This window comes from Duganella paludis (genome assembly GCF_054461335.1).
In genome coordinates this window covers 6,645,097-6,702,767 of the sequence record NZ_CM136922.1, presented here as the reverse complement: position 1 = coordinate 6,702,767, position 57,671 = coordinate 6,645,097, and the positions used below count along the sequence as shown (strand labels likewise).

At 64.3% G+C, this 57,671-nt stretch carries 45 protein-coding genes (2 of these 45 only partly in view); 30 read left to right on the top strand and 15 right to left on the bottom strand.

All coding sequences use genetic code 11. The annotated features are described in order from the left end of the window. Positions 1–234, top strand: the final stretch of a protein-coding gene (locus ACXZ1M_RS29440) for an MFS transporter (protein WP_459051139.1). 1,641 nt of this gene lie to the left of the window's left edge; only the last 234 of its 1,875 coding nucleotides appear in the window; the start codon falls outside the window, past its left edge; the stop codon is at positions 232–234. Between the two features lie 131 nt (positions 235–365). Further along, complete coding sequence (locus tag ACXZ1M_RS29435; protein WP_459051138.1) at positions 366–2,585, top strand: putative bifunctional diguanylate cyclase/phosphodiesterase; 2,220 nt, start codon at positions 366–368, stop codon at positions 2,583–2,585. Here the strand turns inward: ACXZ1M_RS29435 and ACXZ1M_RS29430 are convergent. Next, a complete protein-coding gene (locus tag ACXZ1M_RS29430) occupies positions 2,544–2,828 on the bottom strand; it encodes a hypothetical protein (RefSeq protein ID WP_459051137.1) in 285 nt (94 codons plus the stop codon). The genes ACXZ1M_RS29435 and ACXZ1M_RS29430 overlap by 42 nt on opposite strands. 145 nt (positions 2,829–2,973) lie before the next feature. On the opposite strand from ACXZ1M_RS29430, the gene ACXZ1M_RS29425 reads away from it, so the two are divergent. From ACXZ1M_RS29425 to ACXZ1M_RS29370, 12 genes are all read left to right on the top strand, one after another. Then, positions 2,974–4,068: an LLM class flavin-dependent oxidoreductase gene (locus ACXZ1M_RS29425; protein WP_459051136.1), complete on the top strand. Its 1,095-nt coding sequence runs from the start codon at positions 2,974–2,976 to the stop codon at positions 4,066–4,068. 30 nt (positions 4,069–4,098) lie between these two features. Beyond that, complete coding sequence (locus ACXZ1M_RS29420) at positions 4,099–6,495, top strand: beta-glucosidase (RefSeq protein WP_459051135.1); 2,397 nt, start codon at positions 4,099–4,101, stop codon at positions 6,493–6,495. Next, positions 6,492–7,097, top strand: a complete 606-nt coding sequence (locus ACXZ1M_RS29415; RefSeq protein WP_459051134.1) for an NADPH-dependent FMN reductase — start codon at positions 6,492–6,494, stop codon at positions 7,095–7,097. Before ACXZ1M_RS29420 ends, ACXZ1M_RS29415 begins: the two co-directional genes overlap by 4 nt. 113 nt (positions 7,098–7,210) lie before the next feature. Beyond that, a complete protein-coding gene (locus ACXZ1M_RS29410) occupies positions 7,211–9,376 on the top strand; it encodes a TonB-dependent receptor (RefSeq protein WP_459051133.1) in 2,166 nt (721 codons plus the stop codon). A gap of 110 nt (positions 9,377–9,486) precedes the next feature. After that, positions 9,487–10,164 (top strand): gluconate 2-dehydrogenase subunit 3 family protein, encoded by a 678-nt coding sequence (locus ACXZ1M_RS29405; RefSeq protein ID WP_459051132.1) that lies wholly within the window; start codon positions 9,487–9,489, stop codon positions 10,162–10,164. Between the two features lie 9 nt (positions 10,165–10,173). Continuing rightward, the gene (locus tag ACXZ1M_RS29400; protein WP_459051131.1) at positions 10,174–11,868 is read left to right on the top strand and encodes a GMC oxidoreductase; all 1,695 of its coding nucleotides are present in this window, start codon (positions 10,174–10,176) and stop codon (positions 11,866–11,868) included. A 42-nt stretch (positions 11,869–11,910) separates the two neighbouring features. Continuing rightward, positions 11,911–12,561, top strand: coding sequence for a TetR/AcrR family transcriptional regulator (locus tag ACXZ1M_RS29395; RefSeq protein WP_459051130.1), 651 nt, complete (start codon positions 11,911–11,913; stop codon positions 12,559–12,561). A gap of 82 nt (positions 12,562–12,643) precedes the next feature. Then, complete coding sequence (locus ACXZ1M_RS29390) at positions 12,644–13,594, top strand: sugar phosphate isomerase/epimerase family protein (protein ID WP_459051129.1); 951 nt, start codon at positions 12,644–12,646, stop codon at positions 13,592–13,594. Between the two features lie 9 nt (positions 13,595–13,603). After that, positions 13,604–14,563 carry a sugar phosphate isomerase/epimerase family protein gene (locus tag ACXZ1M_RS29385; RefSeq protein ID WP_459051128.1) on the top strand — a complete coding sequence of 320 codons (960 nt, stop codon included), beginning with the start codon at positions 13,604–13,606 and terminating at the stop codon, positions 14,561–14,563. 14 nt (positions 14,564–14,577) lie between these two features. Beyond that, positions 14,578–15,804, top strand: a complete 1,227-nt coding sequence (locus tag ACXZ1M_RS29380) for an MFS transporter (protein ID WP_459051127.1) — start codon at positions 14,578–14,580, stop codon at positions 15,802–15,804. 2 nt (positions 15,805–15,806) lie between these two features. Beyond that, positions 15,807–16,574, top strand: a complete 768-nt coding sequence (locus ACXZ1M_RS29375) for a TIM barrel protein (protein ID WP_459051126.1) — start codon at positions 15,807–15,809, stop codon at positions 16,572–16,574. Next, positions 16,558–17,460, top strand: coding sequence for a TIM barrel protein (locus ACXZ1M_RS29370; protein ID WP_459051125.1), 903 nt, complete (start codon positions 16,558–16,560; stop codon positions 17,458–17,460). Before ACXZ1M_RS29375 ends, ACXZ1M_RS29370 begins: the two co-directional genes overlap by 17 nt. Here ACXZ1M_RS29370 and ACXZ1M_RS29365 read toward each other — a convergent pair. From ACXZ1M_RS29365 to ACXZ1M_RS29355, 3 genes are read right to left on the bottom strand one after another with little or no spacing between them, the layout of a single operon-like run. After that, positions 17,447–18,919: an MFS transporter gene (locus tag ACXZ1M_RS29365; protein ID WP_459051124.1), complete on the bottom strand. Its 1,473-nt coding sequence runs from the start codon at positions 18,917–18,919 to the stop codon at positions 17,447–17,449. The genes ACXZ1M_RS29370 and ACXZ1M_RS29365 overlap by 14 nt on opposite strands. A 21-nt stretch (positions 18,920–18,940) precedes the next feature. Beyond that, positions 18,941–19,855 carry a LysR family transcriptional regulator gene (locus ACXZ1M_RS29360; RefSeq protein ID WP_459051123.1) on the bottom strand — a complete coding sequence of 305 codons (915 nt, stop codon included), beginning with the start codon at positions 19,853–19,855 and terminating at the stop codon, positions 18,941–18,943. A 26-nt stretch (positions 19,856–19,881) separates the two neighbouring features. Further along, a complete protein-coding gene (locus ACXZ1M_RS29355) occupies positions 19,882–20,877 on the bottom strand; it encodes a LacI family DNA-binding transcriptional regulator (RefSeq protein ID WP_459051122.1) in 996 nt (331 codons plus the stop codon). Positions 20,878–21,100: 223 nt separating this feature from the next. On the opposite strand from ACXZ1M_RS29355, the gene ACXZ1M_RS29350 reads away from it, so the two are divergent. The 7 genes from ACXZ1M_RS29350 to ACXZ1M_RS29320 all read left to right on the top strand — a co-directional run bounded on the left by ACXZ1M_RS29350 (position 21,101) and on the right by ACXZ1M_RS29320 (position 29,345). After that, positions 21,101–22,306 (top strand): MFS transporter, encoded by a 1,206-nt coding sequence (locus ACXZ1M_RS29350; protein WP_459051121.1) that lies wholly within the window; start codon positions 21,101–21,103, stop codon positions 22,304–22,306. A gap of 36 nt (positions 22,307–22,342) precedes the next feature. Further along, entirely contained in the window at positions 22,343–23,332 is a 990-nt protein-coding gene (locus ACXZ1M_RS29345; protein ID WP_459051120.1) for a sugar phosphate isomerase/epimerase family protein, read from the top strand. A gap of 12 nt (positions 23,333–23,344) precedes the next feature. Beyond that, on the top strand, positions 23,345–23,722 hold the full coding sequence (locus ACXZ1M_RS29340) for a C-glycoside deglycosidase beta subunit domain-containing protein (RefSeq protein ID WP_459051119.1): 378 nt from the start codon (positions 23,345–23,347) through the stop codon (positions 23,720–23,722). Between the two features lie 7 nt (positions 23,723–23,729). Then, positions 23,730–24,788: a sugar phosphate isomerase/epimerase family protein gene (locus ACXZ1M_RS29335; protein ID WP_459051118.1), complete on the top strand. Its 1,059-nt coding sequence runs from the start codon at positions 23,730–23,732 to the stop codon at positions 24,786–24,788. A 9-nt stretch (positions 24,789–24,797) separates the two neighbouring features. After that, positions 24,798–25,952 (top strand): Gfo/Idh/MocA family protein, encoded by a 1,155-nt coding sequence (locus tag ACXZ1M_RS29330; RefSeq protein WP_459051117.1) that lies wholly within the window; start codon positions 24,798–24,800, stop codon positions 25,950–25,952. Between the two features lie 238 nt (positions 25,953–26,190). Further along, the gene (locus ACXZ1M_RS29325) at positions 26,191–28,404 is read left to right on the top strand and encodes a TonB-dependent receptor (RefSeq protein WP_459051116.1); all 2,214 of its coding nucleotides are present in this window, start codon (positions 26,191–26,193) and stop codon (positions 28,402–28,404) included. Positions 28,405–28,421: 17 nt separating this feature from the next. Continuing rightward, entirely contained in the window at positions 28,422–29,345 is a 924-nt protein-coding gene (locus ACXZ1M_RS29320; RefSeq protein ID WP_459051115.1) for a VOC family protein, read from the top strand. A gap of 18 nt (positions 29,346–29,363) precedes the next feature. Here the strand turns inward: ACXZ1M_RS29320 and ACXZ1M_RS29315 are convergent, their stop codons facing one another. The 3 genes from ACXZ1M_RS29315 to ACXZ1M_RS29305 are packed head-to-tail and all read right to left on the bottom strand — an operon-like array spanning position 29,364 to position 30,798. Further along, on the bottom strand, positions 29,364–30,077 hold the full coding sequence (locus ACXZ1M_RS29315) for a hypothetical protein (RefSeq protein WP_459051114.1): 714 nt from the start codon (positions 30,075–30,077) through the stop codon (positions 29,364–29,366). An 8-nt stretch (positions 30,078–30,085) separates the two neighbouring features. Further along, positions 30,086–30,514: a hypothetical protein gene (locus ACXZ1M_RS29310; protein ID WP_459051113.1), complete on the bottom strand. Its 429-nt coding sequence runs from the start codon at positions 30,512–30,514 to the stop codon at positions 30,086–30,088. Beyond that, entirely contained in the window at positions 30,511–30,798 is a 288-nt protein-coding gene (locus ACXZ1M_RS29305; protein WP_459051112.1) for a hypothetical protein, read from the bottom strand. Before ACXZ1M_RS29305 ends, ACXZ1M_RS29310 begins: the two co-directional genes overlap by 4 nt. 267 nt (positions 30,799–31,065) lie before the next feature. Between ACXZ1M_RS29305 and ACXZ1M_RS29300 the strand changes: the two genes are divergently transcribed. From ACXZ1M_RS29300 to ACXZ1M_RS29280, 5 genes are all read left to right on the top strand, one after another. After that, complete coding sequence (locus ACXZ1M_RS29300; RefSeq protein WP_459051111.1) at positions 31,066–32,211, top strand: efflux RND transporter periplasmic adaptor subunit; 1,146 nt, start codon at positions 31,066–31,068, stop codon at positions 32,209–32,211. Between the two features lie 10 nt (positions 32,212–32,221). Next, positions 32,222–35,518: an efflux RND transporter permease subunit gene (locus tag ACXZ1M_RS29295; protein ID WP_459051110.1), complete on the top strand. Its 3,297-nt coding sequence runs from the start codon at positions 32,222–32,224 to the stop codon at positions 35,516–35,518. Further along, on the top strand, positions 35,515–36,999 hold the full coding sequence (locus ACXZ1M_RS29290) for an efflux transporter outer membrane subunit (protein ID WP_459051109.1): 1,485 nt from the start codon (positions 35,515–35,517) through the stop codon (positions 36,997–36,999). The genes ACXZ1M_RS29295 and ACXZ1M_RS29290 overlap by 4 nt, the downstream gene beginning before the upstream one ends. 163 nt (positions 37,000–37,162) lie before the next feature. Continuing rightward, positions 37,163–37,981 carry a MipA/OmpV family protein gene (locus tag ACXZ1M_RS29285; RefSeq protein ID WP_459051108.1) on the top strand — a complete coding sequence of 273 codons (819 nt, stop codon included), beginning with the start codon at positions 37,163–37,165 and terminating at the stop codon, positions 37,979–37,981. A 50-nt stretch (positions 37,982–38,031) separates the two neighbouring features. Next, positions 38,032–38,466, top strand: a complete 435-nt coding sequence (locus tag ACXZ1M_RS29280; protein ID WP_459051107.1) for a DUF2177 family protein — start codon at positions 38,032–38,034, stop codon at positions 38,464–38,466. A 3-nt stretch (positions 38,467–38,469) separates the two neighbouring features. Here ACXZ1M_RS29280 and ACXZ1M_RS29275 read toward each other — a convergent pair whose 3' ends face one another. From ACXZ1M_RS29275 to ACXZ1M_RS29255, 5 genes are all read right to left on the bottom strand, one after another. Beyond that, positions 38,470–39,339 (bottom strand): endonuclease/exonuclease/phosphatase family protein, encoded by an 870-nt coding sequence (locus ACXZ1M_RS29275; RefSeq protein WP_459051106.1) that lies wholly within the window; start codon positions 39,337–39,339, stop codon positions 38,470–38,472. A gap of 5 nt (positions 39,340–39,344) precedes the next feature. Beyond that, the gene (locus ACXZ1M_RS29270) at positions 39,345–41,006 is read right to left on the bottom strand and encodes a methyl-accepting chemotaxis protein (RefSeq protein ID WP_459051105.1); all 1,662 of its coding nucleotides are present in this window, start codon (positions 41,004–41,006) and stop codon (positions 39,345–39,347) included. 105 nt (positions 41,007–41,111) lie between these two features. Next, complete coding sequence (locus ACXZ1M_RS29265; protein WP_459051104.1) at positions 41,112–43,049, bottom strand: TonB-dependent receptor; 1,938 nt, start codon at positions 43,047–43,049, stop codon at positions 41,112–41,114. Positions 43,050–43,167: 118 nt separating this feature from the next. Continuing rightward, positions 43,168–44,823: a phytase gene (locus tag ACXZ1M_RS29260; protein WP_459051103.1), complete on the bottom strand. Its 1,656-nt coding sequence runs from the start codon at positions 44,821–44,823 to the stop codon at positions 43,168–43,170. Then, positions 44,823–47,387 carry a TonB-dependent receptor gene (locus ACXZ1M_RS29255; protein WP_459051102.1) on the bottom strand — a complete coding sequence of 855 codons (2,565 nt, stop codon included), beginning with the start codon at positions 47,385–47,387 and terminating at the stop codon, positions 44,823–44,825. The genes ACXZ1M_RS29260 and ACXZ1M_RS29255 overlap by 1 nt, the downstream gene beginning before the upstream one ends. A 308-nt stretch (positions 47,388–47,695) precedes the next feature. Between ACXZ1M_RS29255 and ACXZ1M_RS29250 the strand changes: the two genes are divergently transcribed. Together ACXZ1M_RS29250 and ACXZ1M_RS29245 are read left to right on the top strand one after the other, a co-directional pair. Continuing rightward, a complete protein-coding gene (locus tag ACXZ1M_RS29250; protein WP_459051101.1) occupies positions 47,696–48,589 on the top strand; it encodes a GGDEF domain-containing protein in 894 nt (297 codons plus the stop codon). Beyond that, complete coding sequence (locus ACXZ1M_RS29245) at positions 48,586–49,608, top strand: AraC family transcriptional regulator (RefSeq protein WP_459051100.1); 1,023 nt, start codon at positions 48,586–48,588, stop codon at positions 49,606–49,608. The genes ACXZ1M_RS29250 and ACXZ1M_RS29245 overlap by 4 nt, the downstream gene beginning before the upstream one ends. A 22-nt stretch (positions 49,609–49,630) precedes the next feature. On the opposite strand, the gene ACXZ1M_RS29240 is transcribed toward ACXZ1M_RS29245, so the two are convergent. The 3 genes from ACXZ1M_RS29240 to ACXZ1M_RS29230 all read right to left on the bottom strand — a co-directional run bounded on the left by ACXZ1M_RS29240 (position 49,631) and on the right by ACXZ1M_RS29230 (position 55,634). Continuing rightward, the gene (locus ACXZ1M_RS29240) at positions 49,631–54,019 is read right to left on the bottom strand and encodes a type VI secretion system tube protein Hcp (protein ID WP_459051099.1); all 4,389 of its coding nucleotides are present in this window, start codon (positions 54,017–54,019) and stop codon (positions 49,631–49,633) included. Between the two features lie 10 nt (positions 54,020–54,029). After that, complete coding sequence (locus ACXZ1M_RS29235) at positions 54,030–54,602, bottom strand: DUF642 domain-containing protein (protein ID WP_459051098.1); 573 nt, start codon at positions 54,600–54,602, stop codon at positions 54,030–54,032. Between the two features lie 126 nt (positions 54,603–54,728). Then, positions 54,729–55,634: a LysR family transcriptional regulator gene (locus tag ACXZ1M_RS29230; RefSeq protein ID WP_459051097.1), complete on the bottom strand. Its 906-nt coding sequence runs from the start codon at positions 55,632–55,634 to the stop codon at positions 54,729–54,731. Between the two features lie 107 nt (positions 55,635–55,741). Between ACXZ1M_RS29230 and ACXZ1M_RS29225 the strand changes: the two genes are divergently transcribed. Together ACXZ1M_RS29225 and ACXZ1M_RS29220 are read left to right on the top strand one after the other, a co-directional pair. Then, the gene (locus tag ACXZ1M_RS29225; RefSeq protein WP_459051096.1) at positions 55,742–56,758 is read left to right on the top strand and encodes a Rieske 2Fe-2S domain-containing protein; all 1,017 of its coding nucleotides are present in this window, start codon (positions 55,742–55,744) and stop codon (positions 56,756–56,758) included. Positions 56,759–56,761: 3 nt separating this feature from the next. Continuing rightward, on the top strand, positions 56,762–57,671 hold the 5' portion of the coding sequence (locus tag ACXZ1M_RS29220) for a PDR/VanB family oxidoreductase (protein WP_459051095.1). The gene runs 29 nt beyond the window's last position; only the first 910 of its 939 coding nucleotides appear in the window; its start codon is at positions 56,762–56,764; the stop codon falls past the right edge of the window.

Here is a 57,671-nt window from a genome sequence, read left to right as displayed (position 1 = left end):
CCTACCCGGATACGTTCGGTGGGCATGGGCGTGGCCTTGCTGATCAACCAGGGCACCGGAACGCTGATCGCCGGCGCCTTCCTGCCCATCGTCGGCAACTACGGCTTCCACGTGATGTTCCTGTTCTGGACTGCTTGCACAGTGGTGTATTTCATCACTTCCGCGTTCTTCCTGCCTGAAACCAAAGGGAAGTCGCTGGAGGAAATCGAACGTTTGTTCGCCAAGGTGGCATGAATACTGCATAGCAACATGCAGCACGGCAAATACTTGTCGGCTGCACCAAGGTGTTTGCCAATGGTGCAAGACATCCCCGCTTTGGTGCGAAGAGTGCCTGACCGGGCGGGGGCACCATTTGGAAAGCGCGAATGAACGACTTGATGCAGTGTGTTGTAACGGCAGACAACGATCCGATAGACCACATCGCCGGGCTGGGCCGCTGGTCGATGCTGCGCGTCGCACCGCAATTGTGCCTTTCCTCGGTGGCGATGCGTCTGCTGGGTGTGGAGCCGCTTGAGGCGCAAGAGCCCTGGATCGCGCGCGTGGTGCCGGAGGATCGGGCCGAGCTGGATGCCGCTTTGGCGACCATTGCGGCGCGCGGCTCGGCGGTGGTGTGCGAGTTCCGCCTGGTTGACCGGGAGCAGGGCGTGCGCTGGCTGCGGCTGCAGTCGGTGGCGGCCGAGCAACGCCCGGTAGCCAGCGGCATGCTGACCGATGTCACCGTGATGAAGCGGGCCGCGCTGCGCGAACGCTTCAATTTCGCCCTGACCCAATACCTGATCGGCACCGATACCCTGGATGAGGCGGTGTACAAGATTATCCACCTGGTGTGCGAGGAGCTGGGTTGGGAGTGGGGCGCGTTCTGGGCGTTGGAGCACGATGGTTCGGCCGAGGTGCTGCGTTGCCGGCATATCTGGCATACGCCGGATCGTGATTATTCGCAGTTCCGCAGCGCGGCCGCCACCTTGGTGGTCGAACCGGGACAGGGGGCGGTGGGCCAGACCTGGGTGAGCGGACAGTCGCTATGGGTCGATGTCAGCAGCAACCACAGCGACGTGTCGCGCGTGCAAACGGCGGTGCATTGCGGCTTGCAGTCGGGCTTCTTCTTCCCGGTGACGTATGTCGCCGCCGATGGCCGCCTGCACAGCGCCGGCGTGCTGGAGTTCTTCAGCGCCGCGCCGCGCCAGCGCGAGGCGCAGTTGCCCGGACTGGCAGAATCGATCAGCGCGCTGATCGCGCAGACCGGCCAGCGCATGGTGCAGCAGGAGCGCGTGCGGGTGCTGGCCCAGACCGATGAGATGACCGGCCTGTTCAATCGCGCCCATTTCCATGCGCTGCTCGATGCGGCCTGCGCGGCCGGCGAAAAGTTCGGTTTGCTGTATATCGACCTGGACCAGTTCAAGCCCATCAACGACGGCTTCGGGCATGCGGCCGGCAATGTGGTGCTGTGCGAGTTCGCCGACCGCCTGCGGCGACTGGCGCCGGCCGGCGCCTTCGTGGCGCGGCTGGGCGGCGATGAGTTCGCCATGCTGGCGCCGGCCGGATGGGATCGGCTGGCGCTCGATGTCCTGGCCGCCGCCGTGCTCGACGCTGCCCGCACCCGCTTCAACTATCTGGGTCATGACCTGTCGGTGTCGGCCAGCATCGGTGTCAGCATGTTTCCCCTGCATGGGGCCGACACCGCCCAGCTGCTGCACGCGGCCGACGCCGCCATGTACCTGAGCAAGCGCAACGGCCGCAACCTGGTCAGTCATTTCAGCAAGGACAATGACACCCAGCAGCACGTGGTGGCCTCGCAGCTACTGATGTTGTCGGCCTTGCAGGATGCGCTGCAGCGCAACGAGTTCTTTGTCGAATACCAGCCTATCTACGACCTGCACAGCGATAGCGTGGTGGCGCTGGAAGCGCTGATCCGTTGGCGCAAGGCTGATGGGACCGTGGTGCCGCCCGATCAATTCATCCCGGTGGCCGAGCAGAGCCGGCTGATCGTCTTTATCGGGCGCTGGGTGATCGAGCAGGTCTGCCGCGACCTGCCGCTGCTGCAGGCTGCCGGCATGCCGGAGATACAGGTGCACGTGAATATGGCCGCGCCGGAGTTCCTCGATGACGATCTGCCGCGCGAGTTGATGGCGATGGTGGAGGCCGCCGGCGTCGATCCGGCGCGCATCTGCCTGGAGTTGACCGAAGGCGTGCTGATGCGGCGTATCGAGAAGACCTTGCCGATCATGCGCGAGCTGGTGCGGCTGGGCTTTGAAATCAGCCTGGATGACTTCGGCATGGGATATTCCTCGCTGTCGCTGCTGAAGACCTTGCCGATCAGCTCGATCAAGGTGGACCGCGTGTTCCTGCAGGGTGTGCCGCATGATCGCAACGACTGTGCAATTGTGCGCACCATCATCGATCTGGGCTTGAATATGCACTTGCGTGTGATTGCCGAAGGCGTGGAAAGCGCGGCGCAGCTGGAGTTCCTGCGGCAGTTCGACTGCACTCTGGTGCAGGGCTACCTGTCCGGCCGGCCGGTGGAGATCGCCAGCCTGTTGCAGCGCTCAGTAGATGCCGAACACTCTTCCGTACAGGCCGGCAATTAGTCCCATCGTGGTCAGCCACATGCCCATCATCCAACGCATGTTGATGCTGGCCTCCCTGCGCACTTCTTTCAAGCCTCCTTCGATCTTGTGATCGAAATACGCGCGCAGCTCGTTGATACGGGCGTCTTGGTGCTCAAAACGTTCCAGCATCAGCCTGCGCAGCTCATTGATGGCCTGATGGGCCCGATCGAACTCTTTTTGATTCATATCCGGTAAGACAGGGGAGTACGCTGAGAGTTCCATTTCCGGTGCTATCGGTCCCGCGCATTCCCGCTATCCAAAACTTGAATACATCGATGATTGACTTCCCGGAGTCGGCGAAATACTATAATTAGAATTCGGATTCTGATTTAACGGATTTCCATCATACTCATAAAAGGGACCCATCATGCGCTTCTCCGTCTTCCTCAATGCCCGCACCATGAGCGCGGATGCCGACAAACAGCTGATCGTCGACCTGGAACAGCACGCGCTGCTGGCCGGCAAGCTCGGCTTCGACGCCATCTTCCTGCCCGACCACCACTTCAACGGCTACATGCCGGTCGCCAGCGACAGCTATATGTTCGCCTCCTACCTGGCGGCCAAGCTGCCGGACATGCACTTCGGCTTCTCGGTCACCTCGGTGCCGCTGCACCATCCGGTACGCTTCGTCGAACGCATCAACATTCTCGATCACCTCACCAAGGGCAAGCTGCTGGTCGGCATCGGTTCGGGCACCACACCGGAAGAGATGATCGGTTTCGGCGTCAACTACAAGGACGCCGGCCGCATCGCCGAAGAAAATCTGCAAGCAGCCGAAGCGCTGTGGAAGAAAGACATCACCGACGAAGCGATCGAACTGCACGGCTTCCACAAGGGTCGCGTGCTGCAGCGTATCGCACCGGCGCCATATGGCCAGAAACAAGCCCGCCTGATGCCGGTGGCCATGAAGGAAAGCAGCACCACGCGCGCCGCTGTCAACGGTTGGCCGGCCTTCATCCCCGCCTTCACGCCACCTAAAATCGGCGGCACCGAGCCGCTGACCCACGTGAAGAAATACTTCAGCAGCTACTACGAGCAGCTGACCACCGCCGGCCACTCCGATGAAACCGTCGCCGACGCGCTGTCGTGGACCACCCACAGCTACCAGTGCGTGCACCTGGCGCCGACTGACGAGCAGGCGCACCAGGAAGTACAGGAGATCCTCACCGCCTACCAGGAAGCGGTCGACCGCGAAGCCGCCTTCAACGCCAAGGCCGAAGCCGACGACGCCAACAAGAAGACCGACCGCACCGGCGGCGCGCTCACCGAAGACTGGATGGCCACCTGGTGCCTGTACGGCAGCCCGGAGACCGTCATCAAGAAACTGCGCGCTTATCAGAAAGTCGGCATCGGCAATATCCTGTGCGGCACCACCACCGGACCGCTGACGGAAAAACGCCTGGCCTATGCCAACCAGACCCTGAAGCTGCTGGCTGAACACGTGCTGCCGGCATTTAAATAATCAAGGCGACAGCAGGAGATGGAGACGACAATGACTAAAGAACTAAGCGTGGACCAAATGGCGACACTGACCGCCGGCGCCACCATGTGGACCACGGCGGCGATACCGGAAGCCGGCGTTGCTTCGCTCAGCATGGCCGATGGCCCGATGGGAGTGGCCGGCGCGCGCGTCGATGAACGCGACATCTCCTTGCTGACGCCATCGCCGCTGGCGCTGGGGGCGAGCTGGGACCCGGCGCTGGTGCAGCGCGTCGGACGACTGGTCGGCGGCGAGGCGATACGGCGCGGCGTCGATCTGATGCTGGCGCCTAACTTGAACATGGCGCGCAGCCCGCTGTCCGGCCGCGCCTTCGAATACTTTTCCGAAGACCCTCTGTTGTGCGGCACGCTGGGCGTGGCCTGGATACAGGGCTGCCAGTCGGTCGGCACCGGCTCCATCGCCAAGCACCTGGTCTGCAACGACAGCGAAACGGAACGCGATAAGATGAACGCCGTGGTGGATGAACGCACCCTGCGCGAAGTCTATCTGCTGCCGTTCGAGATGGCGGCGCAAGCCGGCTGCGCGGGCATGCTCACCGCCTACAACAAAATCAACGGCGCCTGGTGCGCGGAATCCGGCCCGGTGGTGCGCGACATCGCCAAGAATGAGTGGCGCTTCCCCGGTGTGTTCATGAGCGATTGGTTCGGCACCCATTCCACGGTCGGCTCGCTGACCGGTGGACTGGACCTGGAAATGCCAGGCCCCGCGCGCTTCCTCGGCGCACGCAGCGCCGCCGCCGTGGCGGAAGGGCAGGTGCAGCTTGAACGCCTGCGGGACGCGGCGCAACGTGTGGCCGTTGCCGCTGGCCGCTTCGCGACCGGCAAAGGCACGCCCATGGATGCCACCGCAGCTTCGGAGTTGTTGATCGAAGCGGCCGCCGGCGGCTTCACCCTGGTGCGCAACGACGATGCGATGCTGCCGTTGGACCCGAAGCGTTGGCCGCGCATCGCGCTGATCGGTCCCAACGCCAGCGCGCCTTGCTACCAGGGCGGCACCTTCGCCAAGATTGCGGTTAAGCCGGATGCCGTGCTGCCGGTCGACGCGCTGCGTGCGCGCTTCGGCGATGCCGTCACCACCTACGTGCCCGGCGTCGATCCGCAACCCAAGCTGCCGCGCATGGCGGTGCGTCCGGCGCGTGCGCTCGACGACGGCTGCAGCAAGGGCATGACCATTGATTACTTCGGCAACGCCGACATGGCCGGCGCACCGCTGTTGAGCGAAACGCGCGACACGAATTCGCTGACCTGGTTCCACGGCGTGCACCAAGCGGGCGCCTTGCAGGCCAACGCCGGCACCCGCGCCAGCGGCATCTACACGGCCAGCGAAAGCGGCGAGCACCTGTTTTATGTCGGTGGCACTGGCGCGCTGCGCTTGCTGGTCGGCGGCAAGGAAGTGTTCCGCCGCGACGAACAACTGGCGCCGGGGGACGTGATGGGCCGTCTGAAAAGTGGCGACGCCGATAGCGTCGCCATCGCGTTGGAGCAGGGCGCCAGCGTGGAAGTGGTGGTCGAACTGCGCTACACGCCGGCGCGCTGTCAGGGTCTTTGGTACGGCGTGCGCGCACCCGGCACCGCCGAAGCCATGATGGCGGACGCAGTCAATGCGGCCTCGCAAGCGGACGCCGTGATCCTGATGGTCGGCGAGACCTCGGACGCCAGCGTGGAAAGCAAGGACCGTCCGGACACCTATCTGCCGGCCGAGCAGCTGGCGCTGATTGAACGCGTCTGCGCGGCCAATCCGAACACGGTCATCGTGACCAACGTCGGCCATGCCTTCGACACCAACTGGGAGCAACAGGCCAAGGCGGTGCTGCACTGCTGGTATCCCGGCGAGGAATTCGGTCCGGCGCTGGCGCAGGTGCTGGCCGGCGACCGCGAACCCGGTGGTCGCATGCCGGTCACCATCGCCCGCCAGGATGCCGACTATCCGGCCCTGTCGCTGCAACCGGACGCCAAAGGCGACCTGCATTACAGCGACGGCGTGCGCTTCGGTTATCGCGGCCTGGCTGCTCGCGGTGTGGCGGCACGGCAGGCGTTCGGCGCGGGACTAGGCTACACGACATTCGATTTGACCGAACCGCGCGCGCAGGTCACCGAAGACGGCTGCGAGTTCACGCTCCAACTGCGCAACACCGGTCAGCGCGCCGGCGCCGAAGTTGTCCAGGTCTACCGCATGCTGCCCGAGCTGACGCTGGTCGGCTACGCCAAGGTGTGGCTGGAGGCGGGCGCGCACACCGAGGTGCGCATTCCGGTGGCATTGCGCCGCCTGCAAACCTGGCAAGACGGCGGCTGGACCACGCTACAAGGACCGATTCAATTGCTGGCCGGCCGCTCCAGTGCGGAGCTGCCGCTGTCGGCAACGATCACAATTCAAGGAGACCAAGCATGAACCAATTGACCAACGCCGCCCGCGCCAGTGGCCGCGCGCCTTTCATCGTCGGCATCGGCGGTACCACCCGTCCGGGCTCCAGCACCGAGAGCGCCTTGCGCGCAGCACTGCATCACGCCGAGGAACTGGGCGCCGAAACGCGCCTGTTCGGCGGCGAGGAACTGGCCTCGCTGGCCAGCTACTCACCCGAGCAAAGCGACCGCACCGAGGGCCAGCGCGCGCTGGTGGAAGCAGTGCGCCGCGCCGACGCCGTGATCTTCGCCTCGCCGGGATACCACGGCGGCGTATCGGGCCTGGTGAAGAACGCCATCGACCTGCTGGAAGACCTGCGCGCAGACGAGCGTGTGTACCTGGACGGCATGCCGGTCGGCTGCATCGTCACGGCGGCTGGGTGGCAGGGCTGCAACACCACGCTGGCGGCGATGCGCTCCATCGTGCACGCGCTGCGCGGCTGGCCGACGCCGTTGGGCGTCACGCTCAACACCGCCGGCGTGAAGCTGTTCGATGCCGGAGGCGGTTGCCTGGACCAGCAGGTGAGCGGCAGCCTGCGCACCTTGGCCGAGCAGGTGGTCGGCGTGCGCAGTCCAACTGTGGCCTACTAAAAAATCAGAATTCTGGTTCTGAAAATATGATATTCTAAAACCGTCATGACGCCTGAGCATACAGGCGCTGGCAGATAAAAGGACTGAAATAGTCCATAAGACTGGAGACAATAGTGCCTAAGCAAACCGTATCAAACCGGTCGCGGACCGCGTTCGTCCGCCCGCATCTCACCATCGTTCTCGCCAGCCTTTGGGCTACCGGCGTTGGCAACGCAGCGGCGCAGGATGGCCAGATCCAGGAAGTCATCGTCACCGCGCAGAAGACCGCGCAGCCGGCATCGAAAACGCCGCTCGCGCTGTCGGTGCTGGGCGGCGAAGACCTGCGCCAGTCCGGCGCCACCAACGCGGTGGCGCTCACCGAACTGGCGCCGAATGTGCAAATCTCCACCGACTCCGGCAAGCTGCAGGTCGCGATACGCGGCGTGGTGAGCCTGGACACCAGCGAGAAGGGCGATTCTTCTACCGCATTCAATGTGGACGGCGCCTACATCGGCCGCAGCGAAGCACAACTGGGCAGCTTCCTCGATCTGGAACGGATCGAAGTCCTGCGCGGCCCACAGGGCACGCTGTATGGCCGCAACGCCACCGCCGGCGCGATCAACCTGATCACCAACAAGCCGACCAGCAAGCTCGAAGGCCGGGTCGATGCCGAGATCGGCGACTATGCGACGCGCCGCCTGGAAGGCGTGGTCAATATTCCCGTCAACAGCACGCTGGCCCTGCGCGCGGCGGCGCTGACGGTGAGCCACAATACCTATCTGCGCGCCGGCCCGAATACGGTGGGTCTCTCCGACCAGGACGACAACGCCGGTCGCCTGCATGCGCTGTTCACCTTCTCGCCGCAGACCACGTGGCTGCTGACGGCGGAGCGCAGCAAGGCCGGCGGCAACGGCTCCAATAGCGTGCCGCTGACGAACTTCTTCAATGGCACGCCAGTCGCCGGCGGTAACAACCTGCTCAATCCGGTGTACGTGGACCGTGGCGCGGATGCCCAGCAGACCGCAGCCTTCCGCTTCGTGAATGTGGGCTCGCACAAGGCCGATGTGGCCACCTCGCTGCGTTCGGAGTTCAAGACCAGCGTGGGCGACGCCGCCGAGCTGACCTACCAGTTCGCGCGCCTGCATGCGAAAATCGATCAGCTGAACAACGGCAGCTACTTCGGCTTCCCCTTGTATAACACCATCAACGGCGAATCGACCCAGCGCACGCATGAACTGCGCCTGAATTCGACCGGTGATTCTGCCCTGAGTTGGGTGGCCGGCGTCTACCACTTCAACGAAGACATCTTCCGCGCCGGCACCTACTACACGGTGACACCGGGACCGCTGATCGTGCTGCCGTTCACGCCGACCGTCGAAAGCCGTTCGAAAGCGGCGTTCGGACAGCTGACCTACCGCGCGCTGAAAGACCTGCGCCTGACGCTGGGCGCGCGCACCACGCGCGATGAAAAATCCGGCCACGATCCGATCAGCGGCAACGCCGCCGGCCCAGGCTACACGGCGCATGTTGAAAGCGCGAAGTCCAACTTCCGCCTGGCGGCCGACTACGACGTGCGTCCCGCGCTGATGGTGTACGGCAGCCTGTCGACCGGCTACAAGGCCGGTGGCTTCAACGACACCAGCGGCACCGCCTACAAGCCGGAGAACCTGACGTCGGTGGAAGCCGGCGTCAAGGGCCGTTTCCTCGGCAACCGGTTGCGCCTGGGCGCCGCCGCTTTCCACTACGACTACAAGGACATGCAGCTGACGTCCGTTGTCTGCGCCAGCGGCAGCACCGGCGCCAATTGCGGCGCGCTTACCACCAATGCATCCAACGCCATGATCAAAGGCGTGGAGCTGGAGGGCAGCTACAACGCCACGGTGGACGACCGCATCAACTTCTCGCTCGCCACCTCGGAAGGCAAGTTCAAAACCTACCGTCCGAACGCCGGCAACGACTGGTCGGGCCAGCAGATCGACCGCTCACCGGCCTACAACGCCAGTCTCGGATATGCCCACACCTTCATGCTCGATAGCGGCGGAAGCGTGGTGGCGCGGATCGGCACGCGGCTGAACGGCGCCTACTTCCTTAGCGATTTCGCCGAGGCGATCCGCTACCGGCAACCGGCCTACCGCAAGAGCGACATCAGCGCGACCTACACCGCGCCGGCGCAACGCTACTACGTGCAGGCTTACGCGCGCAATCTCGAAAACACCATCACGCTGGACAGCCTGCTGCCCGGAGGCTTCGGCATCGGTGCGCCGCGTACTGTCGGCCTGCGCGCGGGCACCCAGTTCTGACAGGTATCGCCTTCACGGATAAGAGCTATCGATAAAAGCAGCACGTTTAGCGATAGCGACCAGCCGGGAAAGCGCTATCATTTTTGCGGACTCGAATCAGAAAGGCCCATATGATTTTCAGTAAAGTGCAATTCAGGAAAATGCCCAGCGTGCGCGGCGCGCACCATGACGCGCCACCTGCCGTGTCGCGCCGCGATGTGCTGACGGCCTTGCTGGCCGGCGGCGCGCTGGCCGCCACGTGGACCACTTCCGCTGCAGCCGCCGCGCTGCAAGCCGCCGGCGCCGCCGCCGACGGACAGACCGCCGCAGCCAACGCCGGCTTGAGCGCAGCCGAAATGGCCGTGCTGTCGGCCGCGGCGCAAATCATCGTTCCCGCCACCGATACGCCGGGTGCGCAGGAAGCCGGCGTCCCGCAGTTCATCGCCGCGCTGTCCGCGCACTGGATGAAGGCCGACGAACTCGCGATATTCCGTACCGGCCTGGCCGGCCTGGACGCCAGTGCGCAGCAGCGCTACCAGTGCGCCTACGCGGCCTGCACGCCGGAGCAGGGCGCCGAGATCCTGCAGGCGCTGCGCGCCGCCAGCCCATACGGCGGCCGCACATTCTCGTTGACCGATCGCATTCTGGACCCGAAAGCGCCGTTCTACCTGCGCCTGCGCGACCTGGTGGTGCTGGGCTACTTCACCTCCGAAGCCGGCAGCAACCAGGAACTGCGCTACATGCCGGTGCCCGGCAAGTTCGAATCGAATGTGGACATCAAGACCTGGCCATACCAGGTCGTCATCTAAGGATCACGCATGAGCAAGACTACCCAATTCGACGCCATCGTCATCGGCTCGGGCATCACCGGCGGCTGGGCCGCCAAGGAACTGACCGAGAAGGGCATGAAAGTGCTGATGCTGGAGCGCGGCGCGCTGGTCGAGCACCAGAAAGGCTATGTGCACGAGTTCACGCCGCCGTGGCAGGCGCCCAACGACGGCCTGCCCGAGCGCGAGCTGTACGCGCGCGAATACGAAATCCAGAGCAAGATCGAACGCGGCGCCTTCAGCTGGGCCAACCGCCACTACTGGATCAACGACCGCGAAAATCCGTATGAGCAGATCAAGCCATTCCGCTGGCACCGCACCAATGTCCTGGGCGGTCGCTCGCTGACCTGGGGCCGCCAGTCCTACCGCTGGGGCAACGACGACTTCCTGGCCAACGCCCGCGATGGTCACGGCAACGACTGGCCGATCCGCTACGCCGACCTGGCGCCGTGGTACACGCACGTTGAAAAGTTCATCGGCGTCAGCGGCCAGCCGGAAGGGTTGGAGCACTTCCCGGACGGGCACTACCTGCCGCCAATGGAAATGACGGCGCTGGAACGCGCGCTCAAGCAGCGCATCGAAGGCAAATGGCAGGATCGCCGCGTCACCATCGGCCGCGTCGCCAACCTGACCGTGCCGCACAACGGCCGTGGCCAGTGCCAGAACCGTAACATCTGCAATCGCGGCTGCTCGTTCGGCGCCTATTTCAGTACGCTCAGTTCCACGCTGCCGGCGGCGCAGAAGACCGGCCGCCTGACGGTGCGCACGGACAGCGTGGTGGAAGCCATCGATGTCGATCCGAAGACCAGGAAGGCCAGCGGCGTGCGCGTGATCGACGCCAAGACCGGCCAGCGTACGACCTTCAAGGCGCGCGTTATTTTCCTGTGCGCGTCCACCTACGGTTCGCTGCAGGTGCTGCTGCAATCGCGCAGCGCGCTGCATCCGAACGGCATCGGCAATCATAGCGATGTGCTGGGCCGCTATCTGATCGACCATCACGGCGTGGCCGCCTTCGGCGAGATCAAGGGCTTCGAGGACCGCAACTACAAGGGCCGCCGCGCCACCGGTATCCTGGTGCCGCGCTTCCGCAACGTGGGCGGGCAGGATGCCGATGCCGATTTCACGCGCGGCTACGGTTTCCAGGGCGGCGCCATGCGCGACGACTGGACCAACACCGCCGCGCTCACCGACGATTTTGGCGCCGGCATGAAGCACAACATCGCGCGGCCCGGCAAATGGGTGGCCTTCCTTGGCGCCTTTGGCGAGCAGCTGCCGCAGGCGCACAACCGGGTTGTGCTCAATGAGAAAAAGCCGGGCAACTACGGCCTGCCGCAACTGAGTTTCGACGTCGCTTATGGCGAGAACGAGCGCAAGATGGCGGTCGATGCCGGCAAACAGGCGGAGCAAATGCTGAAAGCGGCCGGCGCCGAGCGCGTGCAGCTGATTCCATCCCGCGCGCTGCCCGGCGTCTCGATCCACGAAATGGGCGGTGCGCGCATGGGCCACAATCCGGCGGAGTCGGTGCTGAATGCGCACAACCAGGTGCACGGCGTGCCGAATCTGTTCGTCACCGATGGTTCGGCCATGGCGTCGAGCGGCACGGTCAACCCATCGCTGACGTATATGGCGCTGACGGCGCGCGCGGTGGACTTTGCCGTGGCGGAGTTCAAGGCTGGACGGCTATAATCTGCCTTCCCAACTATCCCAATGACCGAGCACACCAAACCTATGCCAGCCATCACCGCTCACGCACGCGCGCCGAAGCAGGGCCGCAGCCGTCAATCCTTCGAACGCATCCTCGAAGGGACCATCGATCTGCTGCGTGAGCGATCCTACGACCAGATTACGCTGGCGGAGATCTGCGAGCGTTCCGGCGTCTCGACCGGGTCGCTGTACGGCCGTGTCGCCGGCAAGGACGAGCTGCTGCGCGCGGTGCAGGTGCTGGTCCTGGAACGCATGGGGGAACAGTTCAATTCCGAGGCCGAGCGCATCGCCAAGGAGGCGCACGGCCTGGCGCAGGTGGTGCCTGCGGTAGTCGCCAGTCTAGGGTCTATCCTCAAGGACAACGCCAGCGTGCTGCGCTCCTTCATGCTGCGCAGCGCCACCGACGAGGCGATCGAGGCGGCCGGTAAAAAGTCCGCCAACGACAACCACGCCAAGTTCATGGCCCTGATCAAGGGCTGCGCGAAAGAGATACGTCATCCGCAACCCGACCGCGCCATCAACAGCGGCATGATGCTGATCTACGCCACCCAGGCCCGTTTCCTGGGACTGGACAGCATCGGCCGCCTCAACGAGGCCGGCAAGTGGAACCAGTTACTGGAAGACCTGAGCGACATGATGCTCGCCTTCCTCATGTTTACGCCTCCCAAGCGCTGACCGGGCGTGGTGCGCGGATCCTCCGCGTGCCAGGTTGCGCAACAAATCATAACTAACATTCTGATTCTGAAAAGGAATAGGCATGACTGCACCCGCACGCAAACTGCGCTGGGCCTACATGGACCATTGGCGTATCGACACCCCGCAAGGGCAGCTATCGCAATACACATCGGTGAAGCGTTTCGACGCTTTTCTCAAGCAGGTTTCGTCGCTTGGTTTCGAAGCGATCGAGACTTTCGACTTCCATCTCGGACCGCTGCGCGAGTTGTTCGGTTCACTGGAAAACGCCCGCGCTTTCATGCAGGAGCGTGGTGTCGACCGGGTACTGAGCCTGTTCCACGCGGTGATGTACGACGAGCGCCAGAGCGCACCGCACGTGCGCTCCACGCATGACCACATCTTCAACTACGCGCAGCACATCATGCGTTCCAGCGTGGGCCTGGGCGTGGAGAACTTTATCGTCATGCCGGCCGGCCTGTATTACGACGTGGAGCCGGTCACCGACGACAAGCTGCGCGCCTGCGCGGAACTGTGGAACCGCGTCGGCAAGATGACGCTGGAGTATGGCGTCAAAACCTGCTGCCACCACGAGTTCTTCTGCGGTATCCGCAGCGCCGAACAGTTGCGCAAGTTCTATGAATGGACCGATCCGCGCTACGTGTTCTTCTACTGCGACACCGCGCAGCACGTGATCGCCGGCGTTGATCCGGTCGATCTGTACCTCAAGCTGCAGGACCGCTGCGGCGGCTTCCACATGAAGGACACCAAGCATGTGGACTTGACCGGCGACTACCGCCGCAAGCCGGATGCGGAAGTGATGGCGCCCACCACGCCGCGCTGGTTCCACGAAATGGGCACGCCCGGCGGCCTGGTGGACTTCCCGGCGCTGATGCAGGCGATGAAGGAGTGCGGCTACGAAGGCTGGGTCGGCGTGGAGCACGACAAGGCCGACGTCGAAGGCGGCAACTACCCGGAAACCACGGCGCTGTCGGCCTGGTACATCCAGCACGTACTCAAGAAAATCTACGCATAAGGTGAGGCCATGATCAAGTGGGCATATGGAGTAAATCAATGGAAGGCTGGCTTCACCAGCTTCGCGCGCCTGGAAGAAATCGAGCGCGCGTTCAAGGTGACTGCGGCCTGCGGCTTCGACGCGGTGGAACTCAACGCCGGCAGCGGACGCTGGGACCCGATCGGGCGGCCGGAAAACATCGCCATCAACTACGGCTCGGCGGCGCACTTCCGCCTGAAGCTCAAGGACCTGGGCATCAATCATGTTTCTAGCACGTTCTTCGATCCGACTTTAATGAGTTTCGAAGAGCTGCATTTCGGATTGATGAGCACCCAGCCGGCGGACCACGCGCGCATCGTCGCGCAGGCGCGCATTCATGCGGAGATGCTGGCGGAGCTGGGCGGCAAGCTGCTGGTGGTGCGGCCGTTCCCGTCGTTCTGGAAGGAGGGCGCGCTCAATGCCGAACGCCTGGCCGCCGCTGCGGACTGCTGGAACCAGGTGGCCGCCATGGCCGCGCCGCTGGGCCTCAAGGTCGCGTTGCACGTGGATGCCTTGTCGGCGCTGCGCAGCGCCGGCGAATTCGAACAGCTGCTGCAGTTGTGTGATCGCGAACAAGTCGGCCTGGCCATCGACACGGCGGAACTGACCATCGCCGGGCATGACGTGGTGGCGCTGTACCGGCGCTTCCACGACCGCGTGCTGCATTTCCATTTCAAGGATGCGCTGGCGGTCGACACGCTCGATGAGTACAAGCTGCCCAACGCCGAACGCGCTTTGATCGCCGCCGGCGGCGAACGCGAGATCGAGCGTTGGTTCGGCGAGATGGGCACGGGGCTGGTGGACTTCCCCGCGCTGCTTGCGGCCATGCGGGAGCATGGCTACGCCGGCTGGATCGTGGTGGAAAGCGACAAGGGACCGGAGCCTATCGCCACCGGCATGATGCTCAACAGCTGGTACCGGCAGAACGTGCTGGACCTGCCGGCACGCTAAGCCAGGAGGCGTCCATGAATCCACTACAAAGCACAGCGCCCACTCCTGCAGCAGCGGACGTGGCGGGGATGGGAACCGGCGGTTCCGGCCAGCGCAAGGCCGGCCGCGCGCAGGGCATCGCGCTGATGGGCATCCTGGCGATGCCCACGTTGGCGCTGGCGGCGCTGGTTCCCAGTTTGCCGCAACTGTTCCAGCAGTTTTCCTCGGTGCCCAACTTCCAGTTGCTGGTTCCGATGATAATCACCGTGCCATCGTTGTGCGTGGCGCTGTTCTCGGGCTTCATGGGCGCGATCGCCGATCGCTGGGGGCGGCGCAAGCTGCTGCTGGTGGCGCTGTTCGCATTCGCACTGCTGGGCCTCGCACCGATGTTCTTCGACAGCCTCGTGCTGATCGTCGCTAGCCGTGTGATCGTCGGGCTGGCGGAAGCAGCCATTCTCACCGTCGGCAATGCGCTCATGGGCGACTACTTCGAAGGCGAGGACCGGCAGAAGTGGCTGGGCTACCAGAACATGTTCGCGCCGTTGATCGGTTCCGCCATTTTGCTGTCCGGGGGCTTCCTGGCCGGCATGCACTGGCGCTATCCCTTCCTGCTGTACCTGAGCGGCTTTGCGGTGCTGGCATGGGTGTACTTCGTTTGCTGGGAGCCGCGCCGTACCCCCGCTGCGGAGCGGCAGCCGGCCACGCCGTTCCCGTGGCGCGTTACGCTGCTGGTCTGCGGCGTAACGGTGCTGTTCTCGCTGGTGTTCTTTGTGCAGGCGGTGCAGCATGGCCGCATCTTCGGCGACATGGGCGTGGCTTCCCCAGAGCGTATCAGCGTGCTGGCGACCATCGCCAGTCTCGGTACGGTCATCGGCGGGTACCTGTTCAAGCGGTTCTCCAGCTTTAGCGTCACGCGCTGGATGGCGATCGTGCTGGTGTTCTACGGCGTCAGCTACATCGGTGTGGCGCTGGCGCCCAACCTGGTGACCGGCCTGCCGCTGGACGCGTTGGGCCAGGTCGGCGGCGGCTTGATGCTGCCGGTGCTGGTCACCTGGGCATTGCAGCACTACGGCTTCGAACATCGCGGTCGCGGCATGGGCATGTGGGGCGGCGCCTTCTTCCTCGGTCAGTTTCTCAGTCCGCCGCTGGTCACCTTGATCGGCAGCTTCGGCCCCAGCTTCCTCGGCAGCGTCGCCATCATCGGCGCGATTTGCCTGACGGTGGCTGTGGCCATCACTCTTACACAATCGAAAGCAAAATAATCATGCAACTAGCAGCTTGTATTGAATGGATGTTCGCCGAAGCCGGCGAGGACCTGGCCGCGCGGGTGCACGCCGCGCACGCGGCAGGCATCAAAAGCGTTGAATTCCACCTGTGGCGCGAAAAACCGCTCGACGCGATCGAGGCTGCGCTGAACGAAACCGGCGTGCGCCTGCTCAGCTTTTGTGTTGAGCCGCGCCGCAGCCTGGTCGATCCGGCCGACCACGAGGCCGTGCTGGCCGCCGTGGCCGACGCCATACCGGTGGCGCAGCGATTCAACGGCGCGGCCATGATCCTGGCGTCGGGCTTTACGCGTGCCGACGTGTCCGACGAAGAGCAGTTCGATGCCGCCGTCCGCGTGTTGCAGCAGGCTGCCGCCATGGCGGCGCGGGCCGGCGTGACCTTGTGGCTGGAACCGGTCTACATGGTGATCAACGGTCAGCGCATGTTTGTCGACACCGTGCAGCGCGGGCTGGATATCGTGGCGGCGGTCGATAATTCGGCGCTACGACTTCTGGCCGATGCCTATCATTCCGCGCAAACGGAGGAGGATTTCGCGGCCGTCATCGGCGAGCGCGTCAACCTGATCGCCCACGTTCAAGTGGCCGATACCGACGGCCGCCACGAGCCGGGAACCGGTGGCATCAACTGGCAGCGCATCACCGCCACGTTGCGCAAGCAGGGCTACCGGGGCCAGATCGGCCTCGAATACTTCCCCACGGTGGAGACGCAGCAATCGCTCGTCATGTCCCGCCATGCGCTCGGTCTTTGACCGCCGGCGTTTTCTCTCGGCTCTGGCCCTGGGCGCAAGCTACGCGGTAGCACCCCGCGTGCTTGCGCGCGGGCGCTTGCGCCAGGGACTGACGCCACACCTGTTCAACAACGATATCGAAGACACCTGCCGCATGGCGCGGGCCTTGGGCATACAAGGACTGGACTTCGTCAGCAATCCGGCCGACTGGCCCATGCTCAAAAGCCACGGCCTGACCATGACCGTGCTGCGCGTCGACTATGGCGGCGGCATTTCCACACTGGCCCGCGCGCCGGCCGGCCCGCCCGGCTGGAACGCCATCGGCACGCCGGACCAAGACGGACAGTTCGAAGCGGCGCTGCGCGAACGCATCGACGCGGCTGCCGCCAACGGCATCCCCAATATTCTCCTGACCTGCGGTGTGCGCGGCGCCTTGAGCTACGAGGATGGCAAGCGCAATGCGCTCGGCTTGCTGCAGCGCGTGCGCGCACACGCTGAAGCGCGCGGCGTCACGCTGGTTATGGAGAACATCAACTCGGGTCACTCCGGCGGCCCACCATCGCCGCCAGGCAGCATGTTCGATCACCTGCCTTGGGGGCTGGATGTGGTGACTCAGGTGAACTCGCCGCGCGTGAAGCTGCTGGTCGATCTCTATCATGCGCAGCTCATGGACGGGAATATCACCAACTTCCTGCGCCAGAACATCCAGTGGATAGGGCATTTCCACACCGGCGGCGTCCCTGGACGCCATGAGATCGACGACACCCAGGAGCTCAACTACCGCCACGTCGCGCGGGCGCTGGCGGATCTGAACTACCAGGGCTTCGTCAGCCACGAATGGACACCGTCGGCAGGCCAGGACAAGCTGGCCGTGCTGCGCAAGTGCATCGACATCATGGACGTTTAGGAGGCGAAACCTTCATCACCTTGGCCAGCCGGTGTATTCCCACCACTGCGCTGATCAGCAGGCAGGCAAACAACGGCAGCACCAGCAGATACGCGTCGGCGTAATGCCGGGCTGCCGTTGCCGCTTCCGGACGCTCTCCAAAGAACAGCAGCCCGGCCAGTGCCACGCCCAGCGCGGCGGCGATCTGTTGCACCGCCGTGAACATGCCGGCGGCGACACCGGCATCGGTCATCGGCACGTCCTGCAAGGTGGCGTTGGACAGCTGAGGGCCGCACAATCCCATCCCCAGACCCATGCCGAACTGCGCCAGCGCCAGCGGCCATGGCAGCAGCACGCCGCCATACACGGACCATGCGGCGAGGGACAGGCTGGCCGCCGTGACGCCGACGCCCGCCATCATCACCCGCACGCCCAGCAATTTGTATAACCGTGGGCCGATCAGCGTAATGCCGCCCATGGCGCCGAAGGCGATCGGCGCGCAGGCATAGGCCATCTGCGAAGCGCTCAGTCCCATGCCTTCCTGTAGCACGAAGGTCATCACCAGCAGGTAGGCCGGTAGCACCGGGTTGATGCTCAATGTGCACAGCAATCCCAGCGCCACCTTGCGCAGCTTGAACAGCGACGGCGGCACCAGCGCGTCGCCGCGCGTGGCCTGGCGCCAGCGCAGGTAGCGCAACGTGCCCCATGCCAGCGGCACAGTGGCCGCCAGCAGTAGCACCAGGCCCACCGGCCAGCCGTGTTCCGGGCCTTCGATCAATGGCGCCAGCAAAGCAAACAACACCAATACCGACAACGCTGCGCCGATCACATCGACCGGCGTGGCATTGACGCCACGACCGGCTGGAAGCAGCTTGGCGCCGGCGACAAGACTGAACAAGCCGATCGGCAGGTTAATCAGGAAGGTGAGCCGCCAACCCAGGCCGAACCAGTTGGCGTCGATCAGCAGGCCGCCGACGATGGGGCCCAGCGCCGCCGAGAAGCCGCCGAGGAAGCCGAATACCGTGTACACCTTGTAGCGCTGCTCGGGCGGATACATCACCTGCACCAGCGCCATCACCTGCGGCACCATCATGGCGGCGGTGGCGCCTTGCAGCACGCGGGCGATCTGCAGCGTCATGGCGTCCGGCGCCAGCCCGCACGCCATCGAGGTGATGGTGAAAAGTGCGATCCCGGTCAGGAACATGCGGCGATAACCGTGACTGTCGCCCAGCCGGCCGCCGACGATCAGCAGCACCGCGAACGCCGTCGCGTAGCCGGCGATGATCCATTCCAGCGCGGCGCGGTCGGCGCCCAAAGTGCTGCTGATGGAAGGGATGGCGACGTTGACGATGGTGGTGTCCAGCAGGTCCATGACAAATGCCAGGGCGACGGCGACCAGCGCCATTTGGCGACGGCGCGGCGAGAACGAGGCGGCGGCAGCGTAAGCGCTGCCCTCCGTCCCGGAAACGGGATGGTGCATAGTTGATTCCTCAGGTTGATGTCAGACGCTTGCGGCGGCCGTTATGAATTTTTCTCGTATCCAGCTGATCGCCGGATCGTTGCTCCGGTGCTTATGCCATTGCAGCATCTGCACCAGGCGCGGGATGCGCGGTGGTGGTTCCCATACCTTGACTGGCAGCGTGGCCTGGGCGTTGAGCGCAATGCGGCGGTGCACGGTGGCGATGCGGTCGGTGCCGACCACCATGGCCGGCAGCGCCGTCATGCTCGGCGCGGTCACCTCCACCCGGCGCTTGACGTCGAAGCTTTCCATGAACCAGCCGTCAAAGGTGGAGAGCGGAGCGGAGACCGTGTTGTTGAAGGTGGCGATCACGTGACCGCAGGCCAAGTAGTCGTCGAAGGTGAGGCGGTCGCGCACGCAGGAATTGCCCTCCCACGTCACGCACAAATAGTCTTCCTCGAACAGCGCGGCAGAAGGGTGGTCCTTGGCGATGTACTGCGACGGGATCACCAGGAAATCGGCTTCGCCCTGTTCCAGCACCTCGTTCGGCCGCTCGGACTGGTCGCGCAGGCGGATGCGCAGGTTGGGCGCTTCGCGGTACAGCTCCGCCAGCAGCTTGGGAATCAGCACGGCCGTGGTGTAGTCCGACACCAGCAGCGTGAACATGCGGGTTTCGTTGGCCGGGTCGAATTGCGGCTGGGCGGCGATGGTGGTGTCGATCCGCATCAACACTTCGCGTACCGGCTCGATCAGATCCTTGGCGCGCGGCGTCAGCATCAACTGGCGGCCGGACGGCACCAGCAGCTCGTCGTTGAAGTAGGCGCGCAGCCGCGACAACGCGCCGCTGGTGGCCGGCTGGCTCAGAAACAGCTTCTCGGCCGCGCGGCTGATATTGCGCTCCGAGAGCAGCGCGTTCAGCGCCACCAGCAGATTCAGGTCGAGTTTATTAAAGCGCATGGCGGCTCCGGGTATGTGATGCAGGCTTAGGCCGACGCGCGCACGATCAGCGCATGGTCCAGCGTGCGCGATTCGGCGTGGCCTCCGGCCAGGCGCTTGAGCAGCATCTCGGCCGCCACCGCGCCCAGTTCGCGCACCGGCTGGGCGATGGTGGTCAGGCCCGGCTCGAACACCTGGGCGATGGGAATGTCGTCGAAGCCCATCACAGCCACGTCTTCCGGCACGCGCCGGCCGACACGGCGGAAGGCCTTGATGGCGCCAATGGCCAGCGTATCGGACACCGCAAACACCGCCGTCGGCGGCTGCTCCATGGCCAGCAGCGTGCCGGCGGCTTCCATGCCATGCACATAGTCGGTGCCGCGCGCGACGCGCACCAGTTGCGGTTCGATGGGAATGCCGGCGCGCTGAAGCGCATATTCATAACCTTCGTGCCGTTGCCGCGCCCAGCGATAGTCCTCGCTTGCGCTGAGCAGCGCGATGCGGCGGTGGCCACGGTTGATCAGGTACTGCACGGCGTCGATGGCGCCTTGACGGTGGTCGATGCAGACGTTGGGCACATCGTCGTCCTCCACAAATTCGGAGCAGGCCACCCACGGCAGGTCGGGAATCTCCTGCAGCAGCGGCTTGAGATCGGCGAAGCGCGCCAGGCTGATGACGCCATCGGCCAGGCGGTTATACAAGGAGTCGAGCGAGGCGCTGTTGCGCGACAGCGTATGCGAGGCCTCGGCGATCACCAGGCCGTAGCCGTTCTGGCTCGTGACCGATTCGACGCCCTTGACGATTTCAGCGAAAAACGGATTGGCGAAGTCCGGCACCAGCACCAGCAGCAGGCGGGTTTCACCGCGCATCAAGCTGCGCGCCAGGGCGTTGGCGCGATAACCCAGGGTTTCAACCGCCGCTTCCACGCGGGCACGCGTGTCGGCGTTGACCGCCTTGGTCCCGTTCAGCACCCGCGAGACGGTGGCGATGGAAACGCCGGCAAGTTCGGCGACGGCGGAGATGGATGCGGTTTTCAAAGACATAGGATGTAAAGGCAGGAAAAGTTTTCCCAATATACCGCAAATAAATCCGTTTTCGGGCCGTTCGAGGTATTGAAGATATGGATAGGATGTATTGATAAAAAGCGTGCTGCGAGCGTAATTATCAGTAGAGCAGGGGGCGGGAAAGCGTTATCATTTTTCGAGGTTAGATTTTCCTGCATGGACAGGAAGGCGCCGTGAATATGCCTAGAATAGGAGACAAGACATGCAATCTACGCAAGCTACGATAGCTAGAAAGGCCGATTGGCGCCAGGGATTGATACTGGTGTTTTCCGGTTTCCTGCCGGTGATGGCCATCATCGCGCTGGCGCCGACGCTGCCCACGCTGCTGGCGCACTTCCACGACGTGCCCAACGCCAGGTTGATGGTGCCGCTGCTGATCACCGCTCCCAGCGCCTGTATCGCGCTATTCGCACCTGGGGCTGGCGTCATCGCCGACCGCTTCGGCCGCCGCAAGCTGTTGTTATGGTCGATGGCCTTCTACGGCGCTGGTGGCCTGATGCCCTTCGTGATCGATAACTTCTGGGCCGTAGTGGCGGGGCGTGTGGTGATCGGCATCGGCGAAGCCGGCGTGCTCACCGTGGTCAACACGCTGCTGGCGGACTACTACGAAGAGAAGGAGCGTCATCGCTGGCTGATGATACAGGGCGTGGTCGGTTCGGTGCTGGGTACCGTCACCATCGCCAGTTCCGGCTTCCTGGCCGCGCAAGGCTGGCAATATCCCTTCCTGGTGTATGCGGTGGCGATTCCGATCCTGCTGGCCAGCCTGATCTTCCTGTTCGAACCGGAGCCGCGCAAGAAAGCCGCCGGCCCCGCCGTCGCCACCACGCCTTTCCCCTACATGGTGGCCTTGATGGTGTGCAGCGTGACGGTCATCCTCTCCACCATTTACTTCGTCCAGGTGATTAACTTCTCGCTGCTGCTCAAGGAGCTGGGCGTGGACAATCCCAAGTCGATCGGCTTGAGCATGGCGATTCCCAGCATCGGCGTGCCGATCGGCGCGGTGCTGTTCAAGCTGACGACGCGCTACGGCGCCGCCACGCAGATCTTCCTGGTGTTCGCCGGTTATGCGATAGGCCTGGGCGGCATTGGCATGGCGGCCGACTACAAGGTGGCGCTGGCCTTCGCCTTCATCCAGCAGTTGGCCAATGGCCTGATCGTGCCGGCGTTGATCGCCTGGACCCAGACCAAGTTCTCCTTTGAGCACCGTGGCCGCGGCATGGGCTGGTGGGCCAGTTCTTTCTTCGTGGCGCAGTTCCTGTCGCCGGCCGTGGTCAACATGATGCGCGGCTGGGTAGGCGGTTTGCAGGGCGCGTTTGTCGCCTTCGGCGTGATCGCCGCCGTGTGCGCCGTGGTGTCATGCCTGCTGCGCTGGCGCGCCGCACCTGCGCCAACCAGCGTTGTTCTTTAATTCTTTTTTTGTTCGACTCAACCCGAGGTTCCCAGTATGAATAAACAGCACAACATCAAGCGCGGTGTGTCGCTCTACAGCTACCAGTACGAGACATTCCTGCGCCGGATGACGCTAGACGACTGCATCGCCCACGCCGCCAGCCTTGGCGCGAAAGGCATCGAAGTGGTCAGCGAACAATCCTTCTCCGGCTTCCCCAACGTGCCGCAGGCGCAGATCGACGGTTGGTTCGCGTCGCTCGAACGCCATGGCGCCTACGCCCAGTGCCACGACATGTTCCTGGACGTGAAACTGTACAAGGACCGCAAGCTTAATTTCGAAGAGATGGTGGCCTCGCTGCAGCGCGACCTGCACTTCGCCAAGCGCATCGGCTGCCGCAACGTGCGCATCATCGTCAACACGCCACCGGAAGTGGTGGTGGCCTGCGTGCCGCTGGCCGAGCAACTGGACGTCCGCATGGGCATCGAAGTGCACTCGCCGTTCCACTTCGACCATCCATGGATACTGCGCTACACGGAGCTGACCCGCGCAACCGGTTCCGACCACGTGGGCTATGTGCCGGACATGGGCATGTACACCAAAAACTATCCGCCGGTGTTCCGCGACCGATTCCTGCGCAACGGCGCCACGCCGAAGATCGTGGAATTCATTCTGGAAGCGCACGCCGCGCGCGTGCTGGCCGACTACGTGCTGATGGACGTGCGCAAGATGGGCGGCAACGCCATCGACCTGCAGATGGCCGAGACGCTGCGCCACAATATCTGGAGCAATCCGCGCCGCATGCTGGAGTTCATGCCGTGGATCTTCAACATCCACGCCAAGTTCTACGAGATCGACGACAGCGGCAAGGAGCCGGCCATCCCCTACGAGGAGATCATTCCGGTGCTGATCGAAGGCGGTTACGACGGCCATCTGTCGAGCGAATACGAAGGCCAACGCCACATCGAGGACGCCTTCGAGGTCGATGGCCGCGAGCAGGTCCGCCGTCAACACGAAATGTTCAAGCGCCTGTTGGGCGAAGTCTAAGGAAAAACAGACATGTACGATAAACACATCATCTATCCAGGCAGCGTGGAAAACACCGAAGGCGGCTGGCGCCTGGGCGCACGCCTGCCTTACTATCGCGGCCAGATCCTGTCCGCCGTCGAAGACGTGGCGCTGACCGTGGACGGCGTCAAGGTGCCGCGCGAGAACGTGCGCTTCACCGTGCGCGGCAAAACCCGCACTCTGGAAGAGCTGGAAACCACCTACGATGAACGCTGGGAATTCGGCGAAGTGGCGGAAATCTCGGTGCTGCAGCCGGGCGGCCTGTCCGCCGGCGAGCACGAGGTGACGGCGGCGGTACAGCTGCGCATCTCCTACCTGCCGTGGAGCCCTGTCACCAGCTGCACCGTCAGCGCCACCATCGCCGGTTGAGGTAGACATGGCAACCACGATCAAAGGCCCGGCCATTTTCCTCGCGCAGTTCGCGGGGGATCAGGCGCTGTTCAACAGCTGGGATGCGATCACGCGCTGGGCCGGGGATCTCGGCTACCGTGGCGTGCAGGTGCCGTCCAACGACGCGCGGCTGTTCGACCTGGCGCTGGCGGCCGAAAGCAAAACCTATTGCGACGAGCTGGCCGGCATCGCGGCGGCGAACGGCGTCGCCATCACGGAACTGAGCACGCACCTGCAAGGCCAGTTGGTGGCGGTGCATCCAGCCTACGACGAAGCCTTCGACGGCTTCGCGCCGGCTGAGTTGCGCGGCAATCCGCAGGCACGCCAGCAATGGGCGGTGCAGCAGATGCTGTTGGCGGCCAAGGCTTCTGCCAACCTGGGACTGAATGCATCGATCAGCTTCTCCGGCTCGCTGGCCTGGCCTTACGTCTACCCATGGCCGCAACGTCCGGCGGGACTGATCGAGTCGGCCTTCGACGAACTGGCACGCCGCTGGCTGCCCATACTCAATGCCTACGATGAAGCGGGCGTGGACTTGGCGTTCGAGTTGCATCCAGGCGAAGACCTGTTCGACGGCGCCACCTTCGAGATGCTGCTGGAGCGGGTGCACAACCATCCGCGCCTGAGCATCGCCTACGATCCTTCGCACTTCCTGCTGCAGCAGCTCGATTACCTGGGTTTTATCGACCGCTATCACGAGCGCATCAAAGTCATGCACGTGAAGGACGCCGAGTTCCGGCCGGATGCGCGCCAGGGTGTGTACTCCGGCTACCAGGGCTGGGCCGAACGCGCTGGCCGCTTCCGCTCCCTGGGCGACGGCCAGGTGGACTTCAGTGCTATCTTCTCCAAGTTCGCGCAATACGATTTCAAGGGCTGGGCGGTGCTGGAATGGGAGTGCTGCCTCAAGCACCCGGAACAAGGCGCGGCCGAAGGCGTGGGCTTTATCCGCGACCACATCATCCGCGTGACCGACAAGGCCTTCGACGACTTTGCCGGCAGCGACGCCGACCCGCAGCGCAACCTGCGCATGCTGGGCATCGCTTAAGGAGATTACATGGAGCAGGCGAGTATTTTCCCGGGACGCATCCGGCTTGGCATGGTGGGTGGAGGCGAGGGCGCTTTCATCGGCGCGGTGCACCGCCACGCGGCGCGCTTCGACGACCGCTACGAATTACTGGCGGGAGCATTGTCGTCCAGCGCCGAGGCGTCACAACGTTCCGGCCGTGCGCTGGGGCTGGAACGCATCTACGACGACTACCAGCAGATGGCGGCGGCGGAGAGCGCGCGCGAGGATGGCATCGAAGCGGTGTGCATCGTCACACCGAACCACATGCATGCGCCGGTGGCGCGCGCCTTCCTAGAGGCGGGCATCCACGTTATCTGCGACAAGCCGGTGACCATCCACAGCGAGGATGCGCGCATGCTAAAGGCGCTGGCCGAAGAGCGCGGCCTGCTGTTCGCCGTCACCCACAACTATTCGGCCTATCCCATGGTGCGCCACGCGCAACAGATGGTGCGCGAAGGCGCGCTGGGTGATATCCGCGTGGTGCAGGTGCAGTACGCGCAGGACTGGCTGGCGGCGCCGCTGGAGCAGAGCGGCCAGAAACAGGCTGCGTGGCGCACCGATCCCGCCAAGGCTGGCGGCGGCGCCATCGGCGATATCGGCTCGCACGCCTGGCAGCTGGCCGACACCATCACGGGACTGCGGCTGGAATCGCTGGCCGCGCAACTGAGTTCTTTCGTGCCGGGGCGCGTCATCGACGATGACGTGCAGGTGCTGCTGCGCTACAAGGGCGGGGCGCGCGGCATGCTGTGGGCCAGCCAGGTTGCGCCTGGGTGTACCAATGAACTGCGCATCCGCGTGGTCGGCAGTGCCGGCGGCATCGAATGGGCGCAGGAGCAGCCGAACGAACTGTATTGGACGCCGCTGGGCGAGCCGACCCGCATCGTCACGCGCGGCAGCGCCGCCATGAACGCGGCCGGCGCGCGCACCAGCCGCATACCGGCCGGGCATCCGGAAGGCTACATCGACGCCTTCGGCGCGCTGTACAACGAGATCGCCATGCACCTGTTGGCGCGGCGCCACGGCGGCGATCCAGGCGCCGCGCAATTCCCCACCATCGATGACGGCTTGCGTGGCGTGCTGTTCATCGAAACCGTACAAGCTTCTTCACGTACCGGTGGCTCCTGGACGTCGATGCCGGACTGATTCGACGTCCCCTCTCCAGGCCACCGTTTTCGGCCCCGTCAAGCGATTGACGGGGCCTTTTTTATGGCCGTCGCAAACGAGGGTAAGCCGTTTCCCCCCGGCCCTTGGTATAAGGCGCACGGATGCTAGCTATCCGAATTATAGGCTGGAGGTAAGCGTGGGAAAGCGCCTATCATTTTTCTGCATACTCAACCCAGAGCGGCATCCAAAGAAATGCCGCGCACATTAGGAGACTTTCATGCAGAACCCCCAGCTGACTTCCATCGCCAAGGCGCTCGTCGCCATCGGCGCCCTGTCCGTCGTCAACATCGCCGCAGCACAAAATGCCGAAGCCAAGAAGGACAACGGCCTGACGGAGGTCATCATCACCGCGCAGAAAATCGCCCAGCCGGCCAGCAAGACGCCGCTGGCGCTGTCGGTGATTTCCGGTGAAGACCTGAAGAACGCCGGCACCGTCGATCCGCGCGCGCTGGCCGCCACGCTGCCCAACGTTGAAATCGCGCAGGAGAGCGGCATGCTGCAAGTGGCGATTCGCGGCGTCACCAGCCTGGATATGACGGAGAAGGGCGATCCGTCGGCCGCCTTCCACGTCGACGGCGCCTACGTGCCGCGCTACGAAGCACAGGCCGTCGCCTTCTATGACCTGGACCGCATCGAAGTGCTGCGCGGCCCGCAAGGCACGCTGTACGGCCGCAACGCCACCGCCGGCGCCATCAACCTGATCACCAACAAGCCGACCCGCAAGCTGGAGGGCAAGGTTGGCCTGGAGATCGGCAACTACAACACCCGCCGCTACGACGGCGTGCTGAATATTCCGCTCGGCGAGGTGTGGGCATTCCGCGCCGCGCTGAACGCCAACAAGCATGACACCTTCCTCAAACCCGGCCCGAACAACATCCCGCTGGAAGACCAGAACGACAAATCGGCCCGCCTGCACCTGCTGGGTAACTTCAGCGCCCAAACCAGCCTGCTGATGACGGCGGAGCACAACAAGATCGGTGGCGGCGGCGTCTCGCCGGTGCCTCTGACGAACTTCTTCAACGGCACGCCGACCGGCACCTTGCCGTTCACCGCGCTGGGCCGTGGCAACGACCTGCTCAACCCCGTGTATGTCGATCGCGGCAGCGATGCGCAACGCACCACCGGCTGGGAGTTCAAGAAGGAGGGCCAGAAGGAACGCGAGAACTTCGCGAATTCGCTGCGCGCTGAATTCAAGACCGTGGTGGCCGACAGCGAGCTGACTTACCAGGTGGCGCAGATGCGCATGCACATCGACCAGTTGAACAACGGCGTCTACTTCGGCTTCCCATTCACCAACCGTAACAACGGCGACAGCAAGGCGCGCTCGCACGAGCTGCGCCTGAACTCCACCGGCAGCGGCCCGCTGCGCTGGGTCGCAGGCTTCTACCACTTCAACGAAGACGTGTTCCGCGACGCCGAATACAACACCTACGTCACCGCGCCGTTCGGCCAGCTGGTGGTGAACCTGCCGTTCCTGGCCTCGATCAAGAATGAATCGAAGGCGGCCTTCGGCCAGGCCACGTATTCGCTGCGTGAAGACACGCGCCTGACCATGGGCCTGCGCTACACCAAGGACCGCAAGTCCGGCTACGATCCGCTCAGCGGCGAAGCAGCGAAGCCGCCGGCCACCACCAGCTCTAAGGCCTATGCGGCGGACGTCAGCTTCAACAACACCAGCTGGAAGGTCGGCATCGACCATGACCTGATGCGTAACGTGATGTTGTACGCCAGCGTTTCGACCGGATACAAATCGGGCGGCTTCAACGCCGAAGCCGACACCGGCGTGTACAAGCCTGAAACGCTGAAGTCCTTCGAGGCAGGTGTCAAGGGCCGCTTCTTCGAGAACCACCTGCAGGTATCGGCCAACGTCTTCCACTACGATTACAAGGACCAGCAGCTGACCATCACCACCTGCCGTACCAACGATCCATCGACCTGCCATTCGTTCACCAGTAACGCCGCCAACTCGGTGGTCAACGGCGCTGAACTGGAAGGCAAGCTGCGCGTAGGCGCCAGCGGTGAACTGCGCGCCACCATGGCCGCCACCGATGCGCACTACAAGACCTACCGTCCGGGCACCAACATCGACTACTCGGGCCAGAAGCTGGACCGCGCGCCGACATCGACCATCGGTCTTGGCTATACCCAGCGCTTCCTGCTTGAAAACGGCGCCGAGATCGCGGCCAGCATCAACACCCGCCGCTCGAACTCCTACTATCTGAGCGACCCGACCCAGGACATCCGTTATCGCCAGCCGTCGTTCCATAAATCGGATGCGTCGATCGGCTACGACAGCGCTTCAGGCAAATGGAATGTGCAGCTGTTCGTCAAGAACATCGAAGACGAAATCACCATCCAGAGCCGCGTGCCGGGCTCCTTCTTCATCAGCGACCCGCGCACCTACGGCATTCGCGGCAGCTATAACTTCTGATTGGAGCGCAAGCGCTTATGAACATCATAGGACCGGATGCGCTGGTCTTCGGCGTCGACGACGTCGCGGCCTGCGCGCAATACCTGACAGACTACGGGCTGACGCCAGCAGGCGACGGCCGCTTCGAGGCGCTGGACGGCACCGCCATCGTCATCGCCCACAAGGACAGCGCCGGCTTGCCGCCGTCGCTGGGCACGGCCAGCATGCTGCGCAAGACGGTGTACGGTGTGGCCGACCAGGCCACGCTGGACGCCATCGCAGCGGAGCTGGGGCGCGACCGCGAGGTGCGCCGGCTTCAAGACGGCAGTCTTGAATCGGTGGATGACATGGGCTTCGCGCTGGGCTTCCAGCTCAGCGTGCGCCGTCCGCTGGACCTGCGTGCGGAGGCGGTCAACGCGCCGGGCGCCGGCATCCGCCGCGCCGTCAACGTGCCGGCGGTGGACGAGGGCGCGGAAGCGCGTCCGCGCTCACTATCGCATGTGGTGTATTTCGTGCCGGACACGCAGAAGGCGGAGGCCTTCTACAGCGAGCGCCTGGGCTTCCGCTGCACCGACCGTCTGCTGGGTGCTGGCCCGTTCCTGCGGCCGGGCGGCACCGAGGATCACCACACGCTGTTCCTGATCCAGACGCCGCCGTTCATGAAAGGGTGCGAGCACTTCACCTTCCACATGGGCGGACCGACCGAGGTGATGTTGGCCGGCACGCGCTTCGTCAACAAGGGCTATCAATCGTTCTGGGGGCCGGGCCGGCACAAGATGGGTTCCAACTGGTTCTGGTATTTCAACAGCCCGTTGGGCTGCCATGTGGAATACGATGCCGACATGGACAGCCACGACGACTCTTGGATCGCACGCCAGGCGCCCATGAGCGCCGACGCCTCGCAACTGTTCCTGTTCCAGTCGCGCGAGAAATGGGCGCCGGGCGGCCCACCTGGTAAGTAGTCCGTAGCGTTGTTGTCGCTACTTGCCCAGCAGGCGCAGGGACTCTTCCCAGTTGCCCTGCCAGGCATGCAGGAAATCGTGGGTCTTGAAGGCGCGCTTGAGCGGGCCGATAGGCGTGCGGTAGACATCGTGTAGCCCGAGGGCCAGCGTGACCGGATTCCAGACGGCGTTGCGTTTGGTCTTCTTCGCGCTGGCTTTGACGCGGGCGCCATCGTCGCCGAAGATGCCGATGGCGTCGTCCAGCGCCTGCGCCAGGTCCAGCCGCACGACGGCGGCAAACGCCTGCAAGACTTCCGCCTTGCTGATGCCCGCCTGCGATTCCTTGGCCGCTTCGACCTTCGGTGGCTCAGGCGCCTGCGCCGCCTGTTTCAGCTTGGCCGTCAGGCGATCCAAATCACTTTTCTGAAAGCGTAGCTGGTCGAGCGGACGGCGGAAGCCCGGCTCGGGCAGACGCGCCGGCAGCCGGTACGCATCCTTGGTGAAGGTGATCAGGATGTCTTCGCTACCCGCCTTCAGGCGCGCAACATCCTCCTCAAAGAAAATCGGCGCCGCATAGCCGCCGTTGGCGTCGCCGAATAAATCGGGATACGCCGGGTCATAATCCAGCCAGACCACCGGCACCAGTCCATGCTCCAGCAATAGCGCCAGGGTCCAAGGCGTGCCGGTCTGCTGCTCCATCCAGGCGCAGGCTTCGGCGGTGGTGGCCCTGAAGGGCAATTCGATCATGCTCATTGTTTTCTCTATGATGTTTGTATTAGTTGTTGCCTGGCCGCGCGGTAAGCCGCTTGGACGGCCGGCACCAGCGACGGATGAAGCGTGCCCAGCTTCGGATTTTGTCCATGTGGTGCGGCGGGCGGAACTGAAAACCACTCTGTCGAATAGGGTAGGTCTATGGCCTGCTTCAAGTCGAATTTGGTGTCGTAGCTGAGCCCGGCCGCTGCGTAGCCGCCCGGATTCCGCGCCTTCAAAATGGAAAACTCGCCCCGGTGCAGTGTCGTCGTACGTTGGCTCGTGCCATAAGCGACTTGCACGTGGGACTGCGGCGCCTCGTCATCGAATACCGCCAGGATCAGTGCTGGCCGTGGCTTCGGTCGTGGATGTATATGGTCGGGAAAGTGACACCAGACGATTTCTCCAGCGGCGGGTTCGGGCCACCATACTGGCGTCATAATATCTCATCGTCAAACAAGCTGGAACGCACCGAGCGCTTGGTTCCTTGCTTCACGCTGTCCTTGATATGGCGTACCTGCGTGGCTGATAGCGGCCCATCGTCGGCTTCGTATTGCGGGAGGGTTTTGACCGCAAGCTCGCGTAACGCCAGGTGGATGGCCTGTGTTTCATCGACACCAAGCACCTCGGCCAGGCGTTTGGCAGTATCGCGGGTGACGCCAGTGGCGCTGTCGGAGGCGCGATAGCGGAACGATATCTGGTTTGCGATGGGGCGTGTGGCCATGATTGTAGACGGTCTAGAGATTCTGGATATCTTCAAGATATCCACGGGGCCAGGCTTTGTCAAGGTGGGGGCTCCGGCGGTCTAGCACCACTAACCATATTTAGTAATGACAACTTGTCATTTTTTTGACAAAATGAATCTGGATTCATTTATTTAGGGTCCGTTGTCCTGCCTCACCGCAATTTCCCATCTTCGATACTGCAACACCGTTTTTAGGGGTTCACAATGAATATCCGGGCGGCGAACAAGCACGTTTTGTGGTTAGGCATGGCACTGGCGCTGGCCGGATGCGGCAAGTCGGAGCAGTCCGCGCAGCAGGGCGGCGGGCCGCCTGCGGTCTCCGTGTCGGCGGCAGTCAAGCGCGATGTGCAGGAGTTCGATGAATTCACCGCCCGCCTGGAGGCGCCCGATACCGTCGACATCCGCTCGCGCGTGGCCGGCACCCTGGTGCAGGTGCACTTCCGCGAAGGGCAGCTGGTCAACAAGGGCGATCCGCTGTTCACCATCGATCAACGCCAATTCGCTGCGGAAGCCGCACGCGCCGAGGCGCAACTGGCCGTGGCCCGCACCCAGGGCGACCTGACCAAGAGCGAACTGGCGCGCGCCGAGCGGCTGGTTGCCGTGCGCGGCGTCAGCCAACAGGAACTGGATCAACTGCGCGCCGCGCTGGCCAACGCCGCATCGACGGTCAAAGCCAACGAGGCGGCGCTGGTCCAGGCCAAACTGAACCTGGAATTCAGCCGCATCACCGCGCCGGTCAGCGGCCGCACCTCGCGCGCCAATGTCACGGTGGGCAACCTGGTCAACGTCGGCGATCCGATCCTGACCACGGTGGTCTCCACCGACCGCATCTACGCCTACTTCGACGCCAGCGAAGCGATCTACCTGAAATACATGCGCGCCGCGCGCGACGGCAGCCGTCCATCCTCGCGCGACAAGCCCAACGCCGTACGTCTCGGCCTCGCCAACGAGGAAGGCTACCCGCACGAAGGCAAGATGGACTTCGTCGACAACCGCCTCAATCCGGCTACCGCGTCGCTGCGGGGGCGCGCCGTGTTCGACAACAAGGACGGCCTCTACACGCCGGGCCTGTTCGCGCGCCTGCAGCTGGTGGGCAGCGGCACCTACAGCGCCACGCTGGTGGCCGACCGCGCCATCACCACCGACCAGACCCGCAAGGTGGTGCTGGTGGTGGGCAAGAACAACATCGTCGAACAGCGCGAGGTCAAGCCAGGCGCGCTGATCGGCGGCATGCGCGTGGTGACGGGCATTAACGCCGGCGAGCTGGTCATCATCGACGGCCTGCTGCGCGCCTTCCCCGGTGCGCCGGTCACGCCGCAGGTAGTGAAACTGGATGAGAACGGCAGACCGATCGCGCCACCCGCCGGCGCTGCGCCTGCGGCCAAGGGCTGAGGAGCGGCCCATGGATATCTCGCGATTTTTCATCGACCGGCCGCGCTTTGCCACCGTTTTATCGATCTTCATCTTCATGGTGGGGTTGCTGGCCATCTTCCAGCTGCCGATCGCCGAGTATCCGGAAGTGGCGCCGCCGCAGATCGTGGTGCGCGCACAGTTCCCCGGCGCCAATCCACGGGTGATTTCGGAAACCGTGGCCGCGCCGCTAGAGGAACAGATCAACGGCCTGGAAGGCATGCTGTACTTCGAAAGCCAGGCCACGGCCGACGGCAGCATGACCCTGACCGTCACCTTCAAGATCGGCACCGTGCCCGAACAGGCCGAAACGGCGGTGCAGAACCGCATCAACCGCGCGCTGCCGCGCCTGCCCGAGATCGTGCGCCAGATCGGCGTGACGACCGAGAAGCAGTCGCCCAACCTGACCATGGTGGTGCACATGGTCTCGCCGGACAACAGCCACGACGCGCTCTACCTGCGCAACTACGCCTCGCTGAACGTGCGCGACGATCTGCTGCGCGTGCCCGGCATGGGCTCGGTGCTGCTGTTCGGCTCGGGCGACTATGCGATGCGCATCTGGATCAACCCGCGCCAATTGGCCGCCCGCAACATGACGGCCGGCGACGTGGTGACCGCCATCCGCGAGCAGAACGCGCAGGTGGCGGCCGGCGTGGTCGGCTCGCCGCCGGCGCCCAACGACACCGACTTCCAGCTGCAGGTCAACGCGCAGGGCCGGCTGATCAAAGAAGAAGACTTCGCCAACATCATCATCCGCAGCGATCCGAAGACCGGCGCGCTGGTGCGGATCAAGGACATCGGGCGGGTCGATATCAGCGCCAACTCCTATTCGCTGCGCAGCTTGCTCAACAACAAGGAAGCGGCCGCCATCGCCATCTTCCAGTCGCCGGGCTCGAACGCGCTCAAGCTGTCGAACGACGTGCGGGCGACCATGGAAATCGCCAAGAAGAATTTCCCCAAGGGCGTGGATTACGACATCGTCTACGATCCGACCCGCTTCGTGCAGACATCGATCGAGAAAGTGGTGCACACACTGATCGAGGCCGTGTTGCTGGTGGTGCTGGTGGTGATCATCTTCCTGCAAACCTGGCGCGCTTCGGTGATTCCGTTGCTGGCGGTGCCGGTGTCGATTGTCGGCACGTTTGCGATGTTGCTGGTGCTGGGTTACTCGATCAACACGCTGACGCTATTCGGGCTGGTGCTGGCGATCGGCATCGTGGTCGATGACGCCATCGTGGTGGTCGAGAACGTCGAGCGCAACATCGCCGACGGGCTGACGCCGCACGATGCCACGGTACGCGCCATGCGCGAAGTGAGCGGACCGATCATCGCCATTGCGCTGGTGCTGTGCGCGGTGTTCATTCCGCTGACCTTTGTGCCGGGGCTGTCGGGGCAGTTCTACAAGCAGTTCGCCGCCACCATTGCCATCTCGACGGTGATCTCGGCCTTCAACTCGCTGACCTTGTCGCCGGCGCTGGCGGCCTTGCTGCTGCGGCCGCACGATGCGCCCAAGGACAAGATCATGCTGGTGATGGACAAGCTGTTCGGCAAGTTCTTCCACTGGTTTAACTGCATGTTCCAGCGCCGCAGCGCGGCTTATGGACGCGGCGTGACCGGGCTGCTGCATCGTAAATCGCTGGCGCTGATCGTCTACGGCATCCTGTTGCTGCTGACCGGCCTGCTGTTCACGCGCATCCCCAGCGGCTTCGTGCCGGCGCCAGACAAGCAATACCTGATCGGCATCGCGCAACTGCCGGCCGGCTCCTCGCTGGACCGGACCGAGAAAGTGATTCGCGACATGAGCGATATCGCCTTGAAAGTGCCAGGCATCGTCGACTCGATTGCCTTCCCTGGGCTGTCGATCGCCGGCTTCTCGTCGTCGCCGAACGAGGGCATTGTCTTCTTCGGCCTGGCGCCGTTTGAAAAGCGCACCTCGGGCGACTTGTCCAAGGATGCGATCCTCGGCAAGGTCAATGGCGCGATCCAAGCGATCCAGGGCGCGCGCATGTTCGTGGTACCGCCGCCGGCAGTGGACGGCCTCGGCAACGCCGGCGGCTTCAAGTTGCAGGTGCAGGACCGCAGCGGGCAGGGCGAGCAGGCGCTGTACGGCGCGGTGTGGGGCGGCGTGCTGGGGCCGATCTACGGCAATCCCAAGTCTGGCATCGGCACGCCGTATTCCAACTACGACATCAACGTGCCGCAACTGTTTGCCGATGTGGACCGCACCAAGGCCAAGCAGATGGGCCTGCCGCTGCAGGAAATCTACGACACGCTGCAAATCAATCTCGGCTCGCTGTACGTCAACGACTTCACGCGCTTCGGCAAAACCTACCAGGTGGTGGTGCAGGCCGACGCGCCGTTCCGCGCGCGCGCCGAAAGCATCACCAACCTGGAAACCCGCAACGGGGCCGGGCAGATGGTGCCGCTCGGCTCGGTGATGCAGGTGCAGCCGACCTTCGGCCCGACGCGGGTGACTCGCTACAACGGCTTCCCTTCGGCCGACGTCAACGGCGCGGCCAAGCCGGGCTTCTCCAGCGGCCAGGCCGAGGCGGAGATCGAAAGGCTGGTCAAGCAGCTGCCGCGTGGCATGTCGTATGAATGGACCGACCTGACCTATCAGGACCGGCTGACGCGCGACATCACGCTGCCCGGCATCAACGTCAAGATTCCGACGCTGGCGGCGGTGCTGTTCCTGTCCGTGGTGCTGGTGGTGCTGGTGCTGACGGCGCAGTATGAAAGCTGGAGCCTGCCGCTGGCCATCATCATGATCGTGCCGATGTGTATCTTGTCGGCGCTGTTTGGCGTCTGGCTCTCGCACTTCCCGCCGTTTGCGCAGAGCGGGGACCTGAATTTGTTCACGCAGGTGGCGCTGGTGGTGCTGGTTGGCCTGGCGTGCAAGAACGCGATTCTGATCGTCGAGTTTGCCAAGGAACTGGAAGAGCAGGGGCAACCGATGATGGACGCCGTGATCACCGCCTGTCGGCTGCGCTTGCGTCCGATTTTGATGACGTCGATCGCTTTCTGCGCCGGCGTGATACCGCTGATTCTGGGCAGCGGTGCCGGCAGCGAAATGCGGCGGGCGATGGGCATTGCCGTGTTCTCGGGCATGGTGGGCGTCACGCTGTTCGGCATCTTCCTCACGCCGGTGTTCTACAGCCTGCTGCGCAAAGGTACCGAGAAGCGTCGCGCGCACGCGGCCGAACTGCGGCACCAGATCGACGCCGCCGCCCACCCATTCCACGCCGGCATCGACGATGCCGAGCCGCCGCGCAAGAAGGAGGACGTATGAGTACGCACCGCAAGTTCCTCCCGCATGTCGTGGCCCGCGCTGACACTAGCGGCCGCGCCCGCCGAAGTGTTGGTGTCACCGTTCCTGGCCGCGTCGGCGTTGGCGTCATCGCCCTGACCGTCGCGCTGGCGCTTGGCGGCTGCTCCAGCGCGCCGCCGCTCAAGCTCTACCAGCCCGAACTGGCCGCAGGCTTCGCCAACGCGCCGGATGCGGCGACGACCGAACCGGTCAGCGAATTCTGGCACGCCTTCAACGACCCGCTGCTGGACTCGCTGGTCCAGCGCGCCCTGCAAGCCAACACCGACGTGCGCAGCGCCGCCGCCAGCCTGCGCGAAGCGCGCGCGCTCAACCGCTTCGCCGACGCCAACCTGCTGCCCAACGTCGGCGTCAACGCCGGCGTATCGCGGGTGCGCGGCACCAACGACCTCGGCGTGCAAAGCACCAACAACCAATACGCGGTGGGATTCGACGTTGCCTGGGAAGCCGACCTGTTCGGCCGCCTGGGCGATGCTCGCCGAGCCGCACAAGCCAACGTGCTGGCCGGCGCTGCGGGCGTGCGGGCCACGCAAGTCAGCATCAGCGCAGAAGTCGCGCGTAACTACTTCGAACTGCGCGGCCTGCAGGAGCAACTGCGGGTAGCGGTCGCCTCGCTGGACACGCAGAAGGCAGCGCTGGAATTGGTCGACGCCCGCTTCGACGTCGGCCGTGGCACCGCGCTGGACACCGAACGCGCCCGCGCGCTGGTCACGTCGACGGCGGCCAACATCCCCGCGCTGGAAGCGGCACTGATCCGCACCCGCTACCGCCTGGCGGTGCTGTGCGGCCAACAGCCGACCGCGCTGGACGCGGAACTGACGCCGGTGCAGCCCTTGCCCGGCCTGAAATCGGTCGCCCTCGGCGGCATCGGCTCGCCCTCGGCCATGCTGCGGCGACGGCCCGACGTCCAGCTGGCGGAAGCGCAGGCGGCAGCGGCGGCGGCGCAAGTCGGCGTCGCCCGCAGTGCCTTGTTCCCGCAACTGACGCTGGGCGGCACGCTGGGCCAGAACTCGCTGCAATTTAGCGACCTGGGCAAAGGCGCCTCCTACGTCTACAACCTGGGCGCGCAATTGACCTGGAACCTGCTGGACTTCGGCCGCATCCGCGCCCAAATCGCCGCCGCCGACGCCCGTAACGAAGCGGTCCTGATCGCCTACGAGCGGGCCGTGCTGGGTGCGCTGGAAGAAACCGAAGGCGCACTGGCAAGTTACACGCGCACGCAGCGGCAGACGGAGCTGCTGTTCGAATCAGCGCGCTCATCGGAGCAAGCCGCCATCATCGCCCGCGAACGCTTCGCCGTCGGCTCCACCGACTTCCTGACGGTACTGGATGCCGAACGCGAACTCCTCAGCGCGCGCGACCGCCTGGCCCAATCGCAAACCGGCGCCGCCACCTCGCTCGTCGCCGTCTACAAAGCCCTGGCCGGCGGCTGGGAAGTCCCCTAACTTCGGGGTCAGCTCTGTCATTTGGACATTGGGGAACTTTTCCCCGATTAGAAAGTTCCGCAATGTCCGAATGACAGAGCTGACCCTGAATTCCGGTCTATACTCATAGGTCGATTTTCATATGAGGGGTTCTAATGCAGTCAGGAAGATTTGCTTGGGTCGTATGCGTCGGGCATTGACGGTCGTCTGCATGGCCGTGATGGCGCCGGCGGCTGCGCAACAGGCGCCGGATCTGCCGCTATGGGAGATTGGCCTGTTCGGTGGCGCCGCTTCGACGCCGGCTTATCCGGGGGCCGAGGATCGGTCTACGCGCGCCTTGGTGCTGCCGATGGTGATATATCGCGGCAAGGTGCTGCGCGCCGACCGTTCCGGCATTGGTGCGCGCTTGATCAATACGGAGCGCGTTGAGCTCGATCTCGGCTTTGCGCTGTCATTGCCGGCCCGCTCCGGCGACGTGGCGGCGCGCGCCGGCATGCCGGATCTGAATTCGCTGCTGGAGTTCGGTCCGCGACTGAAGGTGCTTCTGGCCGAGCCGAGTGCTACCAGCCGTTTGCGACTGGAGCTGCCGCTGCGCGTGCCGGTCGAGCTTCGGAATGGCTTTCGTCGCCAAGGCCTGGTGTTCGAACCGCGCCTGGTGGCGGAAACCGCCGACACAAGCGGCAAGTGGCAGGCCGACGCCAATCTTGGAGTAGTGTTCGGCAATGCACGACTGCACCAATACTTCTATGGCGTCGAACCGCAGTACGCCACCGCCGCGCGCCCGGCCTATGAGGCCAAGGGCGGTTTGATGATGACGCGCCTCGGCGTGAGCCTGTCCCGCCGCCTGTCGCCGGATTGGCGCGTGTTCGGTTTTACCCGCTACGACAATTACACCGGTGCCGCCAACCGCGAGAGTCCTTTGTTCCGCCAGAACAGCGGCTTGTCCGTCGGCGTTGGCTTTACCTGGACGGCGCACCGCTCGCAGGCGCGCGCATGGGATTGAGGCGGAATCGGCTAAGATAGGCATTACCTTATTCCCCCAGAGGATCTTTCATGCTTACATCCGCGTCAGTTCAGGCACTTAGCGTGCAGCAATGGCTGCTTGCATATGGCGGCGTGCTGCTATCGATGCTGGCGTTGGATGCTTTGTGGATCGGCCTGTACATGGCGCCGGCCTATAAAGCCGCGCTGGGGGATTTGATGTTGAGCCAGCCGCGCATGACGTCTGCCGCCGCGTTTTATCTGCTGTATGCGGCCGGCACCGTGTTCCTGGCGGTCGCGCCCGGCCTGCGTGCGGAGAGCTGGCAGACAGCGGCACTGCATGGCGCGGTGCTCGGCCTGATCGCCTACGGCACCTATGACCTGACCAATTATTCCATCCTCAAAGTGTGGCCGCTGGGCCTGACGCTGGCCGATATCGCCTGGGGCGCGTTCCTAACCGCTGCGGCGGCCACGGCCGGCTGGTTCACGGCCAGCCGCTGGGGCTGAAATCTAGTCAGGCCGCGCGGCGGGCTGAATCGCCGGCAGGCGCAAGCGCGCCACAACGGGATAGTGATCCGAAGGGTAGCGCGCATCGACAGAATCCGTCAGCACAGCATGGCGCAGCACCTGCCACTGCGGACTGAGAAAGATGTAGTCGATGCGCTCACTGGCCGGCCTGCTGATGTCGAAGCCATTGAAGGTCGCCAGCGGGCCGTAGGGCGGCGTGCGGCTGATGTTGCGCGCGTCGGTCAACGCCGCACTCACGGTGGCATAAGCCTCGCTGTCCGGCGTGCTATTGAAGTCGCCCATCAAAATGAGCGGCAGTGCTCCGGCCAGCGCGCGCCCGCGCGCCACCATCAAGCGCGCCGATTCACGCCGCGCCACCACGCCTTCATGGTCGAAATGAGCGTTCAGGATCACGAAGGACTGGCCGCCGGCCGTGTCGCGCAGACGCGCCCAGCTTGCAACGCGTTTGCAGCAGCGCGCGTCCCAGCCCATGGATGGGCGGTCCGGCGTGGCGCTTAGCCAGAAATCACCGTGGCCTTCCAGCGCAAAGCGCTCGCGCTTGTAGAAGATGGCCGAGTGTTCGCCGCCGCGCAAGCCGTCGTCGCGGCCGGCGCCGATGTGCGCGTATTCGCTCAGCGCGTCCAGGTCGTCCAGCTGATTGGCGCGTGCTTCCTGCGTGCCCCACACATCGAAGTCGTGATAGCGCACCAGTGCACGCACCGCGTCGCGCCGTGCCGCCCAGACGTTCTGACCATCGTTCGGAGTGTCCAGGCGCAGGTTGTAGCTGGCCACGTTCATGTCGGCCTGGCCGAAGGCGAACGTGGCTTGCAGGCCGAGCAGCGACAGCAGCAGGAGCAGGGCTGCGCGGCGCATGGCGATCAGGCCCGGCGTGCCCGCGCAGGCTCGTTGTGCGCCGTCTGCACTGCGCGAGACGTCGATGGCACCAAGCTGGCTTTGCCGGTCTTGCCGGACTTGCCGCCCTGTGGCGGCAGTTTGAACACTTCCAGCGCCCGCGCCACGGCTTGAGTCTGCATGTCCAGCACGCCTGTGGCGGCCGATGCTTCCTCCACCATTTGCGCGTTCTGGCGCGTCACTTCATCCAGCTGCATGATGGCGTCCTGCACCTGATTCACGCCACTGCTTTGCTCGCGCGTCGAGCCGCTGATGTCGCCCATGATGGACGCCACGCGGCCGATGGCGGCGATCACCGCTGCCATGTCCTTGCCGGCCGCACTGGCCATGCCGGCGCCGATTTCGATCTTGCCGGCCGAGGTATCGATCAGACTCTTGATCTCCTTGGCCGCCGCCGCGCTGCGCTGGGCCAGGCTGCGCACTTCGCTGGCGACCACGGCGAAACCGCGTCCGCTCTCGCCGGCGCGCGCCGCTTCCACCGCCGCGTTGAGCGAGAGGATATTGGTCTGGAAGGCGACGCCGTCGATCAGGCTGATGATGTCGACGATCTGGCGCGAGGACTGGCTGATGTCGTTCATCGCCGCCACCACCTGCGTGACGGCCACGCCGGTGCGCTCGGCCAGCGCGGTCGCTTCGCTGGCGACGCCGCTGGCGGTGTTGACGTTGTCGGCGGTCTGGCTGACGGTGCCGGTGATCTGGCCCATGTGCGCCGAGGTTTGCTCCAGGCTGGACGCCTGCGCCTCCGTGCGCGCCGACAGATCGGCATTGGCAGCGCGCACCTGCGTGGTGGTGCTGCGGGTCAGGCTGAAGTTGCTGCGGATATCGACCAGGATCGACGCCAGGTTCAGGTTCAGCTGGCGCACAAACGCTTGCAGTTGGCCCAGTTCATCATGACGATCGACCGCCATGCGGGTGGTCAGGTCGCCGCCGGCCAGGATGCGCGCGGCGTTGATGCTGGCCTGGATCGGCGCGACGATGGCGCGGTGCAGATTGATCCAGCTGTACACGGCCAGCACCACCATCAGCAGCGCCTGCACGTGCAGCGCGCTTTCGGAATAAGGCAGCAGGGCATGACTGGCCATGGACAGCGCCAGCAGCACGATGCCGCCGAAGCACACGGTCAGGCGCTGCGCCAGCGTGATGTCGCGCAGCTTGTTGGTGAACTTCTTCAAGCCACGGGGCGCCGCCGCGCCGCGCACGATGCGGATGCCGTCCGGATTGCCGCCCTTGATGCTGCGGTAGAGTTGTTGCGCCTGTTCGATTTGTTCGCGCTTGGGCTTGGTGCAGACCGACATGAAGCCGGTGGTCTGGCCGCCTTCGATCACCGGCGTCGCGTTGGCGATGCACCAGAAGAAGCCGCCATCCTTGCCGCTGTACTTGACCAGCCCGCGCCATGGTTCGCCCGACAGCACGGTGCGCCACATGTCGGCATCGACTTCGGGCGGCATGTCTGAATGGTAGAGGGAGTTTTGCAGGCGTCCCGCCAATTCCTCGTCGGCATAGCCGCTCGCTGCGGTGAAGGTGGAATTGACGTAGGTGAGACGGCCCTTCAGGTCAGTGGTCGTGACGATGGGCTTGCCGTCTTCAAGAACGGTTTCGTGGCCGTTCCCTTGTTGCATACTGCGCATGTGCAAATCCTATGCTGAAAGTTAACAATGTGATCTGCATACTATCAGATTAAAGTGTCAACTAATTCTGAAAAGCACTATTTTTGCATGAGTACAACAAAATGATTACCAATCGCGGCGCACGCGCAGCATGGCGAATGGTTGGGTGCGGGTGACGTTGTGTTCCATGAAGTCGACGCCGCCCGAGATGCGGTCGTTGCTGGCGAAGTGTACGCGGTCGTAGGTGGTGACGCGGCTGGCCAGGTTGTTCAATTCCAGCGTGACCATCAGGTTCGAGGCCGGGCGGTAGTTGACGAAGGCGCGCGCCCAGCCGCTGCCGCTGCTGGTGTCGCGCTCGGCCACTTGCCAGTTGTCGTTGTTCCAGCCGTTGTCGACCGAGAAGCCCCATGCCGCGCGCTGCTGCGGCAAGTCCTGCGAGAACTCGACCCGCCACCCCAGCGCCTGTTCGCCGGAGAGCCGGCGCGTGGCTTGCGTGACCGGATCGGTGACCGAGGACGAACGCCAGGTGGTCGACAGCTTGAGCAGTCCCTGCGGCAGCGCCAGGCTGTCGGTCGGCAGGTTCAGCATGCCGGTGACGCTGTCGGTGCTGGCGTCGCCGATATTGCCGGCCGTGTCGTAGGTGGCGGAGGCGGTGCGGATCGGCATGCGGTCGATCACGTCGCTGATGTGCGCTTGCGTGTAGCTGAGTATGGCCGCGCCGCGTTCCAGGAAGCGGTACTCGACGGCGCCTTCGCACAGCCAGGTCTTGGCCGGCACCAGGTCCGGCAAGTCGGCGCGCAGGGTTTTGTCGGCCATGCCGAAATAGGCGGCGTTGTCGCCGAAGTTCAGCTGGCTGACTTCGCGCTCCATGCGCAGGCGCAGCTGCAAAGCGGGCGAGGGCGACAGGGACAGGCGCAGGCGTGGCTTGGGATAGGTGTTTTCCGTGCCTTCGCCCTGACCGGCGCTGGTGCTCAGGCTGGCGTGGGAGATTTTCACGCCGGCTTCGGCGGTGAGTGATTGGTCGATGCGCCAGTTGGACGACAGCTGTCCTTCCACACGCGATTCCTGCACCCAGGCGCTGACGCCGGGCGATGGCGTGGCCTGCGGGTTGGCCACCCAGGTATTGCTGCTGTCGTTGGTATTGACGGCGCGCTCGATGCCGCCGCGTATCACCACGTCGTCCAGGGCTTGCCAGCTCAGTTGGCCGGCGAGGATGTGTTCGCTGGCGGAGCTGATGGTCAGCGAATGCGCGGTGTTGCCGGCCTTGGTCTCGGACCAGTCGGCGTTGTTCTCGCCGCTGCGATACAGCGCTTTCAGATCCATGCTGGCGCCGTTGGCCAGGTCGCGCGTGTAGGTGATGCCCTGTTCGAGCGTGTGGTTTTCGTTATCGTTGCCGTTCCAGGACTGGGTGCCGGCGTCGAGACGCATCTGCGACTGGTAGGCCGAGGGATTGTAGGCGGCGTTATAGTTGATCTGGCCGCCCAGCAGGGCCTGGCTGTAATTGAGCTTGGCCGACTTGTTTTCCGACATGCCGGCGCCTTCGAGCGCGACATCGGCGGTCGGGGTGGCGTTGCCGTAGACGGTGGTGCGGTGGCCTTCGCCCTGGCCGGTATCGGGCGAGCGCCGCCAGGCCAGCGCGACGTTGATGCTTTTATCGCCACGTTTCAGGCTGTAGTTGCTTTCCAGCGAAGGCTCCAGGGTGCCGTCCGGCATCATGATGCTGGAGGCGGTGGTGCTGGCCGAGACCAGGTCCATTTCCTTGAGCATCAGGTTGGCGACGGTGGGGAAGCCTTGCATATCGATGCCGTTGGCGCCGCCGTTGATGACTTCGATGCGTTCCACGGCGCCGACAGGGATGCGGCCCAGCACGTCGGACAGCGCCTCGGTCTTGGAGGCGGGGCGCTTGCCGTTGATGAGGACGTTGCCGGCAGCCCCGCGCGAGGGGTTGCCTCCGTCGAACACAAAACCCGGCAGGCGGGTCACCATATCCATGGCCGTGCCGGCCTGGAATTGGGTGAAGTAGTCGGGCTTGTACGACTGTGCGCTGGCCGGTATCGCGGCCAACGCACAGGCAAGCAAAACTGCCTGACGGATTATTGTCGAGTTTGTCATCCCGACATTGTGCATTGAACACCCCAGGACCGCAACAAGTTACATTAAGTGTGGAGCGACTTCAATCCCGTCAGTCGAGCTTCAGCGCCTTCGCTATGTCTTCCCAGGCCACGTATTTGAAGTTCTGCGGGCCGTCGGGCAGGCGTTTGTAGCCGTCCTGGATGACCAGCATGCCTTTGCCGTACACGCCGCCGAAGTTGGCCGAGCTGACTTCCAGCCCGTCCGTTTCCGACGTGCCGTCGATCCCGGCTTCCACGTTGTAACCCACCCGGAAGCTGCCGCGCACCTTGTACGGCGCCTTGGCGTCCAGCACCAGATAGCTGTTGTCGCCCTGGCTGGAGACCACAAGGTAGTCCGCCTTGTCGCCATGGTACAAGCCCATGCCTTCGACATCGGCCACCAGTTGCTTGCCGACCGGGACCACCATGCTGAGCGTGGCCGGGGCGTTGCCGCGCGCCGACACCGTCCACACCCCGCGCTTTTCCTCGCCAAGGAACAGCCGCTCGTTGCGGTCGTCCACCACGCAGCCTTCCGGTTGCGAACCGACCTTGAAACGGCGCAGCAGCTTGCCGGTCATGGCGCCGCCTTCTGCTTCCACCCGATATTGCAGGAAGCTGCCATCCTTGTCATTGATGAAGGCTTCCAGCCCGCCGTCCGCCGGACGGTACAGGCACATGCCGTAGATGTTCTCCAGCCCGGTAGCGAAGGCACCGGCCGGCGTCACCACGCCTTCGGCGTCGATGGTGAACAGCATGACGCTGTTGTCGTCGCGCTGGGTGGCGACGGCCACGTCCAGCTTGCGGCCGCCCACGGTCACCTCCTGGCGCACGTCGACGTTGTTCAGGCGTCCCACTTCCAGCAATTGCAGTTCCTTGCCGTCCAGGTTGTAGACCAGCAAGCCTTGCTTCTTGTTGGTGCCGAGGATGCGCGCGCCGGCTGGATCGGCCGGATTGCGCCAGATCGCCGGATCGTCGGCGGCGTCGCCGGTGCGCGCCACCGGTTCGGTCTGGCCGCGTGCTTGCACGATGACCTTGGCCGATGCAGCCGGAGCAGCCGCAGCCTTCCACGGTAGCACGACGACTTCGCCCTTCTTGGCGGTGACGCCGCGCTTCAGCAGTTTGCGCTCGGGCACGCCTTCGGCCTCGGCGTTGTAGGCCCACAGGCCGACCAGGCCTTCATCGACCAGCAACTGCTGGGCAGCATCGTCGACGCGGCAATGCTTGGTGTGTGGCGGCAGCGCTAGTTTGCGGACCTGCTTGCGTTGCTCGCCGGCTGTCAGCCATTGCTCGGCCTGGCCATCCTTGCCGGCCACGAACAGGTGGTCGATCTGCTGCGCGTCGCGGTACATGCACACCGCTTCGATGCCGAACGGCGGCGCCGGGAAGGGCTTCTGCGCCGTCAGCGTGCCGGCCTGGAAGTCCACCTGCACCGGCAGCACATGCTCTGCATTGGCATCCAGCACCACCGCCAGTGCGCCGTTGCCTTGTGGACGCAGGTCCATATGCTTGGCCCGCATTTTCAGTAGGGAGCGCTCCTTGCCGGCGGCGTCCAGCAGATGCAGGCCTTGCTTGTCGACGCTGAGCCAGCCGCCGTCCGGCAGCGCGGCCAGTTCGCTGGCCTTGGCGGCCAGGCCTGGACGGACCGCAGCAGCGGAAGGAGCGGCAGCCTGGGCCAGCACGCCGCAGGAAACCAGCGCGCCGAATAAGATCGTGTTGAAGATTTTCATTAGAACAGGCTGACTTTCAGGCTAAGTTTATAGGTGCGGCCGTACTGTTCGTACTGCGCGTTGTAGGCCTTGCCGCCCAGGTAGACGTAATACTTTTCGTTGTTCAGGTTGGCCGCTTCAAAGTTCAGCTGCACCCGTTTGCTCAGCTGGTACGACGCCGAGAAGTCGACCTGCTTCTGCGCATCGACGATGCGGTCCTGGCCGGCGTCGAGTATGTCGTCACCCATTTCCAGCAGATAGGACGACTTGTAGTTGACCGCCACGCGGGTACTCAGTGGGCCTTGCTCGTAGCCCAGCATTAGGTTCATCACGCGGTCCGACTGGCCCGGCAGGTGGATGCTGCGCGACCGCATGCGCTTGGCGTCGGTGTCGTAGCGGGCCACGTTGGCGTCCGAGCGGGTCAGACTGCCATTGGCGCCGAAGATCAGGTTGTTGAACGGCGCCGGCAGCATGCGCAGCGCCTGGGTGTAGGAAAGTTCGATCCCTTTCACGCTGGCCTTGTCGCCATTGGCGTAAGTGATGGCCGAGGTGTAGTCGGCCCACTGGCCGCTGCCGGCCAGGTTGGTGGTGTAGGTGAAGTTCTTGATGTCCTTGTGGAACAGGTAGGCCGATACCGCGCCGTCGTCGGCCAGGATGCGTTCGATGCCGAGGTCGATGTTGGTCGACTTCAACGCCGCCAGGTCCGGGTTGCCGATGGTGGCTTCGGTCTCGCTGGCCTGGCTGATGCCCGGCGCCAGTTGGTCGAAGTTGGCGCGCACCACCGAATGGGTCCAAGCCGCACGCACGCTGGTCTTGGCGTCCAGGTCGTAGCGGGTTTGCAGCGATGGCAGCCAGTTGGTGTAGGAACGGTTGCGCTTGACGGCGCTGATGGTTTCCGCTTCCTCGTCCACGCGCGAACCTGCGGCGTCGAAGCGGGTGCGTTCGGCGCGCACGCCGGCCAGCACGTGCCAGGTGTCGAGGTCGAAGCTATTCTGCACGTAGCCGGCGTCGATGTCTTCCTTCAGGCGGAAGTCGTCGATGGTCGAATCGACCAGCACGCGGGCATTGGCGCGGCTCAGGCCGGCCACCAGCGTGCGGATCGCGGCCGGGTTGATGGCGTTGCCGATGCGGCCCAGCTTGTAGTCCAGCTGGTCGGCGGTGACGTAGTCGGTCATCGCCGTGCTGGCGCTGCCGATTTGCTTGCTGCTGTAGGACCAGGCTTCGGTGTCGTTGTTTTTCTCGCGGCGGCTGGTCTTGGCGCCGAACTTCAGCGTCGAGCTGCCTTCGCCCAGTTCAAACTTGCGGGCCAGGTCGAACTGCAGGTGGTTTTCCTTGTCCTTGGCGTAGCCTTGCTTCAACGCGATGGAGTTGAGCTTGTAGTTGGCGGCGTTGTACAGCGCTTCCGGGCCGGTCAGGCGCGGCACTTCGGTGCCGGTATAGCCGACCCCGGCGAAGTCCTTGCTGCCACGGAAGCGGGCATCGTTGATCGATTCCGGCGCGTCATCGGTGGAACGGCTGGCGCCGCCGTTCAGGTCGAGCTTCCACTGGTCCCATTTGTGTTCGGTGCCCAGCACCACGGACTTGATGGTTTGCGTGTATTTGCGCTGGCGCAGGCGGCGCTCGCCGCGCGCGCTGGCCGTCTCGCCCGGTGCGATGGCGCCGGTGCTGATGTTGCTGATGGTCAGGCGGTCGCGCACTTCGTCGTCGCTGAAGTCGCTGATGAAGCTGCGCAGGAAGTATTTGCTGGCGTTGTCCGGATGGTAGTCCAGATTCAGCGCGGCGGCGCGGCGTTCTCGGGTCGGCAGGTAGTCGCGCAGTTCCAGGCCGGCCAGCTTGCCGTTGTCCCAGGCGCCGCCGGTTTCGGTGTTGTCCGAGCCGAATTCGCGTTTCTCGAAGCTCAGGCCGCCGGCCACACCCAGCTTGCCGTCCATGAAACGGTCGGCGAACAGCACGCTGGCGCTCGGGCTGGTCTTGCCGATGTTCTGGTCGCGGCTGGCGCCGACGGTGCCGGACAGCAGCTTGCCAGGCAGGTCGAAGCCGGTCAGCGTCTTGACTTCCACGGTGCCGCCCAGCGAGTTGGCGTCGCGGTCCGGCGTCAGGGTCTTGCTTACTTCCAGCGAGCGGATCAGGCCGGCCGGCAGCACGTCCAGCGCCACGGCGCGGCGGCCCGACTCCGGCGACGGCACCAGCGCGCCGTTGATGGTGACGGCGTTCAGGTCCGGACCCAGGCCGCGCACGCTGACGTAGCGGCCTTCACCCTGGTCGCGCTGCACGGACACGCCCGGCAGACGGGCCAGGGCTTCGGCGGCGTTCTTGTCCGGCAGGCCGCCGATGTCGTCGCTGCTGATGACGCTGACGATGTTGTCGGCTTTCTCCTGGGCGGCGATGGCGTTGCGCATGCTGGAGCGCTGGCCGGCCACGATCACGCTGTTGGCGCTGGCGGCCAGGGCGGCGGCGCTGTTGCCGGCATCGGCTTGCGATGCGCTCTGGGCATGGGCCGCGCTATGGCCAGCCAGCATGGCCAGCACGCCGATGGTCAGCGCGGACAAGCGGGGAGTCGAATTCTTGTGTGCAGTGGTTTTCATTGGTTACCGTCGATAGTGGAGAGAACGGTGCGGATGATAGGTAGCCAATATTTCACTTGCATGACAGCTGTTCGCACTGCGGCCCTGAAACGGCGCTTGCCTGCTCCTGATGAGCTTGAATGACCTGTGGCCTGCACCCGCGCGGCAGGCGCGGGCGACGCATTATCGGCGATCACGGCGAAGCGGTGAGCTGTTTGCACCTGTCCGCCCGCTAGTGTTGGATATTTGCCAATGTGGTCGTTTGTCACACCAGGGTCACAAACGCAGGCTAAGCTCCGGCCGCACCCACCACGTCCGCTCATATCACCATGCTGCAACTACATCGCCTTACCCTGATCGTTTCCGGCCTTGCATTAGTGGGCTGCCTGTTCCTGTATGCGACGCTGGGCATGCCGAAGCCATTCGCCATGTGGAAGTGGACCGACATCATCAGTGAAGGCGGCACCGCCGTGATGGCGGGCAGTTGGGTACTGTTTACATTGAGTAGCCGGCCGGGCGGCCTGGTGACGCGCCTGCTGGCCGGGGGCCTCGCCATGATCATGATCGGTTCGTTCGCCGATTGCCTCGACGAGTTTTTCGTCATCGGCAAGACCACGCGCTGGGGCCATTGGCTGGAGGCGCTGGTGCCGCTGGGTATGCTTTGCCTGACTTGCGGCATGTATTACTGGCGCCATGAGCAGTTCCGCCTCAACGAGCATTTGCAAAAGCGCGAGCGGCTGTTCCGCGACCACCGCGCCTTTGACCGCATCACGCAGCTGGCCAACGCCGATTACCTGCGCCGCCAGATCCGCCACGAGCAATCGCACCGGCCGGGACAGCCGTGCGCGCTGGTGCTGCTCGATATCGATGGCTTCCACGCGATCAACCGCCAGTTCGGCCAGCGCGAGGGGGACCGGGTATTGCAGGCGGTCGGCCATATGCTGCTGCTGAACCTGCGCAACGACGACTTGTTGTGCCGCTACGCCGGCGACCGCTTTGCGCTATTGCTGCCGGGCGCCAGCCCGGCCGAGGCCGAGGCGATGGCGCGGCATCTGTCGTCGATGGTCGGGCAGATGCGTCACCACGCCAAGGATGATCGCGTCGAAATCAGCCTGCGCCACGCCAGCGCCGCAGCCGACGCCGCACCCGATGTGCTGTTGGCGCAGTTGAGCCGGGAGCTGGGACTGCAAGCCGAGGCCAAGGCGGCCGGGATGGCGGCGTGATCGCTTATCGCCAGATCGGCGAGCGCTTCATCCCGGCGCAGCACCAGCCGGCGCTGGTGCTGGACTACGCCTGCAGCCGCGAGCTGGAGCGCGATGGCGACCAGCTGCTGCGCGGCACGGGGCTGCGCCACTGGCAGATACCGTCCGCCGATTGCGTGCTGACGCCGGGTGAATATCTGGAACTGCTGTCGAACGTGATGCGCGCGCTCGATAGTCCGGATACCAGCTTCATGCTTGGCCAGCAGATGCTGCCGGGGCACTACGGCGCGCTCAGCCATGCGCTGCTGCAGGCGCAGAATCTGCGGCAGGCGCTGGAGATCCTGTGCGCGGGGCATGCGCGGCTGTGTCCCTTGATGACGCCGCGCCTGGTGGAAGAGGGCGGCCAGGCGGTGCTGTACTGGACCGACAGTTTCGGTGCGCCGAGCCAGTTGCCGGCGCTGGTGGAAATGCACATGACGGCGGTGACGGCCATGTGCCGCTGGCTGGGTGGCGAGCGTTTGCCGTGGCGCTTTTGCATCAACCGCAGCGCACCGGCGCACGTCGAGCAGCATGAGGTGCATCTGGGCAGCGAGCTGCGCTTCAATTGCCATCTGGATGCGATGCTGATCGATGCGGTGTGGCTGGATCGGCCGTGGCCGCGCGGGAATGCCATGGCGGCCTCGGTGGCGATGCAGGGTGTGGCGGCCGATGCGCAGGCGCTGACGCCGGGGGTGCTGGCGGCCTTGTATGATTATCTGCTGGAGAATATCCGCCTGGGGCCGACGCTGGAGGGCAGCGCGGCGGCGTTCGGCATCAGCCCGGCGACGCTGAAGCGGCATCTGGCGCGGCATGGCAGCCATTTTCAGGCCGAGCTGGACCAGGTGCGCGCGCATGTGGCGATGCAGTTGTTTCATCTGCGCGGGTATGACAACGAGAAGGTGGCGCAATACCTGGGCTTCCATGACGCCACCAACTTCCGCCGCTCATTCAAGCGCTGGACGGGGTTGGTGCCGAGCCTGCTGCGGGAGGCGTTGGGCTAGGTAGATACCTAGCCCAGGCTCATCAAGGGAACAAGTCGGGGCTGGCATCCGGCACGCCGATCACCTTGACGTGCGCGAAATCATAGCCGACGCCGGTCGAGTTCGCCGTATCGACCCTGCCTTTGCTGTCGTAAGCAAGGTGCTTGTGCGTGAACGCATCGTACGTCAGGCTGACCTCGTTGGCGCCGCCGTCGCTGTCGACACCGGTGGTGTACACCGTGCTGAAAATGTACTCGTCCACCAACCGGCGTTCGTCGCCGCCCGAATGCGAATAAGCCTCCACCTGGACATTGAACGCCGTGCCCGCCACCTCGTTCTTCATCAGCGTCGTCAGCACCTGGTTCAACCCCAACTCCACCGTCAACGCCGAATGCGTCGCCTTGCCGATGAGTGCACCGGAGCCGCTCACAATCTTGGTGTTGGCCGCATAGTCCAGGCTGAAGCTACTCAGCGCCACCCAGCCCGCCACGCCATTGACATGGATGTAGTATTCCAGCGGCGCGCCGGTGGAGAATTGCGGCGCCAGCGCATCGGGCGTGGCGTCGGGGCCGGGATCGACCTGCGCCTGGGACGGGAGATTCGTCGTCTCTCTCTCAAAGTCGTAGCCGGCGCCGACGGTCTTGGTGAGCTTGCCGTCGAGGCCGATCGTCGACACAGCATGGTCCACCGTGCCGTAGGTGAAGCTGAGCGTATTGCCGGTGGAGCCGTCCGCACCCGCAGCCGTTTCCACCCCGGTAACGTAAGCTTTGGTCAGTTTGTATTCCTGAACCACCAGCTCGGTGTCAAAGCCGCGCGTGCGGGCTTCGATCTCGATGGTGCCGATGTCGCTGCCGGTCAGCAGATTGAGCGTGAAGTCGGCCAGCGCCTTGCCTGTGCCGAGCTGGACGGCAAACGTCTCCGGCGCCAGGCTCTTGACGACCATGCCAACGCTCTTGGCGATGCCGACCTCCGCATCCACGCCAAAGGAGAAGCCGTCGATCTCCAGCCACTTGCTGGTGCCGCCATCGGTGTAGCGCATGTAGTACGTCAGGTCGGAATTTTCCGGCACCGTTTGCTGCGGCGCTTTGGTGGCCTCGGCGATGGCGGTCGGCACGCTGAGCTTGGTGTTTGCGCCGAAGTCAAAGCCGACGCTGCTGGAATTGGCGGTGTCGAGCTTGCCGTTCGTTTGGTACACCAGGTGCGAATGGGTGAACCCGGCGTAAGCCAGGCTGACGTCGTTGTTGGCGTAAGTGCTGCTGTGTACCTCGCTGGCGACGGCGCGGGTGAAGATGTACTCGTCGACCAGCTTGGCCGTGGTGGATTTGTCGCCCGGAAGATAGGCCTCGACCTGGATGGTGGTGCTGGCGCCGGTGAACTCGTTCTTGAGCAGGGTGTTCAAGGCCTGGCTCAGGCCCAATTCCAACGTCACTTCGCTGGCAAGCGGCCTGCCGGCCGATGGGCTGCCCTTGGTGGACGAACTTTCCGCCGTGTAGCCCAGCATGAAGCTGCTTAGTTCGACCCAGCCGTCCACGCCGTCGATGTGGATGTAGTAGTCGAGCGGTGTGCTCGTGTTGTCGATCGGCGCCAGTGCGGTGGTGTCGACATCCGCGCCGGGATCGACGGCGGCGTTGCTCGGCAGGGTGGCGGTGTTGTTTTGGAAGTCCCAGCCGACCTTGATGGCCGTCATAGGCTTGCCATCGTCCCTGACGGGAATGATGGCCTGGTCCACCGTGCGGTAGACAAAGCCCAGCGTGTTGCTGGTGGCGCCGTTGTCCGCGCTGGTTTGCACCGACGTGATCAGGGCTTCGGTGAAGCGGAACTCTTGCCGCAGCTGAGGACCGTCGAAGCCGTTGGAGTAGGCTTCGATTTCGATGTTGCTGATGGTTGTGCCGCTCAGCAGGCGGGCGTTGAAGTCGGTCATGGCCTTGCCGCTGCCCAGTTCCATGGTAAAGGCTTGCGCCACCGGCTCGCCGGTCTGCGATACGCCTTTGAGCGCGGTCACCGGGGCGTCGACGCCGAAGGTGAAGCCGTCGATCTCCATCCACTTGCTGACGCCGTTGTCGGTGTAGCGCATGTAGTAGGTCAGCTCGGCGCCTGGTGGCAAGGAGGAGCTGAGGTGACCGTCCAGCGCTTCCGCGTTGGTGCCGGACGCCGGGAGGTTCTTGTGTGCGACAAAGTCGTAACCGATGGCGGTGGACTGCGTCTTGTCGGTCTTGCCGTTGAGGTCGTAGGCGAGGTGGGAGTGCGTGAAACTGTTGTAGAGGACGTTGAGCGTGTTGCCGTCGCCGCTACTGTCGAGCTCGGTGGTGTAGGCCTTATTGAAGAAGTATTCGTCCACCAGCTTGCGCTCGCCATCCTGCCCCACGCGGCCGTAGGCCTCCACCTGGATGGTGCCGCCCTTGCTGGCCAACTCGTTCTTGAGCAGGGTGGTCAGCACTTCGCTGTTGCCCAGGCCTAGCGTCAATTCCGAGGCGACCGGCTTGCCGGGCGTGGGGAAGCCGTCCTTGAGATAGGTGCTGTCGGCGGTATAACCGAAGTTGAATTCGTTCAGCGGTATCCAGCCGGCCAGGCCGTCAATGTGGATGTAGTATTCAAGCGCCGGATCGCTGCCCGTCACCGCGTCGCCGACCACGGCGTCGGCGCCCGGATCGACCTTTTCGTTGCTGTCGATTTTGGCATCGCCTGCCGGGACGTCCCAGCTGAATTCTTGCGCCGTGGCGGGCCGGCCATCCTTGCCGAAGGGCGTCAGGACCTGGTCCAGGGCGCGGTAGGTAAAGGCCAGCGTGCTGCCCGTGCCGCCATCGGCGCCCATCCCAGTCTGGGCCGAAGTGACCAGCGCATCGGTGAATTTGTACTCCTGCACCAGCATCTTGCCCTTGCCGCCGCCGGCATAGGCCTCGATCTCCACGCTGGTGACGGTGGTCCCGCTCAGCAGGCGCGCGGTCAGGTCGCCCACGGCCTTGCCGCCGCCGAGGCTCAGTACGACATCGTCCGGTACCGCTTTCCCCAGCAGCGTGCCGCCTTTGCCGGTAGTGATTCCGGAGGACATGCCGAGTGTGACGGCATCGATCTCCACCCACTCACTGGCGCCGCTGGAGGCGGTGTAGCGCATGTAGTAGGTCAGCTCGGTGCCTGGTTCCACGCTTGGCAGCAGAACGGTGCCGGCGCCGTCCTCGCGGCCTTGCACGGTCACCGCCACGTGCGCGGTGCTGGTGCCGCCATGGCCGTCCGACACGGTGTAGTCGAAACCGTCGATGCGGGTGGCGCCTTCGCCCATGGCTTGCAGCACGCTGGAGCCGGTCGGGTCGTAGCTGTAGTTGCCGTTGGCATTGAGCGTGACGCTGGCGCCCAGCGTGGTGGTGAAGGCCCCGGTGGTGACGAGCGCCAGCGCATCGCCGTCGATGTCGGTATCGAGGCCGCCGCTGCTGCCGCTCAGCACATTGCCGGTGACGACCGTGTCTTCGCTGGTGCTGGCGCTGTCGTTGCGCGCGACGGGCGCGTCGTTGACGGCGTTGATCTTCAGGTTGACGGTGGTGGCGTCGGAGAAGTCCTTGCCGTTGCTGGCGCGGTAGGTGAAGGAATCGGCGCCGTTGTAGTTGGCTTCGGCCTGGTAGCTGAAGTTGCCGTCGGCGTTGAAGGTGAGTGTGCCGTGGGCCGGACCGGTTTCCAGCACCGCGCTCAGGGGCGTGCCGTTGGGATCGGTGTCGTTGGCCAGCACGCTGGCGAAATTGGTCAGCGCTGCGTCTTCATCGAGCACGTAGCTGTCGGCCGTCGCCGCCGGGCGGGCCAGCGTGAAGCTGACGCCGTCCAGCAGGAAGTCGCTGCCGTGTTTGGTGCCGGCGGTGTAGATCTCGCTGCCGAAGCTGCCGTCGCTGTTGCTGTAGGCGCCAAAGGAGAAACTGCCGTCGGCCTTGCGGGCGCCGGCGCTGATCTCGACCGAGCGGAAGGCTTGCGCCGAATTCAATTGGACTAGCTGGTTGCCGTCCAGGCTGTTGGCGGTGACGAAGGTCTCGCCGACGAGGTTGCCGGCGCCGTCGAACACGCGCACGCGTGCGCCCTCGGCGTAAGCACTTCCATCGTCGGCGGCGAAAAACGAAGATAGATTAAGCGTGACGGCCTGCGCCGCCTCGGCCAGGTTGAAGCGCAAGGCTTCCTTGCCGTCGATTTCCTGCTTGACGCTGCTGGTGGCCGCCGATTGGCCACTGACGCCGAGATCGCCCTTGGAAATATCGCCGCCGGCCAGGGTGGTGGACAGCAGGTCCGTGTATTTCACGGCGGTCCAGGCTTCGGCTGCATTGCTCGCGTCAGCTTTCTGCACGGCAGTAACGCCGGTCTGGGACCAGGCGGTAGCCCATTGACCGCCGGCGCCGGTTTGGGCGATGGGGGCGTTGCCGAGCGTGATGACGCGCGGTCCAGGTACGATGACGGCCATGTTCGGCTCCTCAGGCGGCTGGGTTGCGGCGGCGCTGGAGCACGATCAGGCCGAGGCCGGCGATCAGCAGCAGGACGGTGGACGGCTCGGGCACGGCGGAGACGCTGATGTCGTCGAGCAGCCAGAAGTTGTCATCGTGGCGGGCGGTGAACACCAGTTCGGTGCTGCCGGCGGCGGCGATGAACTGCACCTGGTAGGCGGTGTAGTCGGTGGCGGTTTTGTCATTGAGCAGCCACAAGCTGTTGCCGCCGGCCAGCACTTCGAAGCTGCTGACGGTGTTGATATTGGCCTCGCTGCCGCCGAGGTTGGACAGCCAGAACGACACGGTGTAGGTCTGGCCGGCGACGGTGGCCAGACTTTGCGAGAGCGATGCCGTGGCGCCGAACTCGCCCAGTACCGCCGCGTAGTCGCCGCCGTGCTGGACGCCGGTGTCGACCCAGTTGTTTTCGGTGGAACCGTTCAGGGTCCAGCCGGTCAGATCACCGGTTTCGAAATCGCCATTGTTGACGGCCGCGCCGGCCTGCGCAGCGCTGAAAGCCAGCATGGCTGCGCCACACAGCAACTGTTTGAGAAATTTAGTCATGATCTACACACCCCGTAATAATTATAAAAATTACATTTGCGGTGTGAATTATGTATCTAAAATGATTGAATATTTATATTTATTATTGCCCGTGGAACTTTTACTACACAGTTGATAGTCGGCAATTTATTGCGCGTCGCTGAAGATCTGGGCGATCAGGCCGCGTAGCCAGGCGTTGGCGCCGTCCTTGGCGTATTTGCGGTGCCAGTGCTGTTTGAGGTCGAAGCTGGGGATCGTTACCGGCGGCTCCACCAGCCGGATGTCGGCCAGCTTGGTGAAACTTTCGCCGACGGCACGCGGCACCGTCGCCACCAGATCGCTGGCGGCGATCACGAACGGGATCGACATGAAGTGCGGCGTGGACAGCACCACGCGGCGCGTGATCTGCTGCTTGACCAGGAATTGCTCGAATAATTCCTGGCTGCGTCCCTCGGCCTTGACCACCGCGTGGCCCATCTCCAGGAACTGCTTCATGCTGAGTTTCTTCTGCCGGTAGGGGTGATTCGCGCTGAGCAGGCAGATGAAGGAGTGCGAGAACAGCCGCTGCTGGAACAGATTGCGGTGCTTGAGGTCCGGGAAGTAGCCCACCGCCAGGTCGACGCCGCCCTGTTCCAGCGCCAGCGCCAGCTCGGCCGGCGGCAGCGTGGCGGAGCTGATGCTGGCGCCGGGCGCTTCGCGCCGCAACCGGTCCAGCAGGCGCGGAAGAAAAGTCATCTCGCCGATATCGGACAGGGCGATGGTGAAACGGCGGTCGGTGGTGGACGGGGCGAAGTGCTCGCTGGCTAGCACGTCGTTGCGCAGCCGTTGCAGGATGTCGCGTGTGGGATCGATCAGGGTCAGGGCGCGCGGCGTCGGCGCCATGCCGTGCACGGTGCGTACGAAAAGCGGATCGCCGAGCGCCTTGCGCAGCTTGTTGAGGGCCACGCTCACCGCCGGCTGGCTCATGCCCAGCTTGCGCGCCGCGCCGCTGACGCTGCTCTCCTCGTAGATCGCCAGCGCCACCGGCAGCAGGTTCAGGTCGAATCCGGCCATGCTTGTCTCCGTATTTGAATTTCGTATAAATGTTATGCGGTTCATTCTATTTGAAAATACGGTGGGCTCCGCGATGATATTTCAAATCATTTCAAAAGGAGACCGATATGTTCCCGTTAAATCAATGGTATGTGGCCGGCTTTGCGTGGGAGTTGCAGGAGCAGCCGCTGGCGCGCGTGCTGCTCAACCAACCCGTTGTGATGTTCGCCACCGGCGATGGCGGCGTGGCCGCGCTGGAGGACCGCTGCTGTCACCGCGCGGTGCCGCTTTCCTGCGGCACTCTGGAGGATGGCGGCATTCGTTGCGGCTATCACGGTCTGAAATTCGCCGCCAGCGGACAGTGCATCGAGGTGCCGGGGCAGGTGAAGATTCCAGGCAAGGCCAAGGTGCGCGCGTATCCGGCGCAGATCCGCAATCAGGTGATCTGGATCTGGTTCGGCCGCGACGTCGATGCGCAGCCCGACTGTGCGCCGCCGGAAGTGCCGGCGCACGAGGATCCTCGCTATGCGTGGAAGGGTGGCGCTTTCCATTACCAGGCGCCATATCAGCTGATTCACGATAACCTGCTGGACCTGAGCCACGTCGGCTATCTGCACGGCCGCACTATCGGCGGCAACGCCAAGGTGCACATGGAGGCGCCGACCATCGTCACGCAGGATGGCGACAAGGTGCGAGTGGTACGCTGGATGAAGAATTCCATTCCACCGACGACCTATACGGCGGCTTGGCCGTTCAAGGGTACGGTCGATCGCTGGCAGGAGATCGATTTTCATCTGACCTATCTGCAGATCTTCACCGGCGCGGTGGAGCCGGACAGCGAGGCGCTGGACGATCCGCAGCGCGGCGGCTTCCACATGCGCGGTTTCCACGGCATTACGCCGGAGACGGAGACGAGTACCCACTATTTCTGGACCATGGCCAGCTCCTCTCATCCGGATCAACCGGGCAACGCGGATGTGGTGTATCGCCAGACGGAGCAGACTTTCGAGGAGGACCGGGTGCTGATTGAAACGCAGTACAACAATATCAAGCGCTATGGTGGTGGGCCGATGGTCGATATCCATGTGGATGCGGGTGCCAACCGTGCCCGCCGCATCGTCGCCGCGCACGTGGCGGCGGAGTAAGGTATGGAGGTGCTGATTCAGTCCATCGCCGATCAAGGCGAGGTACGGGTGCTGGAGCTGGCGGCGGCGGATGGTTCGCCGTTGCCGGCGTATGAGGCCGGGGCGCATGTCGACGTCACGTTGGGCAATGGCCTGGTGCGGCAGTATTCCTTGTGCTGCCGGGCGCCGTCCGGCGTGTACCGGTTGGGTGTGAAGCGCGAGCCGATGTCGCGCGGCGGTTCGGCGTGGTTGCACGAGGCGGCGCAGGTTGGCACGCGCCTAGTAATGGGCCAGCCGCGCAATGCGTTTGAGCTGACGCCATCGGCGGGACACTATTTGCTGTTCGCCGGCGGTATCGGCATCACGCCGATATTGTCGATGGCGTATGCGCTGCTGCGGCGTAGAGCTTCGTTCGAGCTGGCTTACTTCGTGCGCGATGCGGACGGCATCGCTTTCAAGGACGAGTTGCTGGCGGGAGCGCTGGCGCCGCACGTATGCATCCATGCCGGCTTGAATGCGGAGCAGGTGGCTGCCACCTTGGCCGTCAGCGTGGCAGCCGCGCCGGAGGCGACGCAGGTTTACGTGTGCGGGCCGGGGCCGTTCATGGCTGCGGTGACGGCTGCCGGTGTGCAGCGCTTCGGCGCGGCCGCCGTGCATCAGGAGTCGTTTGGGCCGCCAGCTGCGTCGTCGTCGGCTGCATCGTTTGTGCTGCGGCTCGCGCGCTCGCAGCGCGAACTGACTGTGGCCGACGGCCGCAGCGCGCTGGCCTGCCTGCAGGACGCTGGCGTCGACATCGATTGCTCGTGCGAGGTCGGCGTCTGCGGCACTTGTCGGACGGTGGTGCTGGAAGGCGTGCCGGATCACCAGGACGCCTTCCTGTCCGCGCAGGAGCGACAGGCCAACGACTGCTTCATGCCCTGCGTTTCCCGCGCGC

What these genes read in the sequence shown, in the direction of transcription:
- ACXZ1M_RS29290 (WP_459051109.1), top strand. Translation starts at nt 35,515, where the DNA reads ATGAGTACGCACCGCAAGTTCCTCCCGCATGTCGTGGCCCGCGCTGAC.
- ACXZ1M_RS29375 (WP_459051126.1), top strand. Translation starts at nt 15,807, where the DNA reads ATGCAACTAGCAGCTTGTATTGAATGGATGTTCGCCGAAGCCGGCGAG.
- ACXZ1M_RS29225 (WP_459051096.1), top strand. Translation starts at nt 55,742, where the DNA reads ATGTTCCCGTTAAATCAATGGTATGTGGCCGGCTTTGCGTGGGAGTTG.
- ACXZ1M_RS29395 (WP_459051130.1), top strand. Translation starts at nt 11,911, where the DNA reads ATGCCAGCCATCACCGCTCACGCACGCGCGCCGAAGCAGGGCCGCAGC.
- ACXZ1M_RS29280 (WP_459051107.1), top strand. Translation starts at nt 38,032, where the DNA reads ATGCTTACATCCGCGTCAGTTCAGGCACTTAGCGTGCAGCAATGGCTG.
- ACXZ1M_RS29275 (WP_459051106.1), bottom strand. Translation starts at nt 39,339, where the DNA reads ATGCGCCGCGCAGCCCTGCTCCTGCTGCTGTCGCTGCTCGGCCTGCAA.
- ACXZ1M_RS29260 (WP_459051103.1), bottom strand. Translation starts at nt 44,823, where the DNA reads ATGAAAATCTTCAACACGATCTTATTCGGCGCGCTGGTTTCCTGCGGC.
- ACXZ1M_RS29435 (WP_459051138.1), top strand. Translation starts at nt 366, where the DNA reads ATGAACGACTTGATGCAGTGTGTTGTAACGGCAGACAACGATCCGATA.
- ACXZ1M_RS29285 (WP_459051108.1), top strand. Translation starts at nt 37,163, where the DNA reads ATGCGTCGGGCATTGACGGTCGTCTGCATGGCCGTGATGGCGCCGGCG.
- ACXZ1M_RS29320 (WP_459051115.1), top strand. Translation starts at nt 28,422, where the DNA reads ATGAACATCATAGGACCGGATGCGCTGGTCTTCGGCGTCGACGACGTC.
- ACXZ1M_RS29235 (WP_459051098.1), bottom strand. Translation starts at nt 54,602, where the DNA reads ATGACTAAATTTCTCAAACAGTTGCTGTGTGGCGCAGCCATGCTGGCT.
- ACXZ1M_RS29370 (WP_459051125.1), top strand. Translation starts at nt 16,558, where the DNA reads ATGCGCTCGGTCTTTGACCGCCGGCGTTTTCTCTCGGCTCTGGCCCTG.
- ACXZ1M_RS29340 (WP_459051119.1), top strand. Translation starts at nt 23,345, where the DNA reads ATGTACGATAAACACATCATCTATCCAGGCAGCGTGGAAAACACCGAA.
- ACXZ1M_RS29255 (WP_459051102.1), bottom strand. Translation starts at nt 47,387, where the DNA reads ATGAAAACCACTGCACACAAGAATTCGACTCCCCGCTTGTCCGCGCTG.
- ACXZ1M_RS29295 (WP_459051110.1), top strand. Translation starts at nt 32,222, where the DNA reads ATGGATATCTCGCGATTTTTCATCGACCGGCCGCGCTTTGCCACCGTT.
- ACXZ1M_RS29250 (WP_459051101.1), top strand. Translation starts at nt 47,696, where the DNA reads ATGCTGCAACTACATCGCCTTACCCTGATCGTTTCCGGCCTTGCATTA.
- ACXZ1M_RS29420 (WP_459051135.1), top strand. Translation starts at nt 4,099, where the DNA reads ATGACTAAAGAACTAAGCGTGGACCAAATGGCGACACTGACCGCCGGC.
- ACXZ1M_RS29305 (WP_459051112.1), bottom strand. Translation starts at nt 30,798, where the DNA reads ATGGCCACACGCCCCATCGCAAACCAGATATCGTTCCGCTATCGCGCC.
- ACXZ1M_RS29390 (WP_459051129.1), top strand. Translation starts at nt 12,644, where the DNA reads ATGACTGCACCCGCACGCAAACTGCGCTGGGCCTACATGGACCATTGG.
- ACXZ1M_RS29425 (WP_459051136.1), top strand. Translation starts at nt 2,974, where the DNA reads ATGCGCTTCTCCGTCTTCCTCAATGCCCGCACCATGAGCGCGGATGCC.
- ACXZ1M_RS29310 (WP_459051113.1), bottom strand. Translation starts at nt 30,514, where the DNA reads ATGACGCCAGTATGGTGGCCCGAACCCGCCGCTGGAGAAATCGTCTGG.
- ACXZ1M_RS29430 (WP_459051137.1), bottom strand. Translation starts at nt 2,828, where the DNA reads ATGGAACTCTCAGCGTACTCCCCTGTCTTACCGGATATGAATCAAAAA.
- ACXZ1M_RS29355 (WP_459051122.1), bottom strand. Translation starts at nt 20,877, where the DNA reads ATGTCTTTGAAAACCGCATCCATCTCCGCCGTCGCCGAACTTGCCGGC.
- ACXZ1M_RS29350 (WP_459051121.1), top strand. Translation starts at nt 21,101, where the DNA reads ATGCAATCTACGCAAGCTACGATAGCTAGAAAGGCCGATTGGCGCCAG.
- ACXZ1M_RS29230 (WP_459051097.1), bottom strand. Translation starts at nt 55,634, where the DNA reads ATGGCCGGATTCGACCTGAACCTGCTGCCGGTGGCGCTGGCGATCTAC.
- ACXZ1M_RS29330 (WP_459051117.1), top strand. Translation starts at nt 24,798, where the DNA reads ATGGAGCAGGCGAGTATTTTCCCGGGACGCATCCGGCTTGGCATGGTG.
- ACXZ1M_RS29400 (WP_459051131.1), top strand. Translation starts at nt 10,174, where the DNA reads ATGAGCAAGACTACCCAATTCGACGCCATCGTCATCGGCTCGGGCATC.
- ACXZ1M_RS29360 (WP_459051123.1), bottom strand. Translation starts at nt 19,855, where the DNA reads ATGCGCTTTAATAAACTCGACCTGAATCTGCTGGTGGCGCTGAACGCG.
- ACXZ1M_RS29405 (WP_459051132.1), top strand. Translation starts at nt 9,487, where the DNA reads ATGATTTTCAGTAAAGTGCAATTCAGGAAAATGCCCAGCGTGCGCGGC.
- ACXZ1M_RS29240 (WP_459051099.1), bottom strand. Translation starts at nt 54,019, where the DNA reads ATGGCCGTCATCGTACCTGGACCGCGCGTCATCACGCTCGGCAACGCC.
- ACXZ1M_RS29380 (WP_459051127.1), top strand. Translation starts at nt 14,578, where the DNA reads ATGAATCCACTACAAAGCACAGCGCCCACTCCTGCAGCAGCGGACGTG.
- ACXZ1M_RS29315 (WP_459051114.1), bottom strand. Translation starts at nt 30,077, where the DNA reads ATGAGCATGATCGAATTGCCCTTCAGGGCCACCACCGCCGAAGCCTGC.
- ACXZ1M_RS29385 (WP_459051128.1), top strand. Translation starts at nt 13,604, where the DNA reads ATGATCAAGTGGGCATATGGAGTAAATCAATGGAAGGCTGGCTTCACC.
- ACXZ1M_RS29365 (WP_459051124.1), bottom strand. Translation starts at nt 18,919, where the DNA reads ATGCACCATCCCGTTTCCGGGACGGAGGGCAGCGCTTACGCTGCCGCC.
- ACXZ1M_RS29415 (WP_459051134.1), top strand. Translation starts at nt 6,492, where the DNA reads ATGAACCAATTGACCAACGCCGCCCGCGCCAGTGGCCGCGCGCCTTTC.
- ACXZ1M_RS29300 (WP_459051111.1), top strand. Translation starts at nt 31,066, where the DNA reads ATGGCACTGGCGCTGGCCGGATGCGGCAAGTCGGAGCAGTCCGCGCAG.
- ACXZ1M_RS29325 (WP_459051116.1), top strand. Translation starts at nt 26,191, where the DNA reads ATGCAGAACCCCCAGCTGACTTCCATCGCCAAGGCGCTCGTCGCCATC.
- ACXZ1M_RS29345 (WP_459051120.1), top strand. Translation starts at nt 22,343, where the DNA reads ATGAATAAACAGCACAACATCAAGCGCGGTGTGTCGCTCTACAGCTAC.
- ACXZ1M_RS29270 (WP_459051105.1), bottom strand. Translation starts at nt 41,006, where the DNA reads ATGCGCAGTATGCAACAAGGGAACGGCCACGAAACCGTTCTTGAAGAC.
- ACXZ1M_RS29335 (WP_459051118.1), top strand. Translation starts at nt 23,730, where the DNA reads ATGGCAACCACGATCAAAGGCCCGGCCATTTTCCTCGCGCAGTTCGCG.